This window comes from Lacticaseibacillus suibinensis (assembly GCF_003946175.1).
Taxonomy (GTDB): Bacteria; Bacillota; Bacilli; order Lactobacillales; family Lactobacillaceae; genus Lacticaseibacillus; species Lacticaseibacillus suibinensis.
On record NZ_RHOK01000001.1, the window covers coordinates 57,672 to 115,342 of the forward strand.

At 54.6% G+C, this 57,671-nt stretch carries 50 protein-coding genes, 1 other RNA gene and 2 pseudogenes (2 of these 53 cut by a window edge); 17 read left to right on the forward strand and 36 right to left on the reverse strand.

Annotated features, from left to right (window positions below; translation table 11 throughout):
• Positions 1–373, reverse strand: the 5' portion of a protein-coding gene (locus EKM90_RS00260; protein ID WP_125579008.1) for an EbsA family protein. It extends 35 nt beyond the left edge of the window; only the first 373 of its 408 coding nucleotides appear in the window; the start codon lies at positions 371–373; its stop codon lies off the left edge, out of view.
• A 25-nt stretch (positions 374–398) separates the two neighbouring features.
• On the opposite strand from EKM90_RS00260, the gene EKM90_RS00265 reads away from it, so the two are divergent.
• Complete coding sequence (locus EKM90_RS00265; protein WP_125579009.1) at positions 399–800, forward strand: ribonuclease HI family protein; 402 nt, start codon at positions 399–401, stop codon at positions 798–800.
• Between the two features lie 29 nt (positions 801–829).
• Here the strand turns inward: EKM90_RS00265 and EKM90_RS00270 are convergent, their stop codons facing one another.
• The gene (locus EKM90_RS00270; RefSeq protein ID WP_125579010.1) at positions 830–1,432 is read right to left on the reverse strand and encodes a nitroreductase family protein; all 603 of its coding nucleotides are present in this window, start codon (positions 1,430–1,432) and stop codon (positions 830–832) included.
• Positions 1,433–1,530: 98 nt separating this feature from the next.
• Here EKM90_RS00270 and cls point away from each other — a divergent pair, with 98 nt between their 5' ends.
• On the forward strand, positions 1,531–2,994 hold the full coding sequence (gene cls / locus EKM90_RS00275; RefSeq protein WP_125579011.1) for a cardiolipin synthase: 1,464 nt from the start codon (positions 1,531–1,533) through the stop codon (positions 2,992–2,994).
• A gap of 219 nt (positions 2,995–3,213) precedes the next feature.
• Here cls and EKM90_RS00280 read toward each other — a convergent pair whose 3' ends face one another.
• Complete coding sequence (locus EKM90_RS00280) at positions 3,214–3,537, reverse strand: hypothetical protein (protein WP_125579012.1); 324 nt, start codon at positions 3,535–3,537, stop codon at positions 3,214–3,216.
• A gap of 237 nt (positions 3,538–3,774) precedes the next feature.
• Between EKM90_RS00280 and nrdH the strand changes: the two genes are divergently transcribed.
• The 3 genes from nrdH (at position 3,775) to nrdF (ending at position 7,277) form a co-directional block, all read left to right on the forward strand.
• Positions 3,775–4,005 carry a glutaredoxin-like protein NrdH gene (gene nrdH / locus EKM90_RS00285; protein WP_125579013.1) on the forward strand — a complete coding sequence of 77 codons (231 nt, stop codon included), beginning with the start codon at positions 3,775–3,777 and terminating at the stop codon, positions 4,003–4,005.
• Positions 4,006–4,051: 46 nt separating this feature from the next.
• Complete coding sequence (nrdE, locus tag EKM90_RS00290) at positions 4,052–6,223, forward strand: class 1b ribonucleoside-diphosphate reductase subunit alpha (RefSeq protein WP_125579014.1); 2,172 nt, start codon at positions 4,052–4,054, stop codon at positions 6,221–6,223.
• Positions 6,224–6,314: 91 nt separating this feature from the next.
• Positions 6,315–7,277: a class 1b ribonucleoside-diphosphate reductase subunit beta gene (gene nrdF, locus EKM90_RS00295; protein WP_125579015.1), complete on the forward strand. Its 963-nt coding sequence runs from the start codon at positions 6,315–6,317 to the stop codon at positions 7,275–7,277.
• Positions 7,278–7,365: 88 nt separating this feature from the next.
• Here nrdF and EKM90_RS00300 read toward each other — a convergent pair whose 3' ends face one another.
• Entirely contained in the window at positions 7,366–9,267 is a 1,902-nt protein-coding gene (locus EKM90_RS00300) for a M13 family metallopeptidase (RefSeq protein ID WP_125579191.1), read from the reverse strand.
• 173 nt (positions 9,268–9,440) lie between these two features.
• On the opposite strand from EKM90_RS00300, the gene EKM90_RS00305 reads away from it, so the two are divergent.
• Positions 9,441–10,454 carry a lipoate--protein ligase gene (locus EKM90_RS00305; RefSeq protein ID WP_125579016.1) on the forward strand — a complete coding sequence of 338 codons (1,014 nt, stop codon included), beginning with the start codon at positions 9,441–9,443 and terminating at the stop codon, positions 10,452–10,454.
• Between the two features lie 43 nt (positions 10,455–10,497).
• On the opposite strand, the gene EKM90_RS00310 is transcribed toward EKM90_RS00305, so the two are convergent.
• From EKM90_RS00310 to EKM90_RS00320, 3 genes are all read right to left on the reverse strand, one after another.
• A complete protein-coding gene (locus EKM90_RS00310; RefSeq protein WP_125579017.1) occupies positions 10,498–10,725 on the reverse strand; it encodes a hypothetical protein in 228 nt (75 codons plus the stop codon).
• Positions 10,726–10,789: 64 nt separating this feature from the next.
• Positions 10,790–11,716 (reverse strand): NAD(P)-dependent oxidoreductase, encoded by a 927-nt coding sequence (locus EKM90_RS00315; RefSeq protein ID WP_125579018.1) that lies wholly within the window; start codon positions 11,714–11,716, stop codon positions 10,790–10,792.
• Positions 11,717–11,726: 10 nt separating this feature from the next.
• Positions 11,727–12,509 carry a tyrosine-protein phosphatase gene (locus EKM90_RS00320; protein WP_164507784.1) on the reverse strand — a complete coding sequence of 261 codons (783 nt, stop codon included), beginning with the start codon at positions 12,507–12,509 and terminating at the stop codon, positions 11,727–11,729.
• 486 nt (positions 12,510–12,995) lie between these two features.
• Here EKM90_RS00320 and EKM90_RS00325 point away from each other — a divergent pair, with 486 nt between their 5' ends.
• From EKM90_RS00325 to trpA, 5 genes are read left to right on the forward strand one after another with little or no spacing between them, the layout of a single operon-like run.
• Positions 12,996–13,454, forward strand: coding sequence for a PTS sugar transporter subunit IIA (locus tag EKM90_RS00325; RefSeq protein WP_125579020.1), 459 nt, complete (start codon positions 12,996–12,998; stop codon positions 13,452–13,454).
• A gap of 9 nt (positions 13,455–13,463) precedes the next feature.
• Positions 13,464–13,739 (forward strand): PTS sugar transporter subunit IIB, encoded by a 276-nt coding sequence (locus EKM90_RS00330; protein ID WP_125579021.1) that lies wholly within the window; start codon positions 13,464–13,466, stop codon positions 13,737–13,739.
• Positions 13,740–13,742: 3 nt separating this feature from the next.
• The gene (locus tag EKM90_RS00335; RefSeq protein ID WP_125579022.1) at positions 13,743–15,026 is read left to right on the forward strand and encodes a PTS ascorbate transporter subunit IIC; all 1,284 of its coding nucleotides are present in this window, start codon (positions 13,743–13,745) and stop codon (positions 15,024–15,026) included.
• A gap of 16 nt (positions 15,027–15,042) precedes the next feature.
• On the forward strand, positions 15,043–16,260 hold the full coding sequence (trpB, locus tag EKM90_RS00340; RefSeq protein WP_125579023.1) for a tryptophan synthase subunit beta: 1,218 nt from the start codon (positions 15,043–15,045) through the stop codon (positions 16,258–16,260).
• A gap of 19 nt (positions 16,261–16,279) precedes the next feature.
• Positions 16,280–17,050 carry a tryptophan synthase subunit alpha gene (gene trpA, locus EKM90_RS00345; RefSeq protein ID WP_125579024.1) on the forward strand — a complete coding sequence of 257 codons (771 nt, stop codon included), beginning with the start codon at positions 16,280–16,282 and terminating at the stop codon, positions 17,048–17,050.
• Positions 17,051–17,151: 101 nt separating this feature from the next.
• Here the strand turns inward: trpA and EKM90_RS00350 are convergent, their stop codons facing one another.
• From EKM90_RS00350 to EKM90_RS00375, 6 genes are all read right to left on the reverse strand, one after another.
• Positions 17,152–17,802 carry a hypothetical protein gene (locus EKM90_RS00350; RefSeq protein WP_125579025.1) on the reverse strand — a complete coding sequence of 217 codons (651 nt, stop codon included), beginning with the start codon at positions 17,800–17,802 and terminating at the stop codon, positions 17,152–17,154.
• Between the two features lie 129 nt (positions 17,803–17,931).
• Positions 17,932–18,258: a PadR family transcriptional regulator gene (locus EKM90_RS00355; RefSeq protein WP_125579026.1), complete on the reverse strand. Its 327-nt coding sequence runs from the start codon at positions 18,256–18,258 to the stop codon at positions 17,932–17,934.
• 165 nt (positions 18,259–18,423) lie between these two features.
• A complete protein-coding gene (locus EKM90_RS00360) occupies positions 18,424–19,557 on the reverse strand; it encodes a THUMP domain-containing class I SAM-dependent RNA methyltransferase (protein ID WP_125579027.1) in 1,134 nt (377 codons plus the stop codon).
• 123 nt (positions 19,558–19,680) lie between these two features.
• Positions 19,681–20,038, reverse strand: an RNA gene (gene rnpB, locus EKM90_RS00365) — RNase P RNA component class B.
• A gap of 12 nt (positions 20,039–20,050) precedes the next feature.
• Entirely contained in the window at positions 20,051–20,446 is a 396-nt protein-coding gene (gene gpsB / locus EKM90_RS00370) for a cell division regulator GpsB (RefSeq protein WP_125579028.1), read from the reverse strand.
• Between the two features lie 52 nt (positions 20,447–20,498).
• Positions 20,499–21,074 (reverse strand): DUF1273 domain-containing protein, encoded by a 576-nt coding sequence (locus EKM90_RS00375; RefSeq protein ID WP_373300995.1) that lies wholly within the window; start codon positions 21,072–21,074, stop codon positions 20,499–20,501.
• Between the two features lie 70 nt (positions 21,075–21,144).
• Here EKM90_RS00375 and recU point away from each other — a divergent pair, with 70 nt between their 5' ends.
• Positions 21,145–21,759 carry a Holliday junction resolvase RecU gene (gene recU / locus EKM90_RS00380; RefSeq protein WP_125579029.1) on the forward strand — a complete coding sequence of 205 codons (615 nt, stop codon included), beginning with the start codon at positions 21,145–21,147 and terminating at the stop codon, positions 21,757–21,759.
• Entirely contained in the window at positions 21,752–24,064 is a 2,313-nt protein-coding gene (locus EKM90_RS00385; protein ID WP_125579030.1) for a transglycosylase domain-containing protein, read from the forward strand. The genes recU and EKM90_RS00385 overlap by 8 nt, the downstream gene beginning before the upstream one ends.
• Before the next feature lie 73 nt (positions 24,065–24,137).
• On the opposite strand, the gene EKM90_RS00390 is transcribed toward EKM90_RS00385, so the two are convergent.
• Genes EKM90_RS00390 through EKM90_RS00430 form a run of 9 tightly spaced genes read right to left on the reverse strand, consistent with a single transcriptional unit; the run spans position 24,138 to position 38,841 of the window.
• Positions 24,138–24,596 (reverse strand): deoxycytidylate deaminase, encoded by a 459-nt coding sequence (locus EKM90_RS00390; protein WP_125579031.1) that lies wholly within the window; start codon positions 24,594–24,596, stop codon positions 24,138–24,140.
• A complete protein-coding gene (locus EKM90_RS00395) occupies positions 24,593–25,246 on the reverse strand; it encodes an endonuclease III domain-containing protein (RefSeq protein ID WP_125579193.1) in 654 nt (217 codons plus the stop codon). Before EKM90_RS00395 ends, EKM90_RS00390 begins: the two co-directional genes overlap by 4 nt.
• A 2-nt stretch (positions 25,247–25,248) precedes the next feature.
• Positions 25,249–25,860, reverse strand: a complete 612-nt coding sequence (locus EKM90_RS00400; protein ID WP_125579032.1) for a DnaD domain-containing protein — start codon at positions 25,858–25,860, stop codon at positions 25,249–25,251.
• 52 nt (positions 25,861–25,912) lie between these two features.
• Complete coding sequence (asnS, locus tag EKM90_RS00405) at positions 25,913–27,211, reverse strand: asparagine--tRNA ligase (protein ID WP_125579034.1); 1,299 nt, start codon at positions 27,209–27,211, stop codon at positions 25,913–25,915.
• Between the two features lie 13 nt (positions 27,212–27,224).
• Positions 27,225–28,403, reverse strand: coding sequence for a pyridoxal phosphate-dependent aminotransferase (locus tag EKM90_RS00410; RefSeq protein ID WP_125579035.1), 1,179 nt, complete (start codon positions 28,401–28,403; stop codon positions 27,225–27,227).
• 20 nt (positions 28,404–28,423) lie between these two features.
• On the reverse strand, positions 28,424–28,912 hold the full coding sequence (locus EKM90_RS00415) for a cell wall elongation regulator TseB-like domain-containing protein (protein ID WP_125579037.1): 489 nt from the start codon (positions 28,910–28,912) through the stop codon (positions 28,424–28,426).
• Positions 28,902–31,667, reverse strand: coding sequence for a helicase C-terminal domain-containing protein (locus EKM90_RS00420; RefSeq protein ID WP_125579039.1), 2,766 nt, complete (start codon positions 31,665–31,667; stop codon positions 28,902–28,904). The genes EKM90_RS00415 and EKM90_RS00420 overlap by 11 nt, the downstream gene beginning before the upstream one ends.
• 30 nt (positions 31,668–31,697) lie before the next feature.
• Entirely contained in the window at positions 31,698–35,327 is a 3,630-nt protein-coding gene (gene addA / locus EKM90_RS00425) for a helicase-exonuclease AddAB subunit AddA (protein WP_125579040.1), read from the reverse strand.
• Positions 35,320–38,841: a PD-(D/E)XK nuclease family protein gene (locus EKM90_RS00430; protein ID WP_125579041.1), complete on the reverse strand. Its 3,522-nt coding sequence runs from the start codon at positions 38,839–38,841 to the stop codon at positions 35,320–35,322. Before EKM90_RS00430 ends, addA begins: the two co-directional genes overlap by 8 nt.
• 184 nt (positions 38,842–39,025) lie before the next feature.
• On the opposite strand from EKM90_RS00430, the gene mvk reads away from it, so the two are divergent.
• The 3 genes and pseudogenes from mvk (at position 39,026) to fni (ending at position 41,961) form a co-directional block, all read left to right on the forward strand.
• A complete protein-coding gene (mvk, locus tag EKM90_RS00435) occupies positions 39,026–39,970 on the forward strand; it encodes a mevalonate kinase (protein WP_125579042.1) in 945 nt (314 codons plus the stop codon).
• A pseudogene (mvaD, locus tag EKM90_RS00440) lies at positions 39,967–40,964 on the forward strand (diphosphomevalonate decarboxylase). The gene mvk and the pseudogene mvaD overlap by 4 nt, the downstream one beginning before the upstream one ends.
• Positions 40,930–41,961, forward strand: a complete 1,032-nt coding sequence (gene fni / locus EKM90_RS00445; RefSeq protein ID WP_125579045.1) for a type 2 isopentenyl-diphosphate Delta-isomerase — start codon at positions 40,930–40,932, stop codon at positions 41,959–41,961. Before mvaD ends, fni begins: the two are co-directional and overlap by 35 nt.
• 205 nt (positions 41,962–42,166) lie before the next feature.
• Here fni and EKM90_RS00450 read toward each other — a convergent pair whose 3' ends face one another.
• The 6 genes from EKM90_RS00450 to EKM90_RS00475 are packed head-to-tail and all read right to left on the reverse strand — an operon-like array spanning position 42,167 to position 46,798.
• Positions 42,167–43,495, reverse strand: a complete 1,329-nt coding sequence (locus EKM90_RS00450) for an RsmF rRNA methyltransferase first C-terminal domain-containing protein (protein ID WP_125579046.1) — start codon at positions 43,493–43,495, stop codon at positions 42,167–42,169.
• Complete coding sequence (locus EKM90_RS00455) at positions 43,492–44,454, reverse strand: hypothetical protein (protein WP_125579048.1); 963 nt, start codon at positions 44,452–44,454, stop codon at positions 43,492–43,494. The genes EKM90_RS00450 and EKM90_RS00455 overlap by 4 nt, the downstream gene beginning before the upstream one ends.
• Before the next feature lie 24 nt (positions 44,455–44,478).
• Positions 44,479–45,216, reverse strand: coding sequence for a methyltransferase domain-containing protein (locus EKM90_RS00460; protein WP_125579049.1), 738 nt, complete (start codon positions 45,214–45,216; stop codon positions 44,479–44,481).
• Positions 45,217–45,269: 53 nt separating this feature from the next.
• Positions 45,270–45,617 (reverse strand): metal-sulfur cluster assembly factor, encoded by a 348-nt coding sequence (locus EKM90_RS00465; RefSeq protein WP_125579050.1) that lies wholly within the window; start codon positions 45,615–45,617, stop codon positions 45,270–45,272.
• 11 nt (positions 45,618–45,628) lie between these two features.
• A complete protein-coding gene (locus EKM90_RS00470) occupies positions 45,629–45,814 on the reverse strand; it encodes a 2-hydroxymuconate tautomerase (RefSeq protein WP_125579051.1) in 186 nt (61 codons plus the stop codon).
• A 48-nt stretch (positions 45,815–45,862) separates the two neighbouring features.
• Positions 45,863–46,798, reverse strand: coding sequence for a YitT family protein (locus EKM90_RS00475; RefSeq protein WP_125579053.1), 936 nt, complete (start codon positions 46,796–46,798; stop codon positions 45,863–45,865).
• A gap of 212 nt (positions 46,799–47,010) precedes the next feature.
• Here EKM90_RS00475 and EKM90_RS00480 point away from each other — a divergent pair, with 212 nt between their 5' ends.
• Positions 47,011–48,420, forward strand: coding sequence for a C69 family dipeptidase (locus EKM90_RS00480; RefSeq protein WP_125579054.1), 1,410 nt, complete (start codon positions 47,011–47,013; stop codon positions 48,418–48,420).
• A gap of 186 nt (positions 48,421–48,606) precedes the next feature.
• Here the strand turns inward: EKM90_RS00480 and EKM90_RS00485 are convergent, their stop codons facing one another.
• From EKM90_RS00485 to EKM90_RS00520, 8 genes and pseudogenes are all read right to left on the reverse strand, one after another.
• Entirely contained in the window at positions 48,607–49,401 is a 795-nt protein-coding gene (locus tag EKM90_RS00485; RefSeq protein WP_125579194.1) for a Nif3-like dinuclear metal center hexameric protein, read from the reverse strand.
• Positions 49,394–50,098: a tRNA (adenine(22)-N(1))-methyltransferase gene (locus EKM90_RS00490; RefSeq protein WP_125579055.1), complete on the reverse strand. Its 705-nt coding sequence runs from the start codon at positions 50,096–50,098 to the stop codon at positions 49,394–49,396. The genes EKM90_RS00485 and EKM90_RS00490 overlap by 8 nt, the downstream gene beginning before the upstream one ends.
• 105 nt (positions 50,099–50,203) lie before the next feature.
• Entirely contained in the window at positions 50,204–51,397 is a 1,194-nt protein-coding gene (gene rpoD / locus EKM90_RS00495; RefSeq protein ID WP_125579057.1) for an RNA polymerase sigma factor RpoD, read from the reverse strand.
• Between the two features lie 11 nt (positions 51,398–51,408).
• Complete coding sequence (dnaG, locus tag EKM90_RS00500; protein WP_444542912.1) at positions 51,409–53,226, reverse strand: DNA primase; 1,818 nt, start codon at positions 53,224–53,226, stop codon at positions 51,409–51,411.
• A gap of 126 nt (positions 53,227–53,352) precedes the next feature.
• On the reverse strand, positions 53,353–55,419 hold the full coding sequence (gene glyS, locus EKM90_RS00505; protein ID WP_125579059.1) for a glycine--tRNA ligase subunit beta: 2,067 nt from the start codon (positions 55,417–55,419) through the stop codon (positions 53,353–53,355).
• Complete coding sequence (gene glyQ / locus EKM90_RS00510) at positions 55,419–56,318, reverse strand: glycine--tRNA ligase subunit alpha (RefSeq protein ID WP_125579061.1); 900 nt, start codon at positions 56,316–56,318, stop codon at positions 55,419–55,421. Before glyQ ends, glyS begins: the two co-directional genes overlap by 1 nt.
• Positions 56,319–56,808: 490 nt before the next feature.
• Positions 56,809–57,384 carry an LOG family protein gene (locus EKM90_RS00515; RefSeq protein ID WP_125579062.1) on the reverse strand — a complete coding sequence of 192 codons (576 nt, stop codon included), beginning with the start codon at positions 57,382–57,384 and terminating at the stop codon, positions 56,809–56,811.
• Positions 57,385–57,461: 77 nt separating this feature from the next.
• Positions 57,462–57,671 (reverse strand): annotated as a pseudogene (locus EKM90_RS00520) (MMPL family transporter) (its annotated part continues 3,012 nt past the right edge of the window); the annotation flags it as partial.

Genomic DNA, 57,671 nt, shown 5'->3' on the forward strand with positions numbered 1-57,671 from the left:
ACGCTGCCGTCAAAGCCGTTTGACGGCCAAAATGGACCAAGGTTAGCCAACCGTAATCAGTGGTTTGCAGGCGAATCTGATTGCGCCCCACTTGCATGGCGGTGATATGCAGCGGCGGGACTGCCAGCGTGTTGCCTGGCAGCAGGCGCCGAATCGTCACCAGCTGATCGGTGATAATGAGTTGCGAGCGCCACACCTGCAGCCCCGCAATTAGCAGCGTGACCAGCAAAATCACGACTGCCACCCAGCTGATGGGTCCATAGCCGACTAATTCCATTTGCACAATGACCGATATTGAGATTCCGAGCACGATCACCGCCCAAAACATGCTAAAATCGAGCCACGCGGGTTGAATCAAAAACCGCTTCTTCACAGTCACACTTCCTTGGAGAACAATGATGGTTAAACTATACACAGATGCAGCCATAAAAGGCAATCATGGGCTTGGCGGGATTGGGATTTTGATCGTGGCCGCCAAAGAGCAGATTCAGCTTCATCAACCGCTGCCCCCAATGGCCAACCACGAAGCCGAGTTTCTGGCCGCCATCGCCGGCTTTCAGGCCCTTTTGGACCGAGACCTCACTGGCCCAGTCAGCTTCTACAGCGACTCTCAAATCGTGATTGATGCCCTGAATAAACGCTACGCCAAGCACTATGGTGATTATGTCACAAAATTGCTCGCCTTGTGCGACCAGTTCTCATTGGTGGTTTGGCAATGGATTCCCGATAAGCAAAATCAAGGCGCGCATATGCTGGCGCAACAAGGCCTCCACCTCGCCGAGGCACAAGAAAAGGCCTGATTGCTCAGGCCTTGTGAATATCAATGGGGTTACTTCAACACTTTGAACTGATCAGCCTTGGCCATCTTTTCGATTGGCTGGGCTGGGGCTTCAATCGAGCCAAATGGCATCTGGGCGCGCAGCGTCCAGGTGGCTGGCAAGTTGAATTCATCGCGGACCAGCTCATCGATAATCGGGTTGTAGTGCTGCAGGCTCGCGCCGATCCCGTTGTTGGCCAAGGCCACCCATGCGTTCAGTTGACTGGAACCTTGTGCTTGTTCTGCCCAGGTGGCAAAATTATCAGCATACAGCGGGAAATCTTGTTCCAGCTTGCGGACAATTGGTTCGTCGGTTAAATACAAGATGGTGCCGTAAGCGGCTTTGAAACTGGCAATCTTCTGCTTGGTGGCTTCATAGGCTGCTTCAGTTGGGACTTCTGACTTCAGCCGCTTGACCACAATGTCCCACAAGGCATCATGCTTAGCGCCGAATAAGAAGACCGCCCGCGTCGTTTGCGAGTTGAAAGCGGATGGGGTGGCCTGAATCACATTTTCGACCAGGTCCACGATTTCATCATAGCTTTGCTTGACGTTTTTGCCCAAGGCATAAATTGAGCGGCGCTGCTTCAACAGGTTAAGTAAGTCATTGTTCACAGGAAATACCTCTTTCATCTTTAGGATAATATTAGTGTATCAGCTTATCTTTTGTAAGTAAACCCACAATTGCCCATGTCACGCGCCAGGAGGCCGTTATGTCACTTGTCAGTAGCTTGATTGTTGCCATTTTAGTTCTGAACACCCTTGCCGCGATTTTCACCGTTTTGCGGGAAGTCCGGGATATTCCCACCACCTGGGCGTGGCTGATGGTGTTGATTTTTCTGCCCGTCATCGGGTTCGGCTTGTACCTGTTCGCCGGCCGCGGGCTATCCGCCAAGAAAGTGCGGGCCATTCAAACTGAGTATCACCGCGGGGTCAAAGCCTTCGTGGCAATGCAAAAGCGCGCGAACACCCATGGTCAGTTGTTGCCAGCGGCAGTGGCTTCGCCGGCGGCCAAAGAGCTCACCACGCTATTCTTGAATACGGCCAACGCCCCTGTGCTGGGCAGCAATGACGTCACGTTGTATTTCGATGGCGAGAAAAAGTTCGCCGCCCTGTTTGCTGATATCGATGCGGCCACGGATCATGTGTTCATTGAATACTACACGATTTATGCTGACCAGCTGGGCACCGAGCTGCGCGATCATTTGATTGCCAAGGCCAAAGCTGGCGTTGAGGTCAAGGTGCTGTATGATGCCTGGGGCAGTATGGGTGCTGGCCCGAAGTTCTGGGCGCCGCTGCTTGAAGCTGGCGGCAAGGCGGAAGCCTACTTCAGCTCGCAGCATTTATTCCTGGACTTTCGCTTGAACTACCGGCTGCACCGGAAAGTGGTGGTGATTGATGATGAAGTCGGCTACATCGGCGGCTTTAACGTCGGCGACCAGTACGTTTCGCGCAAGCCGAAATTTGGCTTTTGGCGTGACACGCATTTGCGGATCGTTGGTAACACGGTTTACGCGTTGAAAATGCAGTTTTTGATGGACTGGAATGCGACTGTCCCAGATGATCAAGCTGAGCCCTACGCGACCGATGCCATCACGCGAGAAAACGTACGGGTGGCGCATGTCGGGGCCACGCCGATGCAAATTGTTGCCAGCGGACCCGACTCCAATGCCCAACAAATCAAATATGGCTACGTCAAAATGATTGCCAGCGCCACCAAGTCCGTTTGGCTTCAGACGCCTTACCTCATTCCTGATGATACTGCGATGGATGCGTTGATCACCGCGGCGCTGGCCGGCATTGATGTGCGGGTGATGGTCCCAGATATGCCGGATCACCCCTTCATTTTCCGGGCGACGCAGTATTACGCCAATTATCTTAGCCGCTTTGGCATCAAGGTTTACCACTACCAGCATGGGTTCTTGCATGCCAAGACGTTGATTGTCGATGATGCGATTGCTAGTGTCGGTTCGGCGAACTTCGATATTCGTAGTTTCAAGTTGAACTTTGAGGTCAACGCCTTCGTTTACGACGAGGCCATCGCCCACCAGTTGACTGAAGCCTTTGAGGCGGATCAAAAGGAAAGTCTCTTCCTGTCTGCCGCGGTCATTCGCAGCCAAGGCCGCTGGTTGCGGTTCAAGCAGTACGCTTCACGCCTGCTGTCACCGATTCTGTAACGCGATAACGCAAAACCGCCTTGATGCATGGCATCAGGGCGGTTATTTTGACTTCTGGCGCCGCGAATCAGGGTGGGGCAGCGCCGCCCCACTCTGATCCGCTCCATAACATGACGACTCGCTAAACCCAGATTCTGGTATGATTCTTGGCATGCGTGTTGCACTTTGCTTGAGCGTGAACATGGTTGGTGCACCCTCCTGCTACCTTCAGGGTTCAGCCTATCGCACCCAGGCGTCAAAGGCTTTGGGATTATCTTTGAGAATATGAATGGCCGCAGTAATCAGTTCTGTGCGCTTGCTGGCGAGCTCATCACCGGTTAAGTGATAACGGTCCGTGATGTAGCCAGTCGCAATGGCGAGAAAATCTTTGCGTTCGATGCCCCCGTCCTTGAATAAAGTATCCAAACCGGTGAGATTTGGGGTGGCGGCGGCCAGCACTGCCTGGGCCACGTCCTTGGTTTGGGCGTGCTGGTTGGCGTAATCAATTAGCCCATCGACCATGTCAACTTCAGCGGCATGGTCGGCTTTCTTATCAGCGTTCATGCTAAACATCTCCTTTGATCACCTTCTATTATAACGAGTTGCTGCCGTGGTGAAAAATAAAGTGTCCAAGGGCTTCTCTTATTTGGACAGGCGGGGTATAATTGTTGTTATCAGTTCGGGGGAACACCATATCTTGGGGTCTGACTTTTTGCCTACAAGATGTGGTGTTTTTATTTGACACTATATACAATATCCAGTATGATAAAGCCATCATCAAATACAGAAAGCGTGACGAACATGAGCAATATTACGTTATTTACCAAAAACGGCTGTCCACAATGCCGGATGACAAAGAACTACCTGAAGACGCACAACATCTCTTTCGTTGAACACAACATCAACGAAGAGCCTGAATACATCGGTTACCTGAAGGATCAAGGGTTCCAAGCCGTTCCGGTGCTGGAAGCAGATGGCCTGAAATCCTTTTACGGGTTCCGCCCAGAAGCATTGAAGCAACTGGCTGGCTAAGCGCCAGCTTTTTTTGACCCCTAATCCTTGTGAAAGTGGTGACAATATGGCACTCAGTGAGATCAAACCAGATGAAGTAACCTATTACGCGTTGAACAACGAAATCAACATTCCAGTGGATGGTCAGATTCCGTTGGCGAAGGACAAGGCGGCGCTCCAAGCCTTCCTGAAAGAAAATGTAATTCCGAACACGAAGACTTTTGCTTCGCTGACGGATCGCCTCGCTTACTTGGTGGAGCATGACTACTATGAAGCAGCGATGCTGGATAAGTATCAGCCCGCTTTCATAGAGCAGCTCAACGATTTTTTGAGCAATGCCCATTTTGAGTTCAAGTCGTTCATGGCGGCCTACAAGTTCTACGCGCAATATGCTTTGAAGACTGATGACAACGAATACTATTTGGAGGATTTCAAGGACCGCGTCTTTGCCAATGCGCTCTATTTTGCCGACGGGAATGAAGAGTTGGCGATGGCGTTAGCCGATGAAATGATTCACCAGCGCTATCAGCCCGCGACCCCCTCGTTTTTGAACGCTGGGCGCCAGCGCCGTGGTGAACTGGTGTCGTGTTTCTTACTCCAGGTGTCCGACGATATGAATTCGATTGGTCGGGCGATCAACTCGGCCTTGGAGCTATCCCGGATTGGTGGCGGCGTGGGGTTGACCTTGTCAAACTTGCGTGAAGCCGGTGCCCCGATCAAAGGCATCGATGGCGCCGCCAGTGGCGTTTTACCGGTCATGAAATTGCTGGAAGACAGTTTTTCCTATTCCAACCAGCTCGGCCAACGCCAAGGGGCCGGCGTGGTTTATTTGAACGTGTTCCATCCTGATATTATTAGCTTCCTTGGTGCCAAGAAAGAAAACGCCGACGAAAAATACCGCCTGAAGACCCTGAGTCTCGGTGTCATCGTCCCTGACAAGTATTATGAACTCGTCCGTGAAGACGCTGATATGTACCTCTTCTCCCCGCATTCCGTTGAGCGGGAATACGGCCAGCCGTTCTCCTACATCGACATTACTAAGGAATACGACAACCTGGTCGCTAATCCGAAGATCAAGAAGTACAAGCTGAAGGCCCGCGACCTCGAAAACGAAATTTCGAAGCTCCAGCAAGAATCTGGCTATCCGTATATCGTCAACATCGATACCGCCAACAATGCCTCCCCTATCGCCGGCAAAATCATTATGAGTAACCTTTGCTCGGAAATCATGCAGGTGCAAACCCCAAGCGTGATCAACAATGCCCAGGGTTACGATGTGCTAGGGACCGATGTGTCCTGCAACTTGGGCTCGACCAATATTCCTAACTTGATGAAGAGCCCTGATTTTGGCAAGAGTGTGGAATCGATGGTGCGCGCCTTGACCTTCGTGACCGATACCAGCAACATTGACGTGGTGCCTTCGGTGCAGCACGGTAACGAGCTGGCCCACTCCATTGGCCTCGGTGCCATGGGGCTGCATACCTATTTTGCCTTGAACCACATGGCTTACGGTGATGAGGAAGCGCTGGACTTCACCAATGTCTACTTCCTGCTCTTAAACTACTACAGCCTCAAGGCGTCCAACAAGATTGCGGCTGAACGCGGCCAGGTCTTCCACAACTTTGCCGCCAGCAAGTACGCGGACGGTAGCTATTTCGACAAGTATCTGACTGAGGACTTTGCGCCGAAGACGGCTAAGGTCAAGGCGCTGTTCGCTGACATTCATGTGCCGACCGCCGAAGACTGGGCCGCACTGAAGGCTGCCGTGATGAAGGATGGTTTGTACCACCAAAACCGGCTCGCCGTGGCGCCAAACGGCTCAATCTCTTACATCAATGACACCTCTGCTTCCCTGCAGCCAATCGTCAACCGCATCGAAGATCGGCAGGAAAAGAAGATTGGGACGATTTACTACCCAGCGCCTGGGTTGTCCAACGACACCTTACCTTACTACAAGAGTGCCTACGACATTGATATGCGCAAGGAAATTGATGTCTATGCTGCTGCGCAGGCCCACGTTGATCAAAGCATGTCGCTGACGTTGTTCATGCGCTCCACCATTCCAGCCGGCCTCTACCCATGGAAGGAAGGCCGCACTGAAAAGATGACGACCCGCGATTTGAACATCCTGCGGAACTACGCCCATCACAAAGGCATCAAGTCCATTTACTACATCCGGACCTACACCGATGATCAAGAAGAAATTGGCAGCAATGCCTGCGAATCCTGCTCGATCTAAAGCTCGCCTTTGGCACCGATGAGCAATGGCCAGCTTTCGAGAGCCGTGGCGTCCCACGGTTCTTACATATCACCTTTAAAGGAGCGACATCATGGCGGAAGAAAAGCAATACCTGGCAATCAACTGGAACGACATTGAAGATCAAATCGATAAGGCCACTTGGGAAAAACTCACTGAGCAATTTTGGCTGGATACCCGAATTCCGGTGTCCAATGACTTGGATGACTGGCGCAAGCTGACCAAAGACGAACAGTGGGTCGTCGGCCATGTGTTTGGTGGCCTGACCCTGCTGGATACCTTGCAGAGTCAAGATGGCATGAACAGCTTGATGCAAAATATTCGCACCCAGCAGGAACGCGCGGTGCTCAATAACATTCAGTTCATGGAATCGGTTCATGCCAAGTCCTATTCCACGATTTTCTCCACGCTGAATACGCCTGCTGAAATCGACGAGATTTTTAACTGGACCAATTCCAACCCGCATCTGCAATACAAAGCCAACAAAATCAACGATATCTATCACAATGGCACCCCGCTAGAAAAGAAAGTGGCTTCCGTCTTCCTGGAAACCTTCCTTTTCTACTCTGGCTTCTTCACCCCGCTCTACTACTTGGGCAACAACAAGCTCACCAATGTGGCGGAAATTATAAAGCTGATCATTCGCGACGAAAGTGTGCACGGCACCTACATCGGCTACAAGTTCCAGCTCGGCTTTAATGCCCTCAGCGATGACGAACAAGCCAAAATGCGTGATTGGATGTATGACTTGCTGTACGACCTTTATGCCAACGAGGAAGGCTACACCAATGACTTGTACGCTAAAACCAGTTGGACCGAGGAAGTCTTGACCTTCCTGCGGTATAACGCCAACAAAGCACTGATGAACTTGGGCCAAGACCCCTTATTCCCTGACACCGCCGCTGACGTGAACCCGATTGTGATGAACGGGATCTCGACTTCTACTGCCAACCATGACTTCTTCTCTCAAGTCGGTAATGGTTACCGTTTAGGTCAGGTGGAAGCGATGAACGACGATGATTACAACTTTGACTAAGGTAACTTAACTCAAAAACGCAGGACCCGTTGGCCCTGCGTTTTTCGATTCCAGCAAAAAAGACGAGCCGCCGCTCGTCTTTCAGTGATTACCAAATGTGAACACGCTTCTCAGGCGCAATGTACATGCCATCACCTGGCTGCACGTCAAAAGTGGCATACCAGTCATCCAAGTTCCGCGGTTGAATGTTGGCGCGCAGCTTAGCTGGCGCATGCACATCGATCGACAGCAGGAATTTCATGTATTCCGGCCGCGCCTTTTGCCGCCAGATCCGCGCCCAGTTGGTGAAGAAGGCTTTCAGATCAACGTCAGGTTGTGCCTTGGCCGTTTGAAGCGCCGCCGCCAAACCACCAGCATCGGCAATGTTTTCGGAGACAATCAGCTTACCATTCACCTTACCGGCGCTGGTTTCAATGCCATCGAACTCGTCGATCATTTGCTGGGTCAAGGTCTTAAAGTGCGCGTAGTCGGCTTCTTGCCACCAGTTGACCATATTGCCGAATTCGTCGAATTGGGCCCCATTGTTGTCGAAACCATGGGAGATTTCATGGGCAATGACAGCGCCAATGCCGCCGTAGTTTTCACTGGCAGATTGATCCAAGGCGTAAAATGGGGCCTGCAAAATGGCCGCTGGGAAAGTGATATCGTTGCGAGAAGGATCGTAGCACGCATTGACCAGGTGGCCAGGCATCAACCAGGTGGTGCGATCGACCGGCTTTTGTAGCTGCTCAACGTTGTAGGCGTGCCGCGCTTCGGCGATGCCCGTGACGTTGGTCAACAGGTCAGCCTTTTCATCGACTTTAAAGCGGTCATAAACCTCGTTGACCTTGTCGGGGTAACCCATCTTCAAGACCATCTTGTCGAGTTTGACAATGGCCTTGGTCTTGGTTGCCTCAGACAGCCAGCTTGAGCCGCGCAGGCGGGACTTGTAAGTCTCAATCATGTTCTCGACCAACTTGGTCACATCGGCCTTCGCGGCTTCACCAAAGTACGTGCGGCCGTAGTACAAGCCAATCGGTTCGGAGAAGAAGGAATTTGCCAAACGATAAGCATGTTTGATCTGCTTTGGCGCTTCCGGATTACCGGACAAGGCGCGGCCAAAGGTGCCGCCCAGTTGACGCAAGTCCTCGCTCAGGTAGCCCGTGTTAGAGAGCAAGTCATTGACGTAGGCCCAGTGCTTGTAGCGGTCAAAGGTCGCCGCACCAAACAGCTGAGTGAATTCCTTCAAGAAGCGGGGATCGCCGACAATGATGGTGGCTGGCTGTTCGCCGTAAGCCTCTTCAGCAAAAGCAGTGAAATCAAAGTCCCCAAACTGCGCGGCTACTTCCGCGAAGCTTTGCGGGTTATACATCTTCGGATAATCAGCCCACTCCTCACGGCTCTTAACGTGCTTCGCCAGCTCGGCATCAAAAGCCAAAGCATCAGCGAGATAGGTCTTTTGATCGGCGGCGCTCAAATCGGTTTGCGCCAGGAGCTTTGAAACCATGTCGCCCCAAACTTTGAGCAACTGCGCGGCTTGTTCGTTGTCAGGCGTGTAATAAGTGGTGTCTGGCAAAATCGTCGCCGGTCCGGTCAGCATGATTTTGTTGACGCTGGTGTCCTTCATGTCAGGTTCCACCCCGAGGTCAAAAGGCATCGGGAACAGTGAGGCTTCCAAATCCGCTGCTTTGGCGTTGAACGCCGCCAAGTCAGAGGTGGCGTTCAGCGGCGCCAAACGATCCAGTGCCGGCTGAATACCAGCCGCATCGCGCGCCTTAAAGTCTTTGGCTTGGTTATAAAGCTTCACCGCCGCTTCAAAGTACTGATCTGGAGCGGTTTTCTCGCCTGCCGAAACCGCGGCAAAGTCTGCCATCAGGTGGGCTTCTACCCCATCAGCCAAATCATTAAAGCCCCCGGTGCTTGTTTTATCTGGATCAATGACGGCGGTTTTCTCCCACTCGCCATTCACGGCATCATAAAGATTGTCTTGGTATCGTGTCTCAGCCATTATCTGAACTCCCTTCGCTGATTTTCTCACCAGCATTTAATGTAAGACTAATTATAGCGCAAGCCCGCAGACATTTCACCCATTACGCCGAAATAGTCACCAGGCCCAGACGTTATCCCTTTACCAAAAGTATGACAGCGCATACAATAGACATGATACAGAAGGAGGCCTGGAAAATGTACTATGTGATCATGAAGTCCCATGATATTCGCCGTAATCTTGCTACAGAACAATACCTGATGAATAACAAACAGTTTGATGAACCCTTGCTGCTGTTTTACTACGAGGGACCCTGTGTGATTGTTGGGCGCAATCAAAACACCCAGGAAGAACTCAACCAAGACTACGTTGATGCGCATCACATTGTGGTAACGCGGCGCTTGTCCGGCGGCGGGGCGGTCTATCAAGACTTGGGCAATCTGTGTTTTTCCTTTGTGGTAGATGCGGATTCCGAGGAGTTTGGCGACTTTAAGTCCTTCACCCAACCGATTGTGGATGCTTTGCATCAAATGGGCGCCACCACTGCCGAAGTGTCCGGGCGTAACGACATGTTGGTTGATGGCAAAAAATTCTCTGGCAGCGCCATGTACACGCGCGATGGTAAGACCTTCTCACATGGCACTTTGATGCTCGACGTGGATCAAAGTGTCCTCCCAGAAGTCTTAAAAGTGCCGGCCGACAAACTCGCCAGCAAAGGGATTCAAAGTGTGCGCAGCCGCGTCACGAATCTGCGGCCTTACCTCGCCCCTGAATACCAGCAGCTGACGGTGCCAGAATTTCGCGACATTTTGCTCTTGCGACTGTTTGGTGCCAACGATTTAAGCGAAATCCAAGACCGACAGTACCAAGTCACCGCAGAGGACCAAGCTGCCATCGACCAGCTGTATGAGAATATTTACAGCAACTGGGACTGGGTGTATGGCAAGTCACCTGCCTTCACTTTGAAAAAGCGGCAGCACTTCACCATGGGCACCATCGATGCTCGCCTGACCGTCACCGGCGGCAAGATTAGCGCCATCAAGTTTTATGGTGATTTCTTCGGGGCCAAGGATGTCGCCGATTTACAAACCGCGTTGCTTGGGGTCCAGTATGACCATGAGCATGTGGTCCAAGCGCTGGCGACGTTTGATCTCAACGCCTATTTCACGGGCATTGATGCCGAGGCGCTCACTAACTTATTGACCCGCTAAAGGGCAAGCTAAAAGCCGCTGACGGTTGTCAGCGGCTTTTTGGTTATGCCCAAGCAATCTTGGCAATGGCGTATTCTTGAAGGCGCTTGGCCCCCTTGGGTGTTTCCACGATGACAGTGCTGCGCTCCTGATACGGTTTAACCGTCCCTGGGTGAATCGCCGACACCGTCCCTTTTAGCGTCCGTTTATCCATGGTGTGAATTTTCACCGGGCGTTTGGTTAACAGTGCATCCTCCAGTAAGCCAATAATCTCAGTGGTGCGTTGCGCCATGAGCAAAACCTCCTTTTGGTTGTAACCGATTACATGCCTAGTATAACCATCTTTTAATCAAAAATCAGTAGCCGGCGGTCAAGTCCACCTGATTCTTAACAATTTCGCCGCTGGCGGCAAAAGCCGTCAGATTCGGCAGGAAAATATTCGCGACCGCGGCCCGTAAATGCGGCACGGTGCCGGAAATATGCGGTGTAATCAGCACTTGCTGCTCATGCCACAGCGGCGAATCCGCTGGTAGCGGCTCGGTTTCGAACACATCCAGCGCCGCGCCGCGGAGCTGGCCGGCATGAAGCGCGGCGAGCATGGCGGCGGTATCCGCCGACTCGCCCCGGCCAACATTGACCAACAGCGGTGCGGCTTCAAGCTGAGCGAAAAACGCGGCGTTGAAGAAATGGGTCGTGCTGGCCGTCAGCGGCATCACGTTGACCAGCACCTGCGCATCCTTAGCCCAAGTGGTGGCCATTTGATCAGTACCCACCTCAACAAAACCGGGCACTGGCGCGCCATGGCGGCTGATGCCATACACCTGCATGCCTTGGGCGGTCAGCTGTTTAGCAATGGCCTGGCCGATATGACCGGTGCCAAAAATCACGGCTTTGCTGCCCTCAAGGGACCAAAGTTGGCCGCGGCGCTGCTCATTATCCCAAGTGTGCGCCGCCGGGAATAAGCCCCGGGCAAAAGCCAAAATCATCGCTAAAGTTGAGCTGGCAATGGGGTCAGCATGAATGCCGCTGGTGTTCGCCACCACCACCCCTTGCGCCTTGAGCTGCGCCAACGGTAAATAGTCGACCCCGGCCGAAACGGTTTGCACAAATTTCAGCTGATTGGGCCCATCTAAGATCGTCTGTGCAATCTGATTCCAGCCTAAAATGACGTCGATTTGACTCGCCTGATCAGGCGTGTAATCTGCCGCCGTGATTAAGGTGACATTCGCTGGCAACTGGGCTTGCGCCGCAGCTGGTAAAGCAAATAAAGTTAATACCTTCATGAAAAGCCTCCTAGCCTGCAAATTTGGTCAGCAGCTGATGTAATCCTGATTCGCGGAGGCCCAATGTCTCGCGAATGAACCCACGACTGCCAGCGAACCGCGTATCAAGGAGCGTGAAGACCGCCGCCAGATAACGCTGATCGGCCCGGCCCAGCGCGGCCAGTTCCGCTTGCATGGCGGGGGTACCGCCGGCTGTACTTAAGGCCTGGCGCAAGGCCGCGGCATGCTCAGCGGCGGCGATGTTGGTGAGCAGGTAATCCTGATAGATGAATGTCCGGTCAACGCCCAGCGCATCTAGCAGTAAGGCACAGGCCACCCCGGTGCGATCCTTGCCGGCGCTGCAGTGAAGCAGCACGGCCCCAGGCGCTGAGCTAACCGCACGCACCATTTGGGCTAAGCTGGCGCGCTGCTCAGGGTCAAGCAACATGTTTTGGTAGCCCGCAATCATCCAGTCAACGGCACCTTGATGCCCACTGAGAAAAGTGAACAACGCAGGCAGCGTTTGATATTTGGCGGTTACGGCATCTGAAGCGAGCGGCGTTGCGCTGGCCGCGACTTGAGGCAACGAAACGTCTGGGTTAGCAGCCGCCTCGCTAGGCAGGCGTAAATCGACCACCGCGGACACATTCAGTGCCTTTAGCGCCGCCACATCGGCAGGTGTCGCGTGGGCCAGCCGCCCGCTGCGGATGAGCAGCTCGCCTTTTAGGGGCTGACCATCACGCGTGGTCAGGGCCTGATAAGTGCGGGCATTGCTCACGCCGGCAAAAGGTAACGTTAAACTAACGTTGGTCATTGGCTCGCCTCCTCCTTTCATTTTAGCACACTGCTTTTTAAGGTCTTTGTCGCCAAATTCAAATTTTTTCATCAAAAAATGTTGACAGACAGTTTTCACCAGACTAAACTCAGTGTCAATCAAATCAATCTGTTTTCACAAACCGATGAGGTGGAGATCAAACCAGTTGTGCACGCACAGAGAGTCACGTTGCTGAGAAGTGGCCGAACGCAAGCTGGCAAATGGACCACCGAGGGCCTTGCCGAAAGATTTCAAGTACGCAAGGACGTCAGGCATACGTCAGTTGCCGGGAGAGTGTTGGCTCTTCGCTAAGCGTGATTCGAACGGAATCGCCCTGCGCAAAGAGCCCGTTGCATGAGTTGCAGCGGGCTTTGTGTTTGGGCCTACCGATTCGAGTCAAATCAAGGTGGCACCGCGGAAAATCCGTCCTTGATCGTCGTCATATTTGACGGCGATCGAGGGCGGATTTTTTGCTAGGAGGAAATTATGCTGAGTCAATTCACGAATTTAAAGGCCATTAAGGTGCTGGCGCCGCTCACCACCCCTGAGCAAGCCATTAGGCAAGCGGGCGCGCTGCTGGTCAGCGGTGGTTTTGCCACCCCATTCTACACTCAGGCGATGCTAACCAGCTTTAAAGCGAACGGCGCGTATTTTGTCATTGCGCCAGGCATCGCCATGCCGCATGCACGGCCAGAAAACGGGGTCTTGGTCGACGGTATCAGTCTTCTCACCCTCCAAACCCCGCTGGATTTCGGCAATGCCGCCAACGGTCCTGCCGATTTGATCATTGGCTTAGCGGCCACTGGCGCTGATCGCCATATTCAGCTCATTCAAGCCATTGCCAAAGCCTTCAGTGCCCGATGGCGTTACCGCCAACTGATGTCATGCACCACCTCAAAGCAAGTCTTGTCGCTACTTGAAACGGATGCACCAAATGAAAGGTAGGTTTTCTCAATGCGCGTGTTAACTGTATGTGGGGCCGGGGTCGGCACCAGCCTGATGGAAAAAATGTTCGCCGAAGCGATTCTGAACGACGCCGGCGTCGACGCTCAAGTCGATAATGCCGACATCAGCAGCGCCACGCCGAATGATTACGACGTGGTTATTACCACCTCGATGTTTGCCGAGATGTTGCCAGCAACTAACGCCCAGGTCATTATTCATGACAACATCATGGATCAAACCGGCCTCAAGCAAAAGCTACTGGCGGCGCTGGCCCAGGAGGATTAACCCATGTCAATTCTCCTATACTTCATCAACAACGTCCTGAGTCAGCCAATTTTCATTCTGGGGCTGGTGGTGGTCATCGGCATGTTGGCTGAACATAAGCCTGGTAGCAAAATCCTGCCGAGTGCCCTGAAGGCCGTGATCGGCTTCACCATGATCAACGTGGGCGGCCAAACCTTAGGCACGGCACTTTTACCTTTGCAGCAGCTGATTGCGCATATTTTTGCCATGAAAGCCCCGGCCAGTGCTGATATCGGTGCCACCCAGGCCGCAAGCTTAACTGATGTCGGCTTTGACATGGCGATTATTTTCGCCTGCGGGTTCGTCATCAACTTGCTGCTGGCGCGTTTCACCCGGTTCAAGTTCGTGCATCTTTCGCCGCATGTGTCGTTTTTCTTTGCCGGCTTGATTGCCGCCCTTTTGAAATTCGGGACTGACCTGAATACACCGCTGCGGTTGGTGATTGGTTCCATTCTCTTAGGTGTCTACATGACCTTCACCTGCGCCTATGTCAATGTGCTGATTAAGCCCGTGCGCGGCGCCGATGGCTTCACGCTGGCGCATTCCAGCTCGTCAGGACTCTTGGTCGCCTCCATCCTGGGGGAACTGTTCGGCGATAAAAAGCACGACCTGGAGGACACCAAGCTGCCAGTGAAGCTGAACTTCCTGCGGGATATGACGGTGGCGCTCACCCTGGTGATGATGCTGTTGTTCTTCGCCTTAGGACTGATTGCCGGCCCTCACTTCACCATGACGCAAGTGGCCGGTGGTAAGGACTTTGTGGTGTTCGCCATTACCAAAGGGATTGAATTCGGGATGTGGATTACCGTCATCTTAGCTGGCGTGCGGATGATGCTAGCGGAAATCATTCCAGCTTTTCACGGCATCTCCCACAAGCTAATCCCCAACGCCAAGCCAGGTTTGGATATTCCGCTGCTGTTTCCGCAGTATCCCACCAGTGTCATTGTGGGTTTTCTGTTGAGTTTAACCACTGGCATCATCGGGATGCTGATTTTAGCCGCCGCTCATTATCCCATCATCGTTTTTCCGGCCTTAATCCCAACCTTCTTTACTGGCGCGGCCACAGCGATTTTCGGTGATGCCCATGGCGGCCGCCGCGGCGCGCTACTGGGCGCCGGCGCCAACGGGTTTCTGCTGATTTTTGGCCAGGCTCTGTTGCTACCGATGGTGGGGACTTTCGCGCCAATCATGCGGATCTTAAGCGAAACCGATTATTGTGTCTACGGCCCGCTATTGGGCTTCGTGTTGAAATTAGTTCATCTTGGTTAATCAAAGGAGTTTTATCATGACAAATAACTATGATCCTGAAACTGCAATGCAAGCTGGCCGTTACCTGGAATACGGTGGTCAATACCTTCCAGAAGTTTTGATGCCGGAAATTAACCGTGTCGCGGCGGCCTACGCCAAGTACAAGGACGACCCTGACTTCTTGAATGAGTTCCACACCTTGCTGCGGGAATACGCCGGCCGGCCTTCCCTGCTGTATTACGCCAAGAATATGACGGCAGATCTCGGCGGCGCCCAAATCTACCTCAAGCGGGAAGACCTCAACCATACCGGCGCGCATAAAATCAATAATGTCATCGGCCAGGCCCTGCTCGCCAAGCGCATGGGCAAAACGCGCCTGATTGCTGAAACCGGTGCTGGTCAGCACGGCGTCGCCACCGCTACCATCGCCGCCTTGTTCGGCATGGAATGTGAAATCTTCATGGGCAAAATGGATACCGACCGCCAGCGCCTGAATGTCTACCGCATGGAACTACTTGGCGCCAAAGTGAACGCAGTGACCAGCGGCTCGATGGTGCTGAAGGACGCCGTGAATGCGGCGCTGCAAAACTATGCGGCCCGCAGCGACGATACGTTTTATGTGATGGGTTCTGCAGTCGGCCCGCATCCCTTCCCAGCGATGGTGCATGATTTTCAAAGTGTCATCAGTAAAGAATCCAAAGCCCAATTGCAGGACGCGATTGGCCAGTTGCCGGATTATGTGGTGGCCTGTGTCGGCGGCGGTAGCAATGCGATCGGCAGTTTTGCTGAATACATCAAAGACCCAAGCGTGCATCTGATCGGCTGTGAAGCCGCCGGTAAAGGCATCACCACTAAGCAAACAGCCGCCACCATGGCGCTTGGCTCCACCGGGATTTTCCATGGGATGAAGTCCCGCTTCTTGCAAAATCATGATGGGCAAATCGATTCTGTTTATTCGATTTCCGCCGGGCTCGACTACCCTGGCGTCGGTCCGGAACATGTGGCCTTGATGGATGAAGGCCGGGCCCAGTACGTGCCGATTACCGACGACGAGGCGGTTGATGCTTTCGAATACATCGCCAAGCAAGAAGGCATCATTGCCGCAATTGAAAGCTGCCACGCCGTTGCCGAAGTGCAAAAGCTCGCCCCAACCTTGAGTAAGGACCAGGTCATCATTTGCACCCTCTCTGGGCGCGGCGACAAGGACGTGGCCTCGATCGCCAAGTATCGCGGCATTGAACTGAATGAAGACTAGTTGAGGAAGGAAAATCATCATGAGTAAATTAACAGACGCATTCAATAACGGTAAAGCGTTCATTCCCTTCATCGTTGCCGGCGATCCTGATGAAGCCAGCACCTTGAACAACATCCTTGCTATGGCCAAAGCCGGCGCGGATATCATCGAGCTAGGCATTCCCTTTTCCGATCCGGTTGCCGATGGCCCAGTGATCCAAGCCGGTGATTTGCGCGCCTTCAAAGGCGGCATTACTGTCGACAAAATCTTTAACATTGTCAAAGCCGCCCGGCAGCAAATTCAAACCCCCATCGTCTTTTTGACCTACGCCAACGTGCCGTTCAAGTATGGTTATGACCGCTTTTGCGCCCAGTGTCAGGCCTTGGGCGTGAACGGGTTGGTGATACCGGATTTGCCTTTTGAAGAGCAAGCCGAAATTCGGCCCTTCACGCAAAAATACGGGCTTGACTTGATTATGTTGATTACGCTGAATTCTGGTGATCGCGTGCCAGCTCTGGCTAAAGCCGCGGAAGGATTCATCTATGTCGTCAGCACCCAAGGCATCACAGGGGAGCGTGATGAATTCGATCACCGCCTCGCCGCCCTCTTCGCCGAGATCAAGCAGTATACAGAGGTGCCGGCGGCGCTGGGTTTTGGCATTCACACGCCCGCGCAGGCCAAGGCGCTGTCGCAGTTCGCCGATGGCATTATCGTTGGCTCAGCGATTGTGGAGCTGGCGGCGCAGCACGGCACCGAGGCGGCCGCCGCAATTGGGCAGTATACCGCAGAGATGAAAGCGGCGCTGGCCTAATCAGTCAATTCAACCCACCAAGCGCACTAAAATAACCACGCCATGTGACGTGGTTGTTTTAGTGTTAGGAACGATATAGCGTCTTTGCGTGAATCGTGGCCTTATTTGGTTTCGGGTGCTTGCCATTTATTGGGTAACAAGGTTTCTCCAATCCGAATGAGCAGAATATTACCGACAAATAGGCCAGGAATTAAGAGTTGGCCCGAAAGGCCTGGCAATTTATCGAGCATATCAATTGCTGGAACGGCGAACAGCGTTGCAAAAATCGCAATCATGCCAGCGATAAACCATGAGTGCATGCCCATCCACATGCCAAGGCCTAGCAGAAGGACCATCAGGCCCAAACCGACAACGATAATTAACGGCTTGGGCACCCATACCCGGCCAAACTTAGGCATCAGGTCGCTGAGCGGTTGGAGAACTAACTGGACGACAACGATAAGCACGATGCTGGCATCGCGAACCTTTCTGCGATGAAATACACCGCGGCGAAACATTTCCATGGCCGCCAAAACAAGTATTGGCAGTGCTGCTGCCAGCACTGCCGCTGAGCCCAAGGGCACAAGACGTCCATGCAGGGAAATATGGCGCCAGGTGATGAAGAAAAACGAAAGGAGCCATGCTACCGTCGCGTATAAGACCCAGGATTTGCGCTTCCAGTGTGGTAGGTTTTTGACGAGTTGATCACCAATGGTTTTGGGATCCTGGCCAAAGTAATCGACCGCATCAATACCATCAGCTTGTGCTTGCATTAAATCCGCGTGAATTTCGGCTAGCAGCTCGCTAGTAGCAGTCGCATCGACGCCAATGGCCTCAGTGACATAGGTCTTAAGCCGGTCAAAATACTCTTGATTACGCGGTAATAGCGTTGCACCCATACTTTACTTACCTCCGAGTTGATTCATGGCAGCTTCCAGTTGTGCCCAGTCTGCCTTAAAGTCAGCCAATGCCGCCTGCCCTGACGGCAATAGATGGTAATACTTGCGCGGTGGACCACCGTTAGGGGAATCGCGCCTTTCACCCTGAATTTGGCCACTTCGTTCTAATTTCAGTAGCAACGGGTAAATTGTCCCGTCTGCAATTTCACCAAAACCGGCGGTCACGAGCGCCTGATGAATCTCATAAGGGTAGGACTCCTGGCTGGCCAGGATTTGCAGCAGCGCCCCTTCCAATGACCCCTTCAATAGTTGAGATGGTAGTTTGCGCATGACGCCCCTCCTGACTAGCTTGCCTGGCAAGTATGCTCGCTGTTCAACTATCTTGTCAAGCAAGGAAGTGTCTATTTGATGACGAATAGCCGTTCTTTCAATATGAAACAAAGCACCGGCCGCTTACCATACAGACGTGGTAAGTGATCGGTGCTCAATGAAGCACTATTGCCGTGGTGTCCGTTTCGCCCAGTACTGGAAGTAATCGGTGCGAATCGTCCCGTTATACAGCTTCCGGCGCTTCGTTGCTTTGGCGCCATAAGCTTTTTCAAATTCCAAATCGGCGGTCAAAATATACTTGCTCCAGCCGGTCAGTGGCCGGTAGACCTCGCCCATTTCCTTGTACAGCTGACGCGCGGCCTCTAGTTCGCCGAGGCGCTTCCCGTAAGGTGGGTTAGAGACAATCACGCCACGCGGGGCGGTCAGTTGATTATCTTTGACTGCGACCTGCTTGAAGTGAATGGTCTGACTCAGGCCAGCTTGCTTCGCGTTTTCCTTGGCGATTTCAATCATTTGCGGATTCAGGTCAAAGCCTTGAATATCGAGCTCCCGGTCAAAATCGGCTTGATCCATCGCCTCATCTTTTACCTGCTGGAGAATTTCAGGGTCCATAAAGGCGAAATCTTCAAAGGCAAAGTGCCGCTGCATCCCAGGGGCCAGGTTAAGCCCAATCATCGCCGCTTCAATCGGAATGGTCCCTGACCCAGTCGTCGGATCGACAAACGGCATATCCGGGTGCCAGTTCGTTAGCATGACCAGGGCCGCCGCAAAGTTTTCTTTCAGCGGGGCTTCCCCTTTGGCAATCCGGTAGCCGCGCTTGAATAGACTAGGACCAGTCGTGTCGATGGTCAAGGTGGCCACATCCCGCAAAATAGAGACTTCCAGCGGATAGGTTTTGCCGGTTTCCGCCAGGCGGCCGCGGCGATGATAAACCGTCGCTAACTTGTCGACGATGGCTTTTTTGGTGATGGCTTGCACGTCGGGTTCCGAGTGCAGTTTGGAGCGAACGCTGCGCCCGGCCACTGGGAACTCAGCATCCAGCGGCAGATAATGATCCCAAGGCAGGGCCTTCACCCCTTCGAACAACTCATCAAAAGTGGTGGCGGTGAATTGACCGACAATGATCTTCACTCGGTCGGCGGTGCGCAGCCAGACATTGGCTTTGGCGATGGCAGTTTCGTCGCCTTCAAAATAGACTTTGCCGTTATCGGTGCGTTCCTCATAGCCCAGTGCCTGCACTTCGCGCGCAGTCAGGGCTTCTAGGCCTGACGCCATTGTGGCAAGTAATTTGTATTGCATATTGGCCTCCATGTGTTCCGTGTTTTCTTCATCTTAACCCAGCGGCCTGAGCCTGTCATGACTGCCGGTGAATTTTCGCAAAAAAACAGCCCGGGTCTCCCCGAGCCGTGCCTGTTTGCAGCCCTCTATAAGCCATGTTTTGTTCCAGCTGGATGTCAGGCCATCCAGCCTTCAGTAATCATCTATCTCAGCTTACGCTGTTAGGGCCATCGGTTCAGTTCCCTAGGCCTTGCGCCCCTACCAAAGTTTGGGTTACTCGCTCGCGGGGTTTACCCGTTCCAATCCCTTGATTTCTCAAGGGCCTCGTCTCTGTGGCACTTTCAGACTGACTCACGCGTGACCGAAGTTTTAGCGCTTTTAGTCGCCGTTACCCGAAGGTACTCAGGCTTATTGGGCCTGACACGAACACTACAAGCATCACAGCTTGTGCGGGCATGGACTTTCCTCACCTGACAATCGCCAGGCGCGATTACTCAAGGACTGCAAATTGGGTTTAATATTGATCGATGCCAGAAGAGTGCGACTCGCCTTGTGGTTGCGACTGCTCAGAGAGTTTGCTACCAAAGACGTGACGTTCCAAGTTCGACAGCCGCTTGAGGATGTCGTAGTTGGTGGCACTGGCACTTGGTTGTTGTGGCGTGCTGCCAGCGATGCTCTTAGAAACTGACAGCTGCTTGGTGAGTTCATCCACGCGGCTGCGCAGCCGCGCATTATCCTCATTCAACCGGTCCAGTTCAGCATTGTAGCTCTCATAATCCTTGATCACTTGATCGAGGAATTCATCGACCTCATCGGGATCATAGCCACGCATGGCCTTCTTGAAACTCTTATCCAAAATGGCCTTAGGGTCAAGTTGAATGTTGAATGTTGCATCGTTATTGTTATCCATTCCAGCACACCTCATTTACCAGCTAAACACGCTTCGTTTAGTATAGCATAGCCTAATCGCTTTGAAAATGCTCATTTGCCTGGTTTTCGGCGTAGTCTCGGGCCGATTCTTCCAAATCTGGCATCGTGATCAAGGTCAAAGGATAGTCGCGGCGGGCCTGCTCTGCCAGCGCAGCCTGATAGGCAAACTTGGGCTTGCCTTCAAAATCCAGATCATACAGCATCAATGCGCCGTCGGTATGCTGTGCCATAAAGCGGGTGTAGCCAGAAAGCTGGGCTGGCGATTCATACGGACCACTAGAAGTCGCCTGGGAAAAGTCGACTTGCGCCGTCAGCGTTTGCAGCTTGGTTTGATTGGCCTCGTTCCACTGATGGCCAAAATCACCGAACGGTAGCATCATCGCCACTTGCAACTGCGGATACGCCGCTTTCAGCTCCAGCGCTGCGGCGGCGCCCCACTGCTCCACGCCAAGCTCGCCGCCGGTGATGACCCATTCCAGCCCGTCTTCAATCAGCGGGCGCAGCGCATTTTTTAACGTATACTTAATCACTGTGATTTTGGGATCTTGATCACCGTAAGCGTTCACTTCCCAGGCCCGGTACCCGGTCAGCCAAAGTCTTGCCAGCATCTTCTTCCTTCTTTCTAAAATTAGGCGCATGCTGTTCAAATTGTTATAATAGCCACAGGAGCGTGAGTCTATGCCTATTCATTACCCCAATGGTAAGCCATACCAAGCCAAGGCGCAATCAAGCCGCGAACCCGTCAACTACGGCGGCCGCGGCATGACCTTGGAAGATGAGCTCAATCAAAGCAATCAATACTATCGCCAGACCCAGCAGGCCGTGGTGTACAAAAAGCCTACGCCGTTGCAAATCGTCAAGGTCGACTACCCAGCCCGCAGCCAAGCGGTGATTCGGGAAGCCTACTTCAAAACCCCTTCGACGACTGATTATAACGGGGTTTACCGCGGGTATTACTTGGACTTTGATGCCAAGGAAACCAAAAACAAGCGCAGCTTTCCGTTGAAGAACTTCCACGCCCATCAAATTGCCCATTTGACCGCGTGCTTAGCCCAAGGCGGCATCTGTTTTGCCTTGATTCGCTTCGTTAGCCTTGAGCGCTTGTTCATCTACCCAGCCAGTGATTTGAAACGCTGCTGGGATGAGGCGCAAAATGCTGGGCGCAAATCGATTCCGTTAAGTGAAATTGAAGCCCATGGGATTGAGCTGCATCCGAAATTGCAGCCTCTGATTCCCTATTTAGAAGGCGTCGATCAATTAATCCAGATGAAGAGAGGAAATCACCATGCCTAATACGCCATCCCGAATGGCCCGGCGGCGGGCCCCAAAGCCGAAACCAAAGAAAAAGCGCCGCTGGTGGCTGACCACCATCAAGGCTATTTTAATTGCGGTGCTGGTTGTGCTCATCGGCGGCGGCTCGCTGTTCGCTTATTATGCCAGCTCCGCCCCAAAAGTCACGGAAACTGAGCTGAAAGCTGGCGGCGGCAGCACCGTCTATGATGCCAGCGGCAACCAGTTCATGAGCCTCGGAGTTGAAAATCGGAGCTATGTCTCTGCTAGTCAAATTCCGCAACAACTCAAAGACGCCGTGGTTTCGATTGAAGACCGTCGCTTCTATCAGGAACGTTGGGGCATCGATCCCATCCGCATCGTCGGCGCTTTCACCCGCAACATCATTGGCAAAATCACCGGCAATTCCAATGGTATTCAAGGGGGCTCTACCCTCACTCAGCAACTGATTAAGTTGTCAGTGTTCTCCACCAAGGCCTCAGACCAGACCCTGAAGCGCAAGGCGCAAGAGGCTTGGCTGGCGGTCAAGCTGGAACAGAAATTCAGTAAAGAACAGATTTTGGAATTCTACATTAACAAAGTCTACATGGATAATGCGCAAGTCGGCATGGGCACCGCCGCCAAGTATTACTACGGCAAGAGCCTGAGTGAGCTTGACCTGGCCCAAACGGCGCTGATCGCCGGTTTGCCGCAATCGCCAGTGGGCTACAATCCTTATAACCACCCAGAAGCCGCGCTGAATCGGCGTAATGAAGTGCTGAAGGCCATGGTGGCCAACAAGAAAATCAGTCAGGCGCAAGCCACAGCGGCGGAAAAAGAACCCATCACCCAAGGCCTCGTCACCCAAAAGGCGCAAACCACGGATTCAGCCGTGGATAAGGAAACTGATTCCTATTTGACCTCAGTGATCAAAGAAGTCAAAAAGAAGATGAACGCCAATCCTTACAGTCAGAACCTCAAGATTTACACCAACATCGACATGAAGGCGCAAAAGAAGCTTTACCAGATTGTCAATTCTGATGAATATATCAACTTCCCGAATGATCAGCTGCAAACCGCTATCACCATTACTAATCCGAACACTGGGCGCGTAGTGGCTCAAGTCGGCGGCCGTAAAACTGGCGACGTGCGCCTGGCCTATAACCGCGCCACGGAAAACCAGCGCAGTAACGGCTCCACGATGAAGCCAATGCTGGATTATGCCCCAGCCATTGAGTACCTGAACTGGTCCACCTACCAGCAAATGGTCGATCAGCCGACGGTCTACCCTGGCACCACGACTTCGGTTTACAACATCGACAAGAAGTACCTAGGCCGGATTTCAATCCGCAAAGCGTTAACTGACTCGCGGAACACCGTGGCGGTCCAAACCCTCGAGAAGGTTGGCCTCAGTCGCGGCTTGAACTTCCTCAAGGGGCTCGGCATCGACCTCAGCAAGGTGGATGGCAATCACTGGTCCAGCGCGATTGGCGCGCCGGTCACCACCGAACAAGAAGCCGCCGCGTATGGGGCCTTTGCCAACGGCGGTACCTACTACAAGCCGACATATGTGCGGAAGGTCGTGGATTCTGACGGCCAGACCACCAACTTTGATGAAAGTGGCACTCGCGCCATGAAGGCCAGCACCGCCTACATGATCACGGATATGCTCAAAGGCGTTTTGACCGATGGCACCGGCGTTTATGCCAAAGTGTCAGGTATCAACGAAGCCGGGAAAACCGGGACCACGGATTATGCCGATACTGACATTCAGCACAATTCTGCCCTCTCTGGCTTAGCGAAGGATATCTGGTTCACCGGGTACACGAAAGAACGCGTCATCTCTGTTTGGACCGGGTACGATAAACCGCTGACGAATGGTTTGGGCTCTGGCTCAAACCTCATCGCCCAAAAGATTTACAAGGCGATGATGGGCTACCTCGCTGATGAGGAAAACGTGGGCCAAAAAGATTGGAAGAAACCTTCAACCGTTTTGGCGGAACACATTCTGTCTGGCAGTAACCCAGGCACTGCGGTCAGCGGTAATACCGCCGGCACCACCCGCGAATTGTACGTCAAAGGCTACGGCCCGACGACCAAACAAGCCGTGGCGGACAGCTCGTCGAGTTCCTCCTCGAGTTCAAGTTCCAGCAGTTCGAGTAGCTCCAGTAGTTCGAGCAGCTCGGTGGTCAGTGAACCTTCATCCAGTTCCTCTGTGCCTGCATCCTCCTCATCTTCTGCAGTTACCAGCTCAGGCTCCTCACCGACCCCGCCAACCGGTGGCGGCACTGGGCAAGATACGCAAGGTGAAACCAATACGACTAAGTAAAACCTAGCCAAAGCGAAAGCCCCAAGATTCGTAATTCGAATCTTGGGGCTTTTCATCTGGTCACGGTTCTATCTTAAAGCGAAACCTGCTGCACAGCCACCTGATGGGCCTTCAGCAACTCAATCGCATACGGATCATTGTTGTAATCAGCGCCGAAATAGACTTGCTTGATCCCCGCCTGAATCAACGCTTTGGTGCAATTCAGACACGGGAAGAAAGTCACATACACGGCCGCGCCGCGAGTCGACACGCCATTTTCCGCGCATTGCAAAATCGCATTCATTTCGGCATGCAAGGTGCGAATGCAGTGACCGTCGCGCATGAGATGGCCGGCGTCATCGCAGTGTGGATCACCGGCGATACTGCCATTGTAGCCAGTGGCGATGATGCGGTGGTCCAGCACCAATAGCGCCCCCACTGTCGCCCGTTCACAAGTGGACCGGGCGGCCACCGTGGTCGCTAACGTCATGAAGTAACGGTCCCAGGATTCGCGGGTTTGGTGGCGGGTTGAAGGCATGATTTGATCGGTCATTTTGCTTCCTCCTTTTGCAAGGGCTGATAATACGGCGCAAAGGCCTGCCACTCTGGGGTATTTGGCAAGCGCGGCTGGCGCGCCGTCAACCATTCACGACCCAGCCTGATCAAGGCGCGATGCAAATTGATCCAAGTGCTGGGCGGCATCAAGGCCTCAAGCCGAGTTTGAATTTGCGCCGGGGTCGCACTGGCTGGCGCCAGCCCAAACCCCTTGATGATGCGACTGACGTGGGTATCCACTGCGACGCCGGGAACATTGAAGGCATCGGTGAGCACCACGGTGGCAGTCTTTTGCCCCACGCCAGGCAAACAGGTCAAGGCTTTGCGGTCGGCTGGCACTTGCCCGTCATAGGTCTCGACGAGGCGCTGGGATAAGGCTTTGAGGTACTTGGCTTTGTTGTGGTACAAACCGAGCCGGTCGATTTTAGCTTCGATCGCCGCAAGTGGCGCAGCCGCCATGGCGGCTGGCGTCGGATACGCCTGAAATAAGGCTGGGGTACAAGCATTCACCGCAACATCGGTGGTTTGCGCTGATAGCATCACCGCCACCAGAATTTGAAAGGGATTAGCGGCGTTCAGCGTCGGCTGCGCATCGGGATAAGTCGCAATCACCAAATTCAGCAATGCCACGCTTTGCGCTTTGGTCATTTTCATAGGCCTAAGTGCCTCTCTTGTTCCGCCTGCACTTGCGCCGGCGTCGTCAGGTGGCGTTTTTCCCAGTTCAGCAAAATCCGGTCCATGTAGCGCAAGGAATACGCCTGGTTGAGCACGGCTTCGCGCAGCGCCAGCTTGATGAGCGCGGGATCGTAATGATCAACGGTGAGCCAGTCATTGATGGTTTGCTGCTCAATCGGCGACAGAGGCCGCCCGAATTCGACTTCAATCTGGCTGAAGACTTGCTGGCCGCCTTGGGCCTCGGGCTTGGCCTGAGTCGGCGTACTCGTCAGCAACTGCTTCAGCAGCGGCGAGACGTCGTATTGGTCGACACTGCGGCCGTGATGGTCACGGGTTTGCACCAAAGCGATGGCTTTTTTCTGAATCAAGGTTTCAATCACCGTGTAGAGATCTTGTTTGCCGAGCTTGGTGCTTTGCGCCAGTTGATCCAGTGCTGGGGCCTCCTGGTGGTGCTGGGACCACGCCGCCAGAAATAAGTACACCACAAATTCGCGCTGGGTCAGCGCGCTTTGGGCGAAATGGTCGAACAACGCTTGGGAAAAGGTTGTTTGCCCATTTTGCAAATAGGCTGCTAAAGAATCAGACATTATTACCCTCCTGACCAAAAAACTGCCAGCCAAACGGCCGACAGTAAGTGAATCACGGCTTGAGGCGCGTGATCATGCGTGGGAACGGAATCGCTTCGCGCAGGTGATCCAAGTGGCAGATCCAGGTGATGGCCCGTTCAAAGCCTAATCCAAAGCCGGCATGCGGCACACTGCCGTACTTGCGCAAGTCTAAGTACCATTCGTATTCATTCAGATCCAGCCCTTTAGCTTCAATCGCGGCTTTCAGCTTATCATAGTCGACTTCACGTTCAGAGCCGCCAATGATTTCGCCGTAGCCTTCTGGAGCCAGCAAGTCAGCACAGACATACGTGTCGTCGCGGCCTTCTTCAGGCAACATGTAAAACGGTTTGATGGCCTTCGGGTAGTTCAGCACGAACACTGGCTGCTCGAATTGTTCGGACAGGTAAGTTTCTTCCGGTGAGCCTAAGTCATCGCCCCACTTGACGTCATAGCCGGCGCCTTGCAACATTTCAATCGCTTTGTCATAGCGAATGCGTGGGAATGGCGTTTTGGTGTAACGCTTCAGAATTTCGGGATCGCGATCCAAAATCTTCAGGTCATACGCACAGTGGTCCAACACTGACTGCACCAAGAAGGCGATGTAGTTTTCCTGCACCTTGAGGCTTTCCTCTTGATGCGTGAAGGCCATTTCCGGCTCAATCATCCAGAATTCCGTTAGGTGGCGGCGAGTTTTACTCTTTTCGGCGCGGAAGACCGGACCGAACGTAAAGACTTTGCCATAAGCCATGGCGCCGGCTTCAGCATACAGCTGACCGGACTGACTCAGATAAGCTTTTTGGTCAAAATAGTCCGTTTCAAACAGCTCCGTGGTGCCTTCTGGGGCGCTACCGGTGAGAATCGGCGGGTCCATCTTGATGAAGCCTTCGTGATTGAAGAATTCATAGGTCGCACGGGCCATTTCATTACGAATCTGTTGAATGGCAAACTGGCGCTTGCTACGCAGCCACAAGTGGCGGTGATCCAGCAGGAACTCGATGCCATGTTCCTTAGGCGTGATTGGATAATCTTCAGAGGTGCCAACGACTTCGATGTTGTGAACTTCAATTTCATAACCGAAGTGACTGCGGCTGTCTTCGTGAATTTCGCCGGTGATGTACATGCTGGTTTCCTGTCGCAGTTCCTTAGCGGTTTGGAAGACTTCCTCTGAGACCTGATTCTTCAGCACGACGCCTTGGAAAAAGGCCGAGCCATCGCGCAACTGCAGGAAGGCAATCTTCCCGCTGGAGCGCTTGTCGGTCAGCCAGGCTCCAATTTTGACTTCTTCGTTCACATGGTTCTTTGCTTCTGCAATGCGAATTTCTTGTGTCATGGTTTACCCCTTACTAATTATTACCAACAAATTGACTAATGCGGCGAATCCCTTCAACTAGGTCCTCCTCCGCCGCTGCGTAACTCAACCGCGCATGATCTGGCAGGCCAAATGCCCGCCCTGGCACCAGGGCCACGCCCGTTTCCGCCAGGAGCGCCGCGATGAACTCATCGACACTACTATAGTGAGTCAAGGTCGCAGCGCGCTTGACATTCGGGAACATGTAAAACGCCCCCGCCGGCTTGTGCGCCAGCGTGAAGCCCGGCACCTTTTGCAGCAACGGGAAAATCACATTCAACCGGTGTTCGAAGGCCTGCCGCATGGCTTCAACGCTGGTGCCGTCGCCGGTGTAGGCAGCCAAGGCGGCATATTGACTCACCGCCGTCGGATTACCAGTGGCATGGCCGAGCAGCTTCCCCATCGCTGCCATGAGCTTTTCTGGGCCGGCGGCAAAACCAATGCGCCAGCCGGTCATCGCATAACTCTTGGAGACCCCGCCAATCAGCACGGTATTGGCAGTGATTTGCGGATCGATATCGATCATTGAGGTGTAAGTCGCGCCGTTAAACATTAGGTCGCGATAGATTTCATCGCTGACCACCAAGAGATCATGCTTCAGCGCCCAGTTCCCAATCAGGGTCAGCTCCTCCCGCGTGTAAACCGCCCCGCTAGGATTTTGCGGCGAGTTGATGATCACCGCCCGGGTTTTGGCGGTGCGCTGCTGCTCGAGGTCGTCAACGGTGACCTTGAAGTCGGCGCTGGGTTGCACCGCCCGCGGCACCCCGCCTGCCAGTTTGATTTGCTCAACATAAGACACCCACCCTGGTAGCGGCGTCAAGACTTCTTCGCCGGGATCCAGTAACACCTGAAACAGAGCGTATAAGGCTAATTTCGCGCCGGTGGTGACCACAATCTGGTTGGGCTGATAATGCACGGGACTTTGCGCCGCCACATGATCGGCAATGGCGGTTTTCAGCGCCGGAATGCCAGTAGCGGCGGTGTAAAAGCTCGCCTGCCCACTTTGAATGGCCGCAATCGCGGCGGTATCGATAAATTCAGGCGTTTGAAAGTCAGGCTGACCGATGGATAAATCAATCACGTCTTCGCCTTGTGCCTTCATCTGCTTGGCCATGTTACTGATGGCTAAGGTCGCTGATGGGGCTACATCGATGATGCGCTTTGCCAGATGCATCTTATCGCTCCTTTTTTCGGTCACAGGTTGCGAATCGAGGCAACTTGTTCGCCAGTTTCAAAATCGTACGTCACATACCCCAGTTTACCAGAATTTGTCTCGTAACCAATATCCCAAACAAATTTCTTTGCCCGGTAGCGCATACCGACCGCCAAAATTTTCTTGGGATGATAGGCTGATTTGGCCTGGTCAACCGCGGTATTCTTGCTGATGCCGTCTTTTTGCGCCACGACGCGCACTTTACCGGTTTTTTGCCGAATCACCACAAAGCGGCGCTGCTGCTTAGCCGTGGTGCCGGCCACCGTCAAGTAGCTTTCATCCTGCTTATTCCAATAAAACGCTGTGACGGTTTTGATGCCGCCGCTTTGCTTGGCGATGCGAATGGCCTGGCTGCGAACCTGGTGCAAGGGACTAAGCGCCCGCACCCACACCCCGATGATGATGGCTAAGATGGCCAGTGCCAAGGCGGGACCGATAATTTTTCTAAGAGCGGACCGTTCACTGCGCATGTTCTGTCTCCTTTATTAAGCGATGTTCCAAAAAGTCATGGGCCAGTGGCGTAAGCTCTGCCAGCGGCAAGGCCTTGGGTTTGAGATTAGGCAAACTCTTGGCCATTTGGCGACCGTATGGCGTGGTCAGCAGCCGAGGATCCAGCACCACAAACACCCCGCGGTCATGCTCGGTGCGAATCAGCCGACCAAAGCTTTGGCGAAACCGAATCGTGGCTTTGGGCAACAAATCAGCCGCAAAGGCATCTTCCCCGCGGGCCTTGAGCGCCGCTGCCCGCGCCTGCACCGTGGGACTGGCGGGTGAATCAAAGGGCAGGCGGGTCAGAATCACTTGCTCCAGCTGCTTCTGCGGGTAATCGATGCCTTCAAAAAAGCTGGCGGCGCCTAACAAGACGCTGTCTGTGCTGAGGGCGAAACGCTTGGCGATTTTTTCCGCCGAACCAGTCACTCCTTGTGCAAGCAGTTCATGCTCGGGCAACTGGTTGACCAGCCGCTGATAAACCAGCCCAATCATTCGGAGCGAATTGAACAACACCAAGGTTTGATGTGGGGTCGCAGCCAGCTGCGCGACGGCACTCGCGAGGTAATCTGCATAGGCAGTTTCACTTAATGCTCGCGCATTCGGTGCATCTTCAGCCACCAGAAACTGGGCCTGCAGCTTGTAATGAAAAGGACTCCGCAGCCGCAAAGCTGGCGCATTCGCCGGCAGGCCGAGTTGCTGGGTTAAGTAGTCGAAGCTGCGGTTCACCGTGAGCGTCGCGCCGGTGAACACCGGCGCTGCAAAAACTGCCAGCTGTTTTTGGATGATGTGGCTCGCGTCAAAGCGTTGCCAGTTAATGCTCAACGTCGCCGGTCCCCCACCGCCTAAAATCAGGCTGGTAACCACTGGCGCTTGGGCCAAAGCAGCCAGGTCAATCCCCTGCAGCCGCGTCAGCTGATTGTCCAGCGCGGCGGTTAACCCATCCAGCCCCTGGAACAGCGCCGCTTCGCTGGCCAAAAAACGTTCCGGATCAGCCTCATATTCCGCAAGCACGCCTTGCATTGGCGCCAAGACGCTGGCGGCGGTGGTCAAAAGCGGCGGCAGCGCCTTTTGCAAAGTCGGCAGCAGCCACTGGCGTTCAGTGGCCGTGAGCGGCCGCTCAACCACGCGCGGGGCAGGCTGGCCACAGTGATGATAAATTACCTGCTGGAGCGCGGCAATTTGGTCGGTGGCGGTATTGATGGCCGCCAAGGTGCGACCCAGCTGATACGAAGTGGCTGGGGCATCGGCAAACAAAGTCAGAAGCCCGGTTTCCTTGCGGCCTTGGATGAAGGTTTGCAACTGACCGAGCCGCCGCTTGAGTTTGGCGAGGCCTAATTCATGAGAATTGGCCTCAGCAAAAGCCGCGGCGAAGTGCTGGGCCTCATCGACCACTATGTATGGCTTACTGCGCAGCGGCAAATCAGCGATGTGTCGGGCCAAAAAGGCGTGATTCGTGATCACCACCTGCGCCGTTTTGACTTGATTTTGCAGCCGCTGGTAGAAATCAGCCGTCTGATAAGTGCCCTTGGGCGGCCGGCCGGTAGCCCGGATCCGGGCAAACAAAGGCGCGCTGTAAGTCGTCAGCTGCAGTTCCGCCAGATCCCCAGTGGTGGTTTGCGTCAGCCACACCATCAGCCTCATCTGCAGTAGCCGGGTTTGGTGATTAGGATGTTTCAGGCCCAAACTGGCCGCGAACTTCCCTAAGTCGAGGTAATGGCGGGCGCTTTTGAGCACCACCGCTGGTAGGGCCAACCCAGTGAGCGCACGCACCTGGGGCAGTGATTCCGTCGCGATTTGCCGTTCCAACACCGTGGTCGCCGCGCTCACCACCAGCTTGTGGCTGGGGCTCGTCAAGTAGGCGTAAGGCAACAGATAGCCCAGTGTTTTCCCTAAGCCGGTGCCGGCTTCAATCAAAAGTGGCTGCTGGGTGCTGGTGCTATTTTCATAAATGGCATCCATCATCTTGGCCTGCTGAGTGCGCACCTTGAACCGCGGTTTCAGCAGCTGGCGCTTGGCGGCCAACGTCGCCGGATAGGTTGGTTCCGCTTGCTCGCCGGCACTAGGTTGCGGCCGTTGCAGGACAAAACGCCCCACCGCCATTTGTTCAGCGGTTAAAGGTTTGGGGGCAGTGGCATGAGCGGTCAAAAAATCACCGGTTTGCTTCGGCAAGCTGCCGGCAAACTTCAGCAGTTCATGCTGCGTCGCTGTTGGTAGCGCCGCAAACCGCGCGCCTAGGCGCATCAGCAAATGACCGGTGCTAATCGCGTCACTATCGGCACGGTGCGGATGATCATGGGTAATGCCCAGGGCGGCGGTCAGGTCTTGCAGCCGAAAGCTGGCTTGAGTGGGTAGCAGGATCTGCGCCATTTCAACGGTATCAACCCCGGGCTGCGTCAAGGCGGGCTGCCCGGCGCGGACCAGTTCCGCAGCCAAAAATGGATAATCAAAATTGACATTATGGGCCACGATCACCGTGCCTTGCAGGAGTCGCGTAATGCTGGCAGCCACGTCTGCGAAATACGGCGCCGCCACCAGCCGGCCTGGCGTGATACCCGTTAAGGTTTGAATCGCCTGAGGGACGGGCCGATCCGGATTAATCAGCTGCGACCGGGTTTGAATCAAGGTCCCATTTTTGATCAAAGCACAACCGAACTGAATAATTCGGTCGGTGCCGTTGATTTCTGTGCCTGTGGTTTCCAAATCAATCACGGCGTAAGTTGTTTGCGAATCCATGCCTGCCCTCCTTTCGGCTTTTTTTGTTTGTTAATCCAGTGTCACCACTTGGCCGGTTTCCAGCAGCACCAACAGCTTCTGGTTAACCTTTTTGCCAGTCGCCAAGGCCAGCGCCTTCGCATAGAGATTGAGCTGCGGCTGGTAGCGTGCCACCACTTTGGCCTGCTGGTTGCCGATATGGTCCGTCTTATAATCAAACAGCACGATGCCTTTAGCGGTTTCGTAATAGCCGTCAATCACCCCGTGAATCAGGATGTCACTGCCTGGTTCCTGCGCCAAATCGGTAAACAGTTGGTCTGCCGGCATCAGCAGTGAAAATGGCACTTCCCGCTGCACCGTGGCCGCATTAGCCTGCAGCGCTTGACCGAGCGGCGTCTGGTAAAAGTGCACCAGCTCTGCCAACGGAATCTGCTTGGCGATTGCCGCTGGTAAACTGCCATTGGCAACGAGTTGGTCGATAGTGTGGGATAGCGCTGTTTCATCCAACCTGCCCGTTAAAGGCTGCATTTGCAGCACCAAATGCGCCGCCGACCCGATCACTGTGGCCGGGACCTTATTACCGGTTGCCATGAAGGCTGGAGCGGCAAAGTCACCGGTCAGGCGATTGCCACCAAGCTGCCGGCCTGATTCAACCAGTTCCACCGTGTCAGGATCCTCAAAGGCGCGCTTAATTTCAGACACACTTTGAAAACCAGTGGTGTTAGCCGTTTGCGCATAAGGATAGTGATAATCAAACCAGGCCGTCAAATCGAGCGCTAGCGGCGGCTGAGTCACTGGTTTCGCTGCTTCCGCGCTGGTTTGCACCTGCGGCTGCGCCACAAAATTCAGCACGACGCCGGCTTTTTGATACTGGTTCAAGGCCGGCAGGCTCGTGGCTTCATCGAGGACACCGGTACGGGCAATCGCCATGCCCAGCCAGTCGAGCATGCAACCAGCGCCAGCTCGGACACTTTCTGGCAGCAGATGCTCGTCACTGGCGGCAAGTTTGGCCCAGTGCGCCTCGAGTTTCTCCCGACTTTCGCCGCTGCCGACGATGAACAGCTGCTGTTCAGCACGGGTTAATGCCACATACAGCAGCCGCATTTCTTCCGCCAACAGCTGGCGATTTTTCGCCAATTTGGCCAGTTGCCATTGCGGCAAACTATACACCTCATGGCGCTTTTCATCCAGCCACTTCACGCCAGCTACGGCTGGCGTCAAGATAAACGACCGGCGTAAGTCCTGCTGATTGAACTGCTTATCAGTGCTCATCAAAAAGACAATCGGGAATTCCAGCCCTTTACTGCCGTGAATCGTCATCAAAGACACCGCATTGACATCCGGCGCCAAGGTCACCGGCATCGCCAGATCCTTGTCCTGCTTTTGCATGGTTTCGATGAAGTGGATAAAGGCAAACAAGCCTTTGAACCCGCCACTTTCATAGGTGGCGGCGCGGGCGGCTAATGCTCTTAAGTTGGCCTGCCGCTGTAGGCCCCCGGGCTGGCCGCCCACGTAATCCAAGTACCCGGTCACTTCGTAAATGTGCCAAATCAAGGCACTGAGTTCATGCTCCCGGGCAAAATCGCGCAATTCTGCCAGCTGCTGCAAAAAGGCTTGCACCTTGGCGCGGGTTTGTTGCTTAAAGGCGGTGCCGCCTGTTTCCGCGGCAAAAGCTTGCACGGCTTCATCATAAGGGCCCTCTTGGGTCAGGCGAATCAGTGCCAATTGATCGGCGGACAAACCGACCAGCGGCGAACGCAATACCGCAGTCAGGGGAATCTCCTGCCGCGGATTATCAATCACCCGCAGCAAGGCCAGCATCACCATCAGTTCCGTGGTTTTGAAGTAATTCTGGGCATCGGCAATCACAATTGGCACGCCAGCCTGAGCAAAAGCCGTTTGCAGCGCGATGTTGTTGCTTCGGGACCGGGTCAACAGCGTGATATCTTGATAGCGAATGCGGCGTTGGTGCGCCGTGCCATCAGGATCGCGTTGATACAAGGTTTCTTTGGGATCATTGACCAACGCCTGAATGCGGGCAATCACCATTTGCGCCTCGGCGGCGGCTTTTTCCGGACTAGGTTCTTCCTGGTCGTCCTCGCCGGTTGCTGCCGTGCCGGTTTCATGAATCAAGAACTCAGTTGGGCGCAGTTGGTCTTCTGGAAACAGCGGTCCAGGTTTCAAGGCTTCTTTTTCTGTGTAGTCGATCTGCCCCACGGCCCGATCCATAATTTGGCTGAACACCAGATTGTTGAAGGCCAGCACGTTTTGGGACGAGCGGAAGTTTTGATTCAAAATCACCCGCTTGCCGGCAGATTCACGCTCGCCAAAGCGGCGATACTTCGCCAAAAACAGTTGCGGATCGGCCAACCGGAAGCCGTAGATACTTTGCTTGGCATCCCCCACCATGAAGCGGTTGCCAGGCTGATTTTGACTCACCGCGGTCAGCACGGCTTCCTGCAGCTGATTGATATCCTGATACTCGTCGACTAGCACCGCATCAAATTGGGCGCGGTACACGGCGCCGACAGTCCGGTCACTACCAGGTTCGGCGCTTGGGTCCGGGGCGTTGAGAATCTTCAAAGCGTTTTGCGCAATGTCGCCAAAATCCTGAACTTGCTGGCGCCGTTTTTCGGCTGCCAGAGCATGGTAAAATTCCAGGCTCACCAACTGCAGGGTCGCCATTAGCTGCTGCACCTGCGGCATCGCCTGCTTCAAGTCCGCCGGTTGAATGGCAAAAATTTCTTGCAGTGGTGCCACCGTATCCTTGGCCAAATCGCGCTGAACTTTGGCGGCATCTTTATCCGCCTTCAGTTCAGGGTCAAATTTGCCCCCAGGCCAGCGGTCAAAGGCAATCGCCTTGAGCGCGGACCAAGCCGCCTCATAGCTGGGCTGCTCTAAAGCCAGCGCCGCTTGCACAGTGGCGAGGCTGGCTGTCACATTAGCGGCTACTTTGGCCAGTTTGGGTGCGGCCAGCGTCGCCTGCGCTTCAAGCAGCGCGGCTTCAGCAGCTCGCAAACTGGTTTGGGCACTTGGCCACAGTGCTTGCATCAAAGCCGCCTCACTGGTGTAAGCGGCCGGCAATTGCTTCAGCCACGCCACCGGATCAGGCGTAGTCATCGCAAACCGATAAATTTCAAACACGACGTCTTGCAAAGCGGCGGGATCACTGCTGGTGGCAAAGTTAGTCGCTAACGCTTCAAATGCAGCGGCATGCTCGCCGGTATAAAAATTCTCCCGCAGATCTTCCCAGACCCGGGTTTGTAGCATCAGGCGCTCGGTGTCATCGGTCATCATCCGAAACGCTGGGTCCAAATCAATCACATAGTAGTACCGCTGCACCACTTGCAGGGAAAAGGCATCCAGGGTCATGATCGGCGCCGCATTGGCTAAAGCCACTTGGGCGCTTAAGTGGCGCCTTTGCTCCGGCGTCAGCGGCTGGGATTCATCGTTCAGGCGCGCCTTGAGTTTATTTTGAATGCGCAGTTTCATTTCCGCCGTCGCGGCTTTGGTGAAGGTCGCAATTAACATTCGGGTCAAATCGGCACCCGCCACCACCTGGCGTACAATGCGATCGACCAACACTTTCGTCTTCCCACTGCCGGCACTGGCGGAGACCAAAATGTCGGCTCCACTGACCGTGGCTGCTTCCAGCTGGGCTGGGGTCAATTGATCACTCATCGCCTTTGCTCCCTTCTGCTTCTGCGCGTAGTTTCTGCTCCAAGGTCGCCTGATTCAGCGGCGCCACATGGTGATAGCGGTCAAAACCGGTGGCTGGGTCAAACAGCATAATGCTTTGATAATCGCTATTGGTGATGACCGTGCTTTCCTGCTTGAACTGCAGCGGCGCTAGGTCAATGTTCCCAGCCATAATTTGCTGCGCGGCTTGAACAATCAAATGGCGATTATGCTGCACCATCAGCTGCAGGCCAGCTGGCGATAAGCGTTTGCTGAGCTTGCCAGCGCGCTCCTTGGTCAAGCTGCCATCTTTTTTCAGTCCTAATGCGACCAGCGCCGAGTTTTCGCCGGCCGCCAGACTTTGATCAAAGGCGGCCGTTAACGCGGTGGCAGCGGCTTCGTCATCAGGCAACACCAATAAGCCGGCCATCTTGAAGTCTTTCAAGAGATCCAGCGGCAGGTCGGTGGTTTTTTCATACTTCAGGCGCGGCTGATGGAACCGGAAATATTGGGCCCCAGCTGGCTTCAAGCCAGCCATGGATTCGGCATTAGCCACCGCATCGATGTACGTCAGCAGCTGCATCGCTTTGCCGTAATAAGCCGCCAGCGGATCAAAATCATGGGCGGAGGACTTGTAATCGACCACCACAAAATAAGGCGTCCCCGCAATCGTGGCGGTATCCAGGCGGTCGATGCGCCCGCTGACAGTGATTTGATGCTGAGCGTCCAGTGGCAGCACTAAGCCCTTCAGGCCGTCATGCTGGCCAATGCGGCCAAAAACCACTTCTGTCGCTTGCGGCCGAAATGCCGAGCGCTGCTGTTGGCCGCGAATGGCAGCGGCGTTGGTCGTTAGCATGGCGGTGATTTGCGCCTGCACAAAGCGCATGTGGGCGCTGGTCGTGAGAATTTCATAACCTGGTTCCCCTGCCAGCTGCGTCACCAAGGCAGCAATGGTTTGCTGCAGCTGGGCATCGCTTAACGCCGTCAGCGCCTGTCCCTGCGCCTTCAGCTGGCGCATCAGTTGATCCAACACCCAGTGGTAAAGCGAGCCGGTATCCGCTGGTGTGAGCTCGAATTCTGGTCGCTTCGTCAGTTTCAAGCCGTAGCGCAGAAAGTACTCAAAGGGATTGCTGTAGTACCGCTCCAGCTGGGAAATCGAAACATTCATGTGACTGGAATACAGCTGACTGGCTAGCTCTGGCGCGAGGCGGCCGACGCCTTGGTGCGTGGTCGCCCCTTCAAGGCGATAGGCCAGGTCGCGCAGGCTAGGGATGGTTTTGATCTGGGCTAGGACTTGGCCCCAGGCGTCCTTGTCGGTCAGCGGCATCTTCGCAGCGTTGGCTTCGCGCGCCACCACGACATAATCACTGAGCATACTGCGGGCACTGCCGGCCGCTTCCTGCACCGAAGTGGCCAGCGACACTGCCGGCCAGCTCGTGAGCGGCAGATGCAGCCGTTTTTGCATTTGGGTGAGATAAGGCGAGGCATTATTGGCATCAGCTTCGTAAACCGGAAAACTCATGGTTAAACTTTCACTGCCGGCCATCATCGCCACATAGTTCAGGAACGGATCACCTAACGCGGCTTGCGTGCCTGAATCCGCCAAAAAGGCATCGGGACCAAGGTGGTCAGCTAGGACTTGCCGGTCGCTGGCGGTCAGCACTGGAAAGTCCCCTGGCGTATCGGGCATCACGGTGCTGGTGGCGCCAATCACGAAGACATGGCGATAGCGCGAGAGCCGGGTCAAGCCAGTCTCAGACACGGTGACCTGGTCCAGGGTCGAAGGAATTTGCGTGTAAGTGGCGCCAGCAAAACCCGCCGCCAGTAAATCACTGAACTGATCTAGGGCAAACGGTGCGCTGCCTAAAATGGCGACGTAATCATCGAGGAGCCCTACAAAGGTCTGCCAGGCTTGTTCCCCTGCCGTGGCCAAGCTCAAGTCGCCAGCCGCAACAGCGTCGTCCCGCCAGGCGGCCAACCGCGTCGGCACTCCAGCAGCGACCAGCCATTCATACAAGGCCTTGGCCGCGGCTTGGCCGTCAGTCGCGTTGTTTAGCGCATCAAAGAGCGGCGGTAGCTGTGCGGCGACAAAGGCTTTCAACTGGTTGATTTGCGTCGTTTTCTCATCATCGGTGGTGCCTTCATCGTCGGCTTGGCGCCGGAAATATTGCCAGCGCTGACCATCCAGCCAGCGACTGCCGGTGAGGCCCGTGCGCAGCAAGTGATTATCCAGCACATCGAGCGCAGCGCGGAAATCCGCTACGGGCATGTCAGCCGGAATCAGCAATTCGGTTTTGAGTAGGCGCATCATGTCTTCGTATTGATAGTGATGTTGCTGAATCGCAAACAAACTCTCGATTAAGGCAATCAAGGGGTGGCTTTGCATTGGCTGTTCAATATCAATAAAGACCGGCAGTTTTTGTTCTTCAAACACTGGCGCCAAATACGGCCGGTACGGATCGAGATGCCGCGCGATAATCAGAAAATCTCGATACCGAGCGCCTTGGTGCACGGCCTGCACGATTTGCTTGGCGACCGCCCGCAATTCCGTATAGGGTTCGCTCGCTTTCGCCAACGTGAGGCCGGCCTGCGGGGTCTTTAACGCCCCAGTGCCATTGGCGGTTTCGCTTTGCCAAAATGAATCCACTGCCTGCAGCGCAGGCGAAAGCTGGCGTTTAGGGGCAAAGACATTCGGCAGCATTGCGGCCTGGCTCTGCTGAGCGGCGTGGCGCAGCCGGTAGTACAATTTCGCCGCTGGCAGAAATAAGGCTGGCGGCTGCGGCATCTTTTCGGCCCCGGCTTGATCTAGCAGCAAGGCCACCGTCACCTTGGCACCGGCTTGAAGCAAAGTTTGCACGAGGTAAAATTCACTGGCTGACAAGTCATTGAAGTGATTCAAATAAAAACTGGTGTGGCTCAAATCGCGCTGCCCCAGCTCATCAGCCAAAGCAGCCAGCAGCGTTGGCTCGGTGACGTAAGGCGCGGCAGCTTGTTCATAGGCCGCCATGATCAGCTGGAGTTCGCTGAACTTTTGGCGTTCCGGCGCTTCAGACGGGAGTACAGTGGTCACGGCAGCCAGTGTTTCCGCGGTGATGCGGCCGGTTTGCAGCTCTGCTAGCTGATCGGCGAGCTGCAAGGCAAAGCCCGCATGCCCCGCCGAGCCGGCGAACAAGCGCAACTGCTGGCGCTGGTGGTCATCTTGCAGCATTTCGCCCAGTAATTTGGCCACCAGCATGGTATTACTGGCCCGGTCCAGCCGTGGTTTTTGGTAGATGGCTTGGTTTTTCAGGAAGTACCAGGCTAAGCGCGTAAACGACAACACTTGAACCTGCATTTGGGCATAGGCGCCTGACTGTTCACGCAGTCGCTGCAACAAGGTCACTTCGGTTTCGAACTTAATGTGATTGGGCACCAGGTAGAACACTTCCCGGCCCTGGTCCAGATCCGTTCGAATCTGCTCAACCATGATGTGAGGATGATCGGCGGCGGCTGTGCCAAGGACAAATTGTAAGCTCACGCTGAGGCACTTCCTTTCGTTATTCTGGTTTCTAGTTTAGCATATCCACCGCATGGCAAAACGCCGCCAGTCAGTTTGCCGCCAAAACTTTGCAAAACTGCTAAAGATGAGCGCTCCTAGCGTTCTAACCTTTTGACCGTGGGGAAGTTACGGTATGATAGATAGGAATAAGGAGTCCTCGTTTATGCAAACAGCAACAGGCACCAGTTATGCCAAAATTATTCTCATGGGTGAGCATGCCGTGGTCTATGGCCAGCCCGCCATCGCCTTGCCGGTGCCTTCCGTGCGCCTTACCGCGACGCTCGCGCCGGCGGTCAGCGGGCAAGTGATTAAATCCAGCTTTTATCACGGCGCGTTAGCTGAAGCGACGCCTAGTTTCGCGGGCATTGCGCAGTTAATCGAGGCGCTGCTGGCGCATTTTGAGGCCTCGACGGTGCCATTCACGTTGAGCATTACCAGCATGTTGCCCGCTGAGCGCGGTATGGGCTCGTCTGCGGCCTGCAGTGTTGCCATCATTCGGGCCTTTTATGCGGCCTTTGCGGCGCCACTAACCCAAACCACCTTGCTCGACTGGGCCAGTGTGTCGGAAAAAGCCATTCATGGCAATCCCAGTGGCCTTGATGCCGCCACAGTCAGTGCCAATCGGCCGCAGTGGTTCGTGCGCGGCGAGCAGCTGCAGCCAATTGCTTTTCCCAGTCGCGGGGTCTTGGTGATTGCTGATACTGGCATTAAGGGCCAAACCGGCCAAGCGGTGGCGGCCGTGGCTACCTTGCTGCAGCAAAAACCGGCCCAATATGGCCCCTTGATTGAACAAATCGGCGCGGCCACGCGATCGGCCGCTACCGCCCTAGGTGAAGATGACTTACCAATGTTGGGCCGGCAAATGACGCTGGATCAACAGGCGTTGGCCCAGTTGGGCGTTAGCAGCCCGCAACTCGATGCCCTAATCGCAGTCGCCAATGCGCATGGTGCACTTGGCGCCAAACTTACCGGCAGCGGTCAAGGCGGCTGCATGATTGCACTAGCTTCAAACCCCACTGCGGCCAGTACCCTCACCGCTACTTTAACTGCCGCCGGTGCCACTGCGACTTGGCAGTATGACTTTGCCCAAAAGGAGAATCCTGCATGACAACTGCAACTGCGCGTGCCCATACCAACATCGCTTTGATCAAATACTGGGGCAAAAAAGATGCCGCGTTGATGTTACCTTATACCAGTAGCGTATCCTTGACGTTAGCCGATTTTTACACGGACACCACAGTGACTTTTGATGCCGGCTTGACCGCTGATCAGTTTGCGCTCGATGGCCGCAGCCAACCCACCACCAAAATCACTGCTTTTCTGGACCAGGTGCGCGCACTTGCAGGCTCCAAGGCCCATGCGCAGGTGACTTCTTCTAATCATGTCCCCACTGCCGCCGGCTTGGCGAGTTCCGCTTCCGCCTATGCCGCGCTGGCCCTGGCGGCCAGCAGTGCGGCCGGGTTAACCCTGAGTCCCCGAGATTTGTCACGCCTGGCCCGCCGCGGGTCTGGTTCGGCGACCCGCTCAATTTTTGGCGGCTTGGCAATTTGGCACCGCGGCACCGATGACGCTAGCTCTTATGCGGAAGCCTTGCCTGCCACCACCTTGCCGCTGCGGATGCTGGTGGTGATGGTTGATGCTGGCCGCAAGCCCATCGGGTCACGGCAACTGATGGCCAATACCGTCGCCACCAGTCCTTACTACCCCGCCTGGGTTGAGCATAATGAAGCTGCGGCGCAGGCGATGGTGCAGGCGCTTGCGGCGAATGATTTCACGCGGATTGGCGAATTAACCGAGGAAAGCAGCGCCCAGATGCATGCAGCGATTTTGGCCAGCCATCCCGCCTTCACCTACTTCCAGCCTGCAACCATTGAAGTGTGGCAAGCAGTGCAAGCGATGCGCGCCGCTGGCATTCCCGCTTATGCGACGATGGATGCCGGCCCCAATGTCAAAATTCTGACGCTGGCTCCGCATGTTGCGGCCGTCAAAGCCGCCTTGCCGGCTGGCTTGACTGTGACCACCACTGCGGCTGGTCCCGCCGCACGATTATTGTAAAGGAGCAAGCTGATGGCCCAATCACTGCAATCTCATCGCAAAGATGAACATGTCTTTTTAGCTGAAAAGTATTTTCAAACCGACGCCAGCGCTGGGTTTGATCAAGTGCGGTTCATTCATGACCCCTTGCCCGAAACGGCAGTGGCGGCGATTGATTTAACGCCTGAATTGTTTGGTTGGTCCTGGCCCTTTTTCATCAACGCGATGACTGGCGGCTCTGCCCAAACCGGTCGCTATAACGAAGCGCTCGCGACCATTGCCCGGCATTGTGGCCTCGCCATGGCTACCGGCTCACAAAGTGTGGCCTTGGCCGAACCAGCTCTGGCTGAGACCTTCGCCAGTGCCAGAGCGGCCAATCCCAATGGCTTTATGATCGGCAATCTTGGCGCTGACAAAACTTTGGCGCAGGCTCAAGCTGCCGTCGCCATGCTGCAGGCCGATGCGTTGGAACTGCATCTGAATGCCGTGCAGGAAACCGTGATGCCTGAAGGTGACACTGACTTCCACTGGGCCAAGTCAATTCAGACGATTGTGGCGGGGTTAAGCCAGCCTGTCATCGTCAAGGAAGTCGGGTTTGGCATGAACCGCGAAGCCCTCGCCAAGTTGCGCGCGCTGGGCGTGCAGTATGTCGATCTCGGCGGGCGCGGCGGGACTAATTTTGCTTTGATTGAAGGGGCCCGCCGCCAGGATCAGGCGTTTGCGGACTTGACTGATTTCGGGCAAACTACAGTTGAATCACTGCTCGAAGCCCAAGGCAGCGAATTAACCCTCTTGGCCACCGGCGGCATTCGCACCCCACTCGATGTGCTCAAGTCCCTGCGCCTTGGCGCCAGCGCTGTTGGGATTAGCGGGTTGGTCCTCCACTGGCTAATTCAAGAAGGCCAGGCCGCGGCGGAAGCTCACCTGCGCGCCTGGCAAACCACGTTGCCCAAGCTGATGGCGATGCTTGGTGCCCAAAATCTGGCTGCCCTGCGGCAAGTGCCGGTGGTTCTTAGCCCGGCGTTAGTCAGTTACGTCAAGCAGCGCGACTTACCTCTGCCTTAACCAACGCCAAAGCGACGGGGCTGTAACAAAAGGCGGTTTTGGAGCCGACAGGTCGCCTTTCTAACGCATGTCAGCCTGTACGTGCTTTGCACTACAAGCTGATCAAGCTGCTCGGCTCCGGCCTTTGAGCACGTATCTCTGCTGAAACATTTGAAGTGAATCTAGGGGCTGTGACATTTGTCACAGCCCCTAGATTTTTTGGTCGTTATTTTCGCAAACCTTTGGGAAAGGCATTTTTAATCGTACCGTTCACAAGCTTGCCTAGCGCGAAGCCTGCACCCTCATAGGTCAGAAGCACCGTTTGCTTTTGCTTGAGGCTTGGCCTTGCCACGGTTTCGCCATGGCGATACCGTTCGAACTCCGCCGTGGTAAGTGGCACCACGGTCTGAAATGCACTGGCCGGCAGCGCCGTTGCCAAGGCATGACTCGGTTCAAAGCGTCCTTTTTTGAAGGTGCCAAGATCCAGCCCGGCGCGCAGCAGATGGACATGCGCCAGCGCCGGCATCTCGGCTGGCAGTGTCGTCAAGTTCTCGCCGACCTTCAAAAACGGTCCAGCGATTGGGGTGGTCAGACTGCTTTGAGTAAACGCCGTCCAATCAGCCTGCTCGGTGCGGTTCAGTTTCGAGGCGACCTGTTGCTTGCCAGTCCGGGCTGGCTCATCACCGGCTTTGCGGAGTTTGGCCACAAAATGCCCTTCCCCTTCCAGCAAATGCGGCCAAAGCCGGGCGGTGTTAGCGAGCGCGGGGTTGCCATCGGCCCAGTCTGGCTGGCCGTCGGCGATGCCGCCAACTTTGGCGATTGGCTCGATGGTCAGGCCAAGCGCCTGCGCCGCCCAGGCGATGATTTGCTCATCTTCTTCAGGACTGAAGGTGCAAGTCGAATAGACCAAGGTGCCGCCGGGCCGCAGCATTGCCACTGCCGAGCGCAGAATCTCGCGCTGGCGCGTGGCACATTGCGCCGGGTAATCAGGATTCCAGTAGGCCATTGCGGCGGGATCCTTGCGAAACATGCCTTCTCCGGAGCAAGGCGCATCCACCAAAATACGGTCAAAGAACGCCGGTAATTGGGCCGCCAAGGACTGGGGATCACTGTTGGTGACCAAGGTGTTGCTCAGCCCGAAACGTTCAACATTACTCGATAATACGCGCGCGCGACCGGCATTGATTTCGTTGGCGACGAGCAGACCTTGCTGGGCCATGAAGCTGCCCAGTTGCGTGGTTTTCCCACCTGGGGCGGCGCATAAATCCAGCACGCGCTCGCCAGGCGCCGGCGCTAAAACGGCGCCGACGAATTGAGCGCTGGGTTCTTGACTATAGACGTCCCCAGCTAAGTGGGCGATAGAGGTGCCAGCAACCTTACCATAGCTGCCCCACTGACTCCAAGCAATCGGCTGGGGCAAAGCTGGCGCACTGGGATGCAGCGGATTGATGCGAAAGCCGCTTTGCGCTGGCTCGTCAAAGGTCGCCAAAAAAGCCGCGGCCTCAGTGCCTAGTAGCTGCTGATATTTTTCGGTAAAGCCGGATGGTAAATTCACAGCCGATCCTCTCTTTCTTGGTGCACCGCGCGTTGCAAGAGCCAATATAAACCAGCCAGCCCAACTAGCCACAGGAAAACGGCAAAGGCAATCAGGCGTACCCGGTTGGTTAAGTCAAAGCGCCAGTTAGCAATCACTAACCCTGCAGCTAAACTCAAGCCGCTGTAGGCAAAGAACTGCGTCCACAGATGGCGCAACGCATGGCGTCGCGGCGCCGGCGCTAAGGTGCGCGGCAAAAGCGCCGCGCCTTGTTGACTAGCAATCCAAGCCAGCGCCAGCGTGCCGAGCAGCAAGAGCCCGCAGCGTAAAATAAGCTGCCCTGTATCTTGCCACCAACTCGTCGCTGAGTTGTTTTGGTAATGATAGGTGGTCATTTGGCCGCCAAGAATGGTTTTCAATTTGGCCTTTTGGGTTTTGATGGTGGGGCTATCCGCATAAACCGTCACCTGCTTCAAGGCAATGCTTTGTGCCGGCAGGCCGCTGGCATTTTCAAACGTCACCTGATTAATGACACTGCCGCTGTAAGCCTTCAGTTGCCCCAGCACCGGCACATACTGGCCGTTTTGACGTTGATACTGCTGGCTATGGCCCATGGTCAGCTGATCGGTTAAATCACTACCCACAATGACCACCGGGAGCGGTGAGCGCAGGTCCGCATCGCTGAACCACTGGCCTGAGGTTAACGGTAGACTGCCGTAATTACCTTGTGCATACAGATAAATGCGATGCCGGCCCGCGTGAAATTGCACCTGAATCGGGCCCAGATCAGCGGTGGCCAAGGCCGTGGCGGCTTCATTGAGGGTCATGGCTTTGCGACTTTTGATTTTGACGGCGGCTTCGCTTAACCCGTAATGATCGATGCGGTCAGCATACGTGGCCTGATCGTGAATCGACCAGATCCAGCCGGCAAGCACCACTAAAACGAGCCACACTAAGTTCAACCCGAACAAGCGCTTCACAGTCACCACTCCTTTCTTGGCAGATTATTGAATCAAGTAAATCCGGTCATTGATGGCATCAAACCGCGGAAAGGCGCGATTGAGCTTCAGCAGCCTGCGCTCCGGCACAAACTTTGCTAGTTGCCAAAACAAGCGGCTGTTGGTCGCCCCATTGCGCTCCCCCAGCACAAACAGAGGTAAGCTTGGGAATTGTTGGCGCAACTGCCACAAAAGCGCCGCATCGTTCCATTCATGATCCGGCGACCAGGCCATCACCACCGCATCCACTTGCGCGCCATAGGTCAACAGCGCTGCGGCCTCCCCGGCTTGATAAATCGGCAGTAGCGGTTTGGCGCCGGTCAGATTTTCCTTTTGCCAAGTACGGGCATCGGTGGCAATCACCTGATTGCCCGCCTGTTGCAGGCCGTAGCTTAAGTAGCCATTGCCCGCCGCAATTTCCAGATAGCGTTGCCGCCCGAATAATGCCGTCCAGGTGGCAAAGAGCCGCTGCTGAACAAAGGCCCACATGCCGAAATGATAGGCAATATACTGGCGAAAATTGCGCAGTAAATGATCCAGCGTGTTCACACTGGCAAGTGGTAGCGCTTGGCGCATCAGGTCAAAGGCGATGGCTTCGGTGATGCCTAGCCGAGGCAACGGTTCCTTGGGCAATTGGCCTTGCGCGACGGCCGCCCGGAAGGCTTGCATCGCAGTATATTGGGCAGTGAGCGCCGGACAGTGTGCCTGCTGCGTGAGTTGTGTCAAGTTTGCCCAATAATCCAAGGCTTGCCCCTTCCAAACAAACAGGGGCGACTTGCACAGTCAGCCCCCAATTGCTAATGCATACCCAGCGTCATTTTGGCATAGCGACTCATGCGCTCTGGGCCCCATTGTGGGTACCATACCAAATGAATCTCCACTGAGTTAATCCCATCAATCGCCATCAGCGCCTGGTGAATGCCATCATCTAGCACTTCCGTCAGTGGACAACCCATGGTGGTTAAGGTCATTTCCACGTCGCAATGTCCGACATCATCCAAATCGACCCCGTAAATTAGGCCCAGGTTCACGATATCCACCCCGAGCTCCGGATCAATCACGGTTTTGAGCCCGGCGACAATCGCTTCCCGCATTTTGGTGAAATAAGCGTCTTCTTCAGGCGTCGTTGCTACTTCGTCAGCCATGTTGCGGCCTCCTATTCGTCAGCTTTGAGCACCCCAGCCACACTGTAGTGGTCTTTGCTCATTTCATTGAGCACGATATGCACATGTTCGGCTGGTGCCCCAGTGTTTTTGACAATCGCTGCGGTGACGTCTTTGCACATTTGGGCCAGCTGCTCGTGGCTGCGGCCTTCAATCAAATCAATATGCACTAATGGCATGCTAAAACCCTCCTTGGCGCTCATTTATTGGTTCTATTATCGCATAAATTAAGGCTGCTTGGTAGTCGGCGCTGTTTGATCAGGCAAACGGCGGTGCTGGCGTTTTTCATCTTGCTGATCCGAGGTCAAAAATTCCCCTACGACATCCACCGTATTCAAAATATCAATGAACGCCTGCGGATCAGTGCTGCGCGTCGCTTGAGTTAAATCGTACAGTTCATAGCGGGTGATCACAATCATCAAAGTGGTGTTCGGCTGACCCAAGTAACCGCCGCGACTTGGTAGCACGGTGATGCCGCGAATCAGGCGCGCCGACACACTGGCAATTACTGCATCAGGATGGTTGGTGACGATCATCGCGGTAATCTTTTGATCAGAGGTATGGATGGTGTCCACCACCCGCGTCATGCAGTAAATCGAGATAATCGTGTACAGCGCACTTTCCCACTGGATGCCAAACCCAGCGACCAAAATAATCACGAGGTTAATGGCAAACATCAAGACACCCACCGTGCGATGGGTGGTTTTGGCCAAATACATCGACACAATGTCGAGCCCGCCGGTGGAAAAGCCATAGCGCAAGGCAATGCCAACGCCGGCGCCAGTGAGGACACCGCCAAAAATCGCATTCATCAGCGGGTTATTCGACAAAGCATGGACCGGCAGGATAATCGCCAACACCGAGATGAACACCACGTTTAAAAAGGAGAACAGCGTGAAGCTACGCCCTAGCTTGCGCCAACCCAAATAGGCAATCGGTAAATTCAGCAGTAAATTGAACCACCCGGTCAAATCCCCATGGGTCAGGCCAAAGCGCTGCAAGAACAGCGAAATCAGCTGAGCGACCCCAGTGGCGCCGGCCTGAAAGACCCGCGCGGGGGTTAAAAAAAAGTTCAACGCTAAAGCGGTGACTAAACCACTGACTAGCGCCACGCCGATTTTCTTTACTAAATCATGCTGATAGAATTGGGTCAACTTTGCCATGACAGCCTCCGAAATGTCTGCGAATTGTGAACAGCCGCCAGCGCTTCATACACGCAGCAATGCTCAGTTCGCCAGTGCTGCATTTAGAATACACGGCGGCCGCTTGAATTAACAGCCATCTCAGCAAATTTTTAGTATAATAAGCTTGATTGCACGTGCCTCGCCGCTATTTGTTCACCAGCGGTAGACACCGATTGAGGAAGGAGAAACACATGACGCGTTCATCTTGTACCAGTATTTTAATTGGGAAGGCCGCCTCGGCTGATGGCAGTGTGATGATTGGCCGCAACGAGGATTCCAAGGCGGCTTGGCCCAAGCATCTGGTGGTGCATCCCGAAACCACAGCCGCGGAGCAACCGCTTTTCACCTCAAAGGCCAATGGGTTCACTCTCGGGCTGCCGAGCCATGCCCTGAAATACACCGCCACCCCTGAATGGACCGACCAATACGGACTGTTTGAAGAAGCCGGCATCAACAGCGCAGGCGTGGCCATGAGCGCCACTGAAAGTGCGTATGCTAACGCCCGGGTGCTGGGCGCCGACCCCTTCGTTGAAGCCGGCATCACCGAAGAAGCCATGGTCACCGTGGTCTTGCCTTTCATCGCCTCGGCGCGAGAAGGCGTCGAGCGGCTTGGCCGCATTGTCTCGGAACATGGCACCGGCGAAGCCAATGGCGTGCTGTTTGCGGACCACGACGAGGCTTGGTACATGGAAATCGCTACCGGCCATCACTGGGTGGCCCAGCGGATCCCTGATGATGCTTATGCGATTGTCGCTAACCAGCTCAGCATTCAAAAGGTGCTCCCAGAATCGCCAGACTTTATGTACGACGCCGACCTATTCAAGTTCGCGGCTCAGAATCATTTTTGGGAACCCGGCACCAGTTTTATCTTCCGAGACATTTTCGGCACGACCGGCGCCTTTGATCACACCTACAACACCGCCCGCGTCTGGGACGGTCAGCGCCGCTTGACCCCCAGCCGGGAGGCACACCCCATGGCCGATGATCTGCCGTTTGCGCTGCAACCAGACCGGCCATTGTTTGTCGATGACGCCTTCAGCGTGTTGGGCGCACATTTTGACGAAACGCCGTACGACCCGGCGGATCCCGCAGCGACCCAAAAGCATCGCTTCCGCCCGATCAGCCTAGCGCGGACCCAGGAAAGCCATGTGTTGCAAATGCGGCAAGATTTGCCTTTTGAAATTGCCGATTTGCACTGGATTGCCATGGGGGTTGCGGCGCAAAGCCAGTTTGTGCCGTTTTTCGCCGGTACCACCGCCACCCCAGCGGATTACCAACGCGGCGGCTTACCGGCCAGTCTGGATTCAGCTTACTGGCAATACAAACTCGCCAGTGTGTTGATGGATGCCCATTTCCATCACTACGCCCACCAGTTGGAACAAGTACAGCTGGCAACGCATGCTAAATTGCTGGCGAATATCGCTAAAGCTGACGCCGCCAGCAAGGGGCTAGCGGCTGGCGATTTACAGGCTTTAGCGACGCAAGCCTCGGCGGAAAATGCCGCGCTAGCGAAAGCTGATTGGCAGCGTTTTACCATGGCGATGCTGGCTGAGTCGACAGACATGAGCCCACTGAATTTTTCCACAGACGACCAACTTTAAGCCGAAGAGGCTGAGCCAAAATGCGGTGCTAGCCCAGAGGATAAGCCAACCGGCCTGTAAAACCTGAAGTTAGGTTTTACAGGCCGGTTGGCTTATCTGGCTAGAGCGTCGCATTTTGGCTCGTCCTGTTCTGGCATAGTCGTGTCCCAGCTTAATCTCAAAATGGGTTTCAATCACTTTTGATTTTTACATAAAAGTGAACGGATCCGTATTCAACGTGGAAGCCACAATGTGCAGCGACCAGTTGTTAGCTTCCGCCCAGCCAATCAATAACCGGCGGACTTCTGCTTTCATGATGGATTCGATGTGGTGCCCCGGGTCGATCACTGGCATATGCGCTGCCAGCATATCATGACCAGTATGGTAATACACATCGCCGGTCACGTATACATCAGCCCCTGCCGCTTGGGCCGCATGATAGAACTTGCCGCCATCGCCGCCGAGAACGGCGACTTGCTGCACAGGCTTTTGTAAGTCTTCGGCAATCACGCGTAAGCCCTTAACGCCAAATGCGGTTTTGACCTGCTGGACGAAAGCCGCTAAGGCGACTGGGGCCGCTAATTGCCCAATGCGGCCCATGTTGGCTTCATCGCCTTCATTGATGAAAGGTCGCACATCTTCAAGTTGCAACGCTGCCGCCAGCCAATCATTCATCCCGCCGGCGGCCCGATCCAAGTTGGTGTGCGCAGCATAGACTAAAATACCATGCTTGATCAATTCCCCATACATGGCGTTTTGCGGGTTGGCAAAGTTGAGATTCGGCGCCGGCCGAAACACTGCGGGATGATGGGCAAAAATCATGTCGGCATTCAGCGCCACCGCTTCTTCAACCACTTCCGGCCGCACGTCGAGCGTCGTCAAAACGGTATGCACCGGCTTGGTGGCGTCGCCGATTTGAATCCCGACTGGATCACCTGGCACCGCCAAGCTTTGCGGCGCAAAGGTTTCGAATTGATCAATCAAGGTTTGACCATTAATGATCGTCATGCGCTTCCTCCTCTAGCACGCGCAGTCGTGCTTGTTCTTCAGCAATTTTCGCCGTTTGCAAGGTCTTGGCATTGGTTAAGTTGGCCAGCACTGCCTGGGTCTTGGTGATGGCAGCTGTCAGCTGCGCGACAAATAGCGGCGTGCGCTGGCGCCGCAGCACCGGTCCCAGTATCAAGTCGGCTTCGGTGTATGGCACTTGCGGCTTCGTTTGCCCCACCACCATAATCGGGTACACATGCCCCATATCCTCAACTAATGCTTCATCAAGAATACCGAATTCATGCGCTGCCAGCCAGCGGCGCAGGCTTTCGGCATCCCGGTTCGGGCTGAGCACCAAGGTTTCCGTGCCATCAAGGCGGTCAGCCCCTTGCGTCAAGATTTGTTGAATCAAAATGCCGCCCATCCCGGCAATGTAGATGGTATCTAAGTCATCCTCAGCCGTTAGCCCCAGCAGGCCATCAGCTTGGCGCACGGTAATGAGCCCAGTCAAGTTGTTGTCGGCCACATTGGCGCGGGCAATGGCACAAGGACCGGCCCCGATATCGCTCGCCACTGCAAAGTCAATTTGGCCCTGTTTCGCCAGTTCAATCGGCAAATAAGCGTGGTCGGTGCCAATATCGGCGATGCGGCGGCCGTCGCCATTAAACGCGGCAATCGCGCGCAAACGTTTTGATAAATGAAAATTTTCCATGTGTAAACTCCCTTTTCCTACTGCTTTTAGTATACACGACTGAACCGGCCGGCGCTTCTCGGCGCACCAAAAAAGCCTAGCGTCGCCGCTAGGCAATCATTGGCTTTATTCCAAGAAGTCTTTCAGCTGCTTAGAGCGGCTTGGGTGGCGCAACTTGCGTAGGGCCTTGGCTTCAATTTGGCGAATCCGTTCCCGGGTCACTCCGAAGACCTTGCCGACTTCTTCCAGGGTGCGGGTGCGGCCGTCATCGAGGCCGAACCGCAGACGCAAGACGTTTTCTTCCCGATCGGTCAAGGTATCCAGCACATTTTCCAATTGCTCTTTCAGCAGCTCGTAGCTGGCATGATCTTCGGGGCTGGTAGCATTGTCGTCTTCAATAAAGTCACCCAGGTGCGAGTCGTCCTCTTCCCCGATGGGCGTTTCCAGCGAAACTGGCTCTTGCGCAATCTTCAGGATTTCGCGGACCTTTTCCGTTGGCATATCCATTTCGGCGCCGATTTCTTCCGGCGTTGGTTCGCGGCCGAGGTCTTGGAGCAGCTGGCGCTGAATGCGAATCAACTTGTTGATGGTTTCGACCATGTGCACCGGAATCCGGATGGTGCGCGCTTGGTCAGCAATCGCACGGGTGATGGCCTGGCGAATCCACCAGGTGGCATACGTCGAGAACTTGAAGCCCTTGCGGTAGTCAAACTTCTCCACCGCCTTCATCAGGCCCATGTTCCCTTCCTGAATCAAATCCAGGAACTGCATGCCGCGACCGACGTAGCGCTTAGCAATGGAAACCACCAAACGTAGGTTAGCTTCCGCCAACCGCTGCTTAGCTTCCTGGTCGCCTTGCTCGATTTTCAGCGCCAAGTCGACTTCCTGGTCCGCCGTCAACAGCGGCACACGGCCGATTTCCTTCAGGTACATCCGCACCGGATCGTTAATCTTGACCCCGCTTGGTGCCGACATGTCGGCCAGCGCCTTCTTGGAAACAGCCTTTTCCTTCTTTAAGCTGCGTTCTGCTGGTTCGCCATTTTCATCCACGATGGAAATGCCGTTGTCTTCCAGCTTCTGCATCAAATCATCAACCGCGTCGCTTTTCAGTTCAAACGGCTTGACGAGCTGCTTGACCAGTTCTTCGTTGGTGATTTCTTTATCGCCTTTGTAGTCGGCGATGACTTTCTTCACAGCTGCGTTGTATTTCTTTTCGCTAGCCGCAGTAGTTTTAGCGGGCGCCTTCTTGGCCGCGGTTTTGGCCGGGGCCTTCACCGCTTTTTTAGTCGTCGTCTTTTTTTCTGTTTTCTTTTCAGCCATTAAAGTGCCTCCTATAACTCATTGTCGATTGCCGCCTTCAGTTGGCGTTGCAATTCAATATATTGCATCAGCATGGCATCGGCGGTTTGCTTATCGCCGAGCTGCGTCGCTTGATTCATCTGCTGCTTCACCCGGGCTGATTCTTGGGTCAGTTGCCGGCGATGGACCATTAAAATCATATCATCGATGGCTTCATCTGGCATTTGCGGGGCATCGCGAAAATCAATGGTCGTCACCAGCGGCCCGAGCTGCGGATCGATTTGATCCAAGAATCCGGCGACCGTCGGCTCATCGCTGGCTTGCGCATAGCTCAGCCAAGCATCAAAAATCGCCTGATACTGCGCGTCAGGAAAGGCAAAATCATCCTGATGCAACCGGCGAGCCAAGTTGGCATCATGAAAGCTCAAGGCTAACAATTCGCGCTCGGCTTTTTCAGAACGGTCTAAACGTTGCGCTGGGGCCGCTTGGGCCACCATTTCTGGCGGCGGTGGCCCCGGTTGCCAATCCGGCACTGCCGGCGCCGGAGCAGTCGGCAGCGTTTGGGGCAGGGATTGCGCCAAGGTGGCTGCCGGCACGCCGGTGAGCTGACTCATTTGATCGAGGTACACGCTTTGCGCCACAGGATCGGCTTCACGGGCGACTTCTTTAAGGCCGGCGTCGATATAATCGAGCTTCGCCTGATCACTGGATAAATCGCGGTCTTGCGCCAGATACGCTAGACGAAAACCGATGGGCGTCAAGGTGTGCTTGAGCTGCTTTTGAAAGGCTTCAGCGTCATGGGCCTTGATATACTCGTCTGGGTCTTGACCATCTGGCAACACCACCACGCCCACTTCTAGGCGCGGCTCATGGCCTACTAGCCCCAAAGCCCGGTCTGCCGCGTGTTGCCCTGGGGCATCGCCGTCGTAGCAAATCGTCAAATGCCGGGTCTGTTTGGCGATGATGCTCACCTGCTCATTGGTTAAGCTTGTCCCCATTGAGGCCACGCCAGTCGGCACGCCGGCTTGGTAAGCCGAAATCACATCCATGAACCCTTCAAACAACACGGCGCCGCCGTTGTCTTTGAACTGGTTTTTGGCCTGGTCAAGATTGAACAGCACCTCAGACTTGTTAAACAGCTGGGTTTCCGGACTATTGAGGTACTTGGCCTGGCTGGCCTGGGCATCGAGCACCCGGCCGGAAAAACCAATGACATCGCCATACTGATCTTTCAACGGAAACATCACGCGATCATTGAACCGATCATAAAGCTGACCTTGATCGTCTTCGGCGAAGAGCCCACTTTGCCGCTGATCGTCGTAGCTGACCTCACGATTATCCAAGAACTTCTTCATCAGCTGGCGGTCGCCAGGGACATAGCCGATTTCAAAATGATCAATGGTGGCCTGAGTCAACCCACGCTTGGTCAGGTAAGCCAAGGCCGCCTCACCGCTGGTGGTGTTAACGAGCAAGTGGTGCATCATGTCGGTCACCTGCCGCAAAATCGCCTTTTGGTTGGTAATTTCTGGCGCTTCCTGCCGCTGCGGGGTAATGGTCACCCCGAGGGGAATGTTGGCAAATGCGGCCACTTTTGCCACCGCTTCAGGGAACGACAAGTGCTCGTATTCTTGGACGAACTTGAAGACGTTGCCGCCCCGATGACAGGAGAAGCAATTAAAAATCTGTTTGCTTTCGTTAACGCTAAACGAAGGCGTGTTTTCCGGCACGAATGGGCACAAGCCAAATAGGTTCTGCCCTTGCTTGTGCAACTGCACGTATTGACCAATGTAGTCGGCAATATTAACAGAACTGCGAACTTGATCGATGACTTCAGTTGGAATGCGCGCGATTGCGGTTCACCTCCCAGAATAGCGGTAAAAAGTCGCACTTCAGTGGTGAAATGCGACTTGCCGAAACCTAATTGAGTGCAGACTAATACAAGCTATAGTATAGCCGTCGTTGCCTTGAATTGCAAGCTACTTGACGATGACTGCCGTGATGTCCCCAAACTGGTGAATCAGCGCAGCGAGGCCTGTCAATTCCGCCAGCCGGTTGGTACGCACCTGCTCATCATCGGCCATGATCATGGTTTCTGTGAAGTAATCGGTGATCACCGGCGTCAACGCCCGCAAAGCTTGATAGTTGGCCTCGCTTGGCTGGGCATCATAGCTGGCTTTGGTTTTAGAGACCGCATCATGGAGGGCCTTTTCCGTGCTATTTTCAAACAGCGCTGGGTTAACGGCTTCCAAGGTTGGGTTCTTGTCGGCAATGCGCACCACGCGGCCCAAAGCTTCCATGACGGCTTTGAAGTCAGCGTCATCTTGATGTTGCGTCAGCAAAGCGGCGGCATCAATCATGGCCTCCACGTCGACGGTGGCTGAACCAGCGACGGCATCTAAGATATCATGGCGGATCTTGCCTTCAGACAAGAACTGGGCCACCCGGTCGCCAATAAAGGCTGACACTGCTGCTTGATTCTTCGTCCAATCAAGACCGCTCAGCTGGTCAGCAGCGGTTAACGCCTGCACAATTTGCTTCTGCAAGGCAGGTACGTTAAAGGCCCAGTGATGGGCCGCAATCATCCGCACAATGCCATAAGCCTGGCGGCGCAAGGCGTAAGGATCGTTGGAGCCGGTTGGAATCAGGTCAACCGCGAAGAAGCTCATGACGGAATCCAGCTTATCGGCAATCGCCAGCAACGTCCCAATCAAGCTGGCTGGCAACGCGCCATCAGCGGAAATCGGCTGGTAATGCTCGCGAATGGCCTGCGCCACTGCCGGGTCTTCCCCGGCCAGTTTGGCATAGACTTCCCCCATCACGCCTTGCAGTTCAGCGAATTCACCGACCATGGCGGTGACGAGGTCGAACTTGTAAATCCCAGCAGCACGCAGCAGCTTCGCTTTATCGGCCTCATTGAGACCCACCTGGTCAGCCAGCAGGCCAGCAATGGTTTGCACCCGAGCCATTTTTTCGGCCATCGAGCCGATTTTATCGTGGAAACTGACGGTTTTAAGCCGCTCCACAAAGTCCGCAATCGACTTCTTTTGGTCTTCCGCATAGAAGAAGGCGGCATCTTCCAGCCGCGCAGTCAAGACTTTCACATTACCGCGAATAACATTGTCAAGGTGCTCGGTATTGCCGTTGCGCACCCCGATGAACGCATTCACCAGTTGACCTTGAGCATCGCGAGCATAGAAGTAGCGCTGGTTATCCTTCATGGAAGTAATCAAAACGGCTTCCGGAATTGCCAGGTACTTCTCATCGAAACGCCCGGCGAAAGCAGTTGGCCATTCTACCAAGTTGTTGACCTCTTCCAGCAAATTGGTATCGAGGGCAATCTGCCAGTGGTTAGCGGTTGCAATCTCGTTGATTTGCTTGGTAATCAGCTGCTTACGTTCCGCGGCATCCACCAAGACTTTTTGGCCGCGCAAAGCTTCCTTGTAGTCAGTCGCTGAATGAAGTTCAACCGGCTGGCCTAAGAAGCGATGACCCTGCGTCGTGCGACCGGCTTTGATATCCAGGATCTGCATCGGGACGACTTTTTCATCCAGCAGTGACACCAGCCAGTGAATCGGGCGAATGTATTCAAAGTCATAACTGCCCCACTTCATGCGCGTCGGGAAGGTCAGGCCTTTGACGACATCAATCAAGCCAGGCAGAATCTCAGCGGCTGGCTTGCCTGCCGTGGCTTTGTGCAGATAGACGTAATCAACGCCTTTGAGATTCTTGAAGACAATATCATCCACCGTCATCCCTTGGCCGCGGGTAAAACCGATGGCCGCCTTGGACCAGTTGCCTTCAGCATCTTGAGCAATCTTTTTGGCCGGGCCTTTGACGTCTTCTTCGGTATCCGCTTGTTTAGCAGCTAAATCGGTAATTTCCAATGCCAGGCGCCGCGGAGTGGAATACGTGCTGATTTGACCGTAGTCGAGATGCTGCTCCTTGAGAAATTTGCCGGCTTTTTGCGCCAGCTGGTTGACACTTGGCGTCACCACATGAGCTGGCATATCTTCCAAGCCAATTTCTAATAAGTAAGTTGCCATTAGTTTGCTGCCTCCTCATGATGTTGCAGTAGCGGGAATCCAAGCTTTTTGCGTTCTTCGACAAAAGCGCGTGCCACTTTATGCGCCATTTTGCGAATGCGGCTCAAGTAGCCGGCCCGTTCGGTGACGGAAACCACGCCGCGCGCATCCAGCAGGTTGAAGGTGTGGGAGCACTTCAGGATATAGTCATAGGCTGGGTGCACCAAACCAAGATCCATCAGCCGCCAAGCCTCTTTTTCATAGGCATCAAAGAAAGTCAGCAGCATCTTCTGGTCGCTTTCTTCAAAGCTGTACTTGGAATGCTCGTATTCAGGCTCCTTGAAAATGTCGCCGTATAAAACGCCGTCGCCCCATTCCAAATCAAACACCGAGTTGACGTCTTGGATGTAAGACGCTAGCCGTTCTACCCCATAAGTGATTTCGCTGGTGACTGGGGAAACTTCCAGACCGCCAACGACTTGGAAGTACGTGAACTGGCTGACTTCCATGCCATCCAGCCACACTTCCCAACCCACGCCAGCGCAACCCATCGATGGATTTTCCCAGTTATCTTCCACGAAGCGGATATCATGTTCGAGTGGCTCGATACCGAGGGCACGCAGCGAATCCAAGTAGTAGTCTTGGATTTCAGCCGGGGAAGGCTTAATGACGACCTGGAACTGATGATGTTGGTACAAACGGTTCGGGTTTTCCCCGTAACGGCCATCAGCCGGCCGGCGGGAAGGCTCGACATAGGCTGCGGCCCAAGGTTCTGGGCCAATGGCGCGCAAGAAAGTATACGGGCTCATGGTGCCGGCCCCTTTTTCCGTATCGTAGGCTTGCATCAGCATGCAACCTTTATCCGCCCAGAAGTTTTGAAGCGTTTGGATCATCTTCTGAACACTCATTTTCTGTGTCATGATTTCCTCTTTTCTGGTGTTGAGAATGCAAAAACGTCCCTATGCCAATACTGGCATAGGGACGCTTGCGCGCGGTTCCACCCTACTTCAAGTCAGAGACTTGCCCTTACTTAAATCTGGCTCGAAAACGCCAGTCTTTCTGTGCTGGCAAGGCTCCCACTGTCCCTTGCTCGCTGACCAGCACCTGAAGAAAGACTCTTTTTCTCATCACCGATTAATTTCCTGAATAGTATAGCACAGGTAGGAAAAAGGGTAAACCGTCTACTGCCGGACAGGACCGCCTCCGCAGCCACGGGCTGGAACGGGGTGGCCACCGCTTTGAGCCTCGCGGTGCGAGTCTCAAAGTCGGGGCTTGTTCTAAGCCAGCTCAAACCGCTGGCTAAGAACAATTTCACCCCTGAGCCCATGGCTGCTCCGGTGGTCCTGTCCTCGCTGGTGCGTGAACCGTTTCAATGTCCTAGCGTTTACCTTAAAGGCATGCTGCCGCTATTCAATGGTTCTGATGGTATGCCCGCACTTTTGGTGGTTGATAGTCGGCGATAAACTGCGCCATTTCGTTAAAGTCACTGGTGAATAAAACCTTGCTTCGATCCGCCGAAGATAAAAAACCATCAGTCACCATTTGGTCAAAAAATGCCGCCAAGCGGTCATAATAGCCGTTAACGTTAAAAAAGATGCAGGGACTGGCGTTATCGCCGACGCGGGCCCAAGAGAAGGCTTCGCTGATTTCTTCAAGGGTACCGACCCCGCCTGGCAGCGCGACGCACACGTCGGCCAATTCCAGCATACGCGCTTTGCGCACCGCCATGTCTGAGACGGTTTCAAAATGAGTCAGGCCAGACATCGCGGCGCCGCGGGCAACCAGATTTTCTGGCATCACTCCAGTCACCGTGCCGCCAGCGGCGAGCACGCTGGCGGCGATTTCGCCCATCAAACCCACGCCACCGCCGCCATACACCAAGGCGTAATCGTGGGCCACCAGCCACTGCCCTAAAGCGCGGGCGGCTTGAGTGAACCGCCGATCCTCACCGCTGTACGCGCCGCAGTACACTGCCATGTTTTTCATATCCTCACCTCAGCGTTGAGCATAACATAAAAAATCCGAGCCAAGCGACTCGGATTTTTGGCAATCTATTCGTTTTCTTGATGCCCATTTTCACGAGCATGGTGCCATTCATTCAAGCTGACCAAGGCCGACATGCTGATTGGGAGCAAAATGACCAGCAAGACCAGCCCAACAATCACGCCTAATGCCACTTGAATTAGCGTCGTGACGCCACTTGGCATCAAGGCGGCGAAGGTCCCGCCTAAAATGACCGCAGCGCTGAGCACGACTGCCCCGATCGTGGTGGC

Coding starts and splice junctions, on each gene's coding strand:
- EKM90_RS00265 (WP_125579009.1), top strand. CDS start 399: ATGGTTAAACTATACACAGATGCAGCCATAAAAGGCAATCATGGGCTT.
- cls (WP_125579011.1), top strand. CDS start 1,531: ATGTCACTTGTCAGTAGCTTGATTGTTGCCATTTTAGTTCTGAACACC.
- EKM90_RS00280 (WP_125579012.1), bottom strand. CDS start 3,537: ATGAACGCTGATAAGAAAGCCGACCATGCCGCTGAAGTTGACATGGTC.
- nrdH (WP_125579013.1), top strand. CDS start 3,775: ATGAGCAATATTACGTTATTTACCAAAAACGGCTGTCCACAATGCCGG.
- nrdE (WP_125579014.1), top strand. CDS start 4,052: ATGGCACTCAGTGAGATCAAACCAGATGAAGTAACCTATTACGCGTTG.
- nrdF (WP_125579015.1), top strand. CDS start 6,315: ATGGCGGAAGAAAAGCAATACCTGGCAATCAACTGGAACGACATTGAA.
- EKM90_RS00305 (WP_125579016.1), top strand. CDS start 9,441: ATGTACTATGTGATCATGAAGTCCCATGATATTCGCCGTAATCTTGCT.
- EKM90_RS00310 (WP_125579017.1), bottom strand. CDS start 10,725: ATGGCGCAACGCACCACTGAGATTATTGGCTTACTGGAGGATGCACTG.
- EKM90_RS00315 (WP_125579018.1), bottom strand. CDS start 11,716: ATGAAGGTATTAACTTTATTTGCTTTACCAGCTGCGGCGCAAGCCCAG.
- EKM90_RS00320 (WP_164507784.1), bottom strand. CDS start 12,509: ATGACCAACGTTAGTTTAACGTTACCTTTTGCCGGCGTGAGCAATGCC.
- EKM90_RS00325 (WP_125579020.1), top strand. CDS start 12,996: ATGCTGAGTCAATTCACGAATTTAAAGGCCATTAAGGTGCTGGCGCCG.
- EKM90_RS00330 (WP_125579021.1), top strand. CDS start 13,464: ATGCGCGTGTTAACTGTATGTGGGGCCGGGGTCGGCACCAGCCTGATG.
- EKM90_RS00335 (WP_125579022.1), top strand. CDS start 13,743: ATGTCAATTCTCCTATACTTCATCAACAACGTCCTGAGTCAGCCAATT.
- trpB (WP_125579023.1), top strand. CDS start 15,043: ATGACAAATAACTATGATCCTGAAACTGCAATGCAAGCTGGCCGTTAC.
- trpA (WP_125579024.1), top strand. CDS start 16,280: ATGAGTAAATTAACAGACGCATTCAATAACGGTAAAGCGTTCATTCCC.
- EKM90_RS00350 (WP_125579025.1), bottom strand. CDS start 17,802: ATGCAAGCACAAGCTGATGGTATTGATGCGGTCGATTACTTTGGCCAG.
- EKM90_RS00355 (WP_125579026.1), bottom strand. CDS start 18,258: ATGCGCAAACTACCATCTCAACTATTGAAGGGGTCATTGGAAGGGGCG.
- EKM90_RS00360 (WP_125579027.1), bottom strand. CDS start 19,557: ATGCAATACAAATTACTTGCCACAATGGCGTCAGGCCTAGAAGCCCTG.
- gpsB (WP_125579028.1), bottom strand. CDS start 20,446: ATGGATAACAATAACGATGCAACATTCAACATTCAACTTGACCCTAAG.
- EKM90_RS00375 (WP_373300995.1), bottom strand. CDS start 21,074: ATGCTGGCAAGACTTTGGCTGACCGGGTACCGGGCCTGGGAAGTGAAC.
- recU (WP_125579029.1), top strand. CDS start 21,145: ATGCCTATTCATTACCCCAATGGTAAGCCATACCAAGCCAAGGCGCAA.
- EKM90_RS00385 (WP_125579030.1), top strand. CDS start 21,752: ATGCCTAATACGCCATCCCGAATGGCCCGGCGGCGGGCCCCAAAGCCG.
- EKM90_RS00390 (WP_125579031.1), bottom strand. CDS start 24,596: ATGACCGATCAAATCATGCCTTCAACCCGCCACCAAACCCGCGAATCC.
- EKM90_RS00395 (WP_125579193.1), bottom strand. CDS start 25,246: ATGACCAAAGCGCAAAGCGTGGCATTGCTGAATTTGGTGATTGCGACT.
- EKM90_RS00400 (WP_125579032.1), bottom strand. CDS start 25,860: ATGTCTGATTCTTTAGCAGCCTATTTGCAAAATGGGCAAACAACCTTT.
- asnS (WP_125579034.1), bottom strand. CDS start 27,211: ATGACACAAGAAATTCGCATTGCAGAAGCAAAGAACCATGTGAACGAA.
- EKM90_RS00410 (WP_125579035.1), bottom strand. CDS start 28,403: ATGCATCTGGCAAAGCGCATCATCGATGTAGCCCCATCAGCGACCTTA.
- EKM90_RS00415 (WP_125579037.1), bottom strand. CDS start 28,912: ATGCGCAGTGAACGGTCCGCTCTTAGAAAAATTATCGGTCCCGCCTTG.
- EKM90_RS00420 (WP_125579039.1), bottom strand. CDS start 31,667: ATGGATTCGCAAACAACTTACGCCGTGATTGATTTGGAAACCACAGGC.
- addA (WP_125579040.1), bottom strand. CDS start 35,327: ATGAGTGATCAATTGACCCCAGCCCAGCTGGAAGCAGCCACGGTCAGT.
- mvk (WP_125579042.1), top strand. CDS start 39,026: ATGCAAACAGCAACAGGCACCAGTTATGCCAAAATTATTCTCATGGGT.
- fni (WP_125579045.1), top strand. CDS start 40,930: ATGGCCCAATCACTGCAATCTCATCGCAAAGATGAACATGTCTTTTTA.
- EKM90_RS00465 (WP_125579050.1), bottom strand. CDS start 45,617: ATGGCTGACGAAGTAGCAACGACGCCTGAAGAAGACGCTTATTTCACC.
- EKM90_RS00470 (WP_125579051.1), bottom strand. CDS start 45,814: ATGCCATTAGTGCATATTGATTTGATTGAAGGCCGCAGCCACGAGCAG.
- EKM90_RS00475 (WP_125579053.1), bottom strand. CDS start 46,798: ATGGCAAAGTTGACCCAATTCTATCAGCATGATTTAGTAAAGAAAATC.
- EKM90_RS00480 (WP_125579054.1), top strand. CDS start 47,011: ATGACGCGTTCATCTTGTACCAGTATTTTAATTGGGAAGGCCGCCTCG.
- EKM90_RS00490 (WP_125579055.1), bottom strand. CDS start 50,098: ATGGAAAATTTTCATTTATCAAAACGTTTGCGCGCGATTGCCGCGTTT.
- rpoD (WP_125579057.1), bottom strand. CDS start 51,397: ATGGCTGAAAAGAAAACAGAAAAAAAGACGACGACTAAAAAAGCGGTG.
- glyS (WP_125579059.1), bottom strand. CDS start 55,419: ATGGCAACTTACTTATTAGAAATTGGCTTGGAAGATATGCCAGCTCAT.
- glyQ (WP_125579061.1), bottom strand. CDS start 56,318: ATGACACAGAAAATGAGTGTTCAGAAGATGATCCAAACGCTTCAAAAC.
- EKM90_RS00515 (WP_125579062.1), bottom strand. CDS start 57,384: ATGAAAAACATGGCAGTGTACTGCGGCGCGTACAGCGGTGAGGATCGG.